At 60.8% G+C, this 54,793-nt stretch carries 55 protein-coding genes and 1 tRNA gene (2 of these 56 only partly in view); 34 read left to right on the top strand and 22 right to left on the bottom strand.

All coding sequences use genetic code 11. The features are described from left to right. Positions 1-351, bottom strand: partial view of an EF-hand domain-containing protein gene (locus AC1DLT_RS06500; protein ID WP_038539266.1) — the 5' portion only. It extends 306 nt beyond the left edge of the window; the window shows 351 of its 657 coding nt (coding positions 1-351); its start codon is at positions 349-351; the stop codon falls past the left edge of the window. 109 nt (positions 352-460) lie between these two features. Continuing rightward, positions 461-1,174 carry a pyrimidine 5'-nucleotidase gene (locus AC1DLT_RS06495; RefSeq protein WP_038548615.1) on the bottom strand — a complete coding sequence of 238 codons (714 nt, stop codon included), beginning with the start codon at positions 1,172-1,174 and terminating at the stop codon, positions 461-463. A 105-nt stretch (positions 1,175-1,279) separates the two neighbouring features. Here AC1DLT_RS06495 and AC1DLT_RS06490 point away from each other — a divergent pair, with 105 nt between their 5' ends. Both AC1DLT_RS06490 and AC1DLT_RS06485 read left to right on the top strand, forming a co-directional pair. After that, positions 1,280-2,182 (top strand): DMT family transporter, encoded by a 903-nt coding sequence (locus tag AC1DLT_RS06490; RefSeq protein WP_038539272.1) that lies wholly within the window; start codon positions 1,280-1,282, stop codon positions 2,180-2,182. A 72-nt stretch (positions 2,183-2,254) separates the two neighbouring features. Next, entirely contained in the window at positions 2,255-3,028 is a 774-nt protein-coding gene (locus AC1DLT_RS06485; RefSeq protein WP_477486239.1) for an isocitrate lyase/PEP mutase family protein, read from the top strand. Positions 3,029-3,047: 19 nt separating this feature from the next. Here AC1DLT_RS06485 and argB read toward each other — a convergent pair whose 3' ends face one another. Further along, positions 3,048-3,935, bottom strand: a complete 888-nt coding sequence (gene argB, locus AC1DLT_RS06480) for an acetylglutamate kinase (protein ID WP_477486238.1) — start codon at positions 3,933-3,935, stop codon at positions 3,048-3,050. A 352-nt stretch (positions 3,936-4,287) separates the two neighbouring features. Between argB and AC1DLT_RS06475 the strand changes: the two genes are divergently transcribed. Next, complete coding sequence (locus AC1DLT_RS06475) at positions 4,288-4,845, top strand: fasciclin domain-containing protein (RefSeq protein ID WP_247034407.1); 558 nt, start codon at positions 4,288-4,290, stop codon at positions 4,843-4,845. Positions 4,846-4,930: 85 nt separating this feature from the next. Here the strand turns inward: AC1DLT_RS06475 and yihA are convergent, their stop codons facing one another. The 4 genes from yihA to rpmH all read right to left on the bottom strand — a co-directional run bounded on the left by yihA (position 4,931) and on the right by rpmH (position 8,091). Then, positions 4,931-5,578 carry a ribosome biogenesis GTP-binding protein YihA/YsxC gene (gene yihA / locus AC1DLT_RS06470; RefSeq protein WP_477486237.1) on the bottom strand — a complete coding sequence of 216 codons (648 nt, stop codon included), beginning with the start codon at positions 5,576-5,578 and terminating at the stop codon, positions 4,931-4,933. A 152-nt stretch (positions 5,579-5,730) separates the two neighbouring features. Then, positions 5,731-7,536 (bottom strand): membrane protein insertase YidC, encoded by a 1,806-nt coding sequence (gene yidC / locus AC1DLT_RS06465; RefSeq protein WP_038539288.1) that lies wholly within the window; start codon positions 7,534-7,536, stop codon positions 5,731-5,733. Then, positions 7,536-7,928 carry a ribonuclease P protein component gene (rnpA, locus tag AC1DLT_RS06460; RefSeq protein ID WP_038539293.1) on the bottom strand — a complete coding sequence of 131 codons (393 nt, stop codon included), beginning with the start codon at positions 7,926-7,928 and terminating at the stop codon, positions 7,536-7,538. Before rnpA ends, yidC begins: the two co-directional genes overlap by 1 nt. Positions 7,929-7,956: 28 nt before the next feature. Continuing rightward, the gene (gene rpmH, locus AC1DLT_RS06455; protein WP_080719113.1) at positions 7,957-8,091 is read right to left on the bottom strand and encodes a 50S ribosomal protein L34; all 135 of its coding nucleotides are present in this window, start codon (positions 8,089-8,091) and stop codon (positions 7,957-7,959) included. A 489-nt stretch (positions 8,092-8,580) separates the two neighbouring features. On the opposite strand from rpmH, the gene AC1DLT_RS06450 reads away from it, so the two are divergent. The 3 genes from AC1DLT_RS06450 to AC1DLT_RS06440 all read left to right on the top strand — a co-directional run bounded on the left by AC1DLT_RS06450 (position 8,581) and on the right by AC1DLT_RS06440 (position 12,490). Continuing rightward, positions 8,581-10,605 (top strand): methyl-accepting chemotaxis protein, encoded by a 2,025-nt coding sequence (locus AC1DLT_RS06450; RefSeq protein ID WP_477486236.1) that lies wholly within the window; start codon positions 8,581-8,583, stop codon positions 10,603-10,605. A 239-nt stretch (positions 10,606-10,844) separates the two neighbouring features. Beyond that, positions 10,845-12,275, top strand: a complete 1,431-nt coding sequence (locus AC1DLT_RS06445; RefSeq protein WP_244447546.1) for a sensor histidine kinase — start codon at positions 10,845-10,847, stop codon at positions 12,273-12,275. Positions 12,276-12,413: 138 nt separating this feature from the next. Continuing rightward, positions 12,414-12,490: transfer RNA gene (locus AC1DLT_RS06440), tRNA-Arg, on the top strand. Between the two features lie 125 nt (positions 12,491-12,615). Here AC1DLT_RS06440 and AC1DLT_RS06435 read toward each other — a convergent pair. Beyond that, a complete protein-coding gene (locus tag AC1DLT_RS06435) occupies positions 12,616-13,533 on the bottom strand; it encodes a LysR family transcriptional regulator (protein WP_477486235.1) in 918 nt (305 codons plus the stop codon). Between the two features lie 120 nt (positions 13,534-13,653). Between AC1DLT_RS06435 and AC1DLT_RS06430 the strand changes: the two genes are divergently transcribed. From AC1DLT_RS06430 to AC1DLT_RS06410, 5 genes are all read left to right on the top strand, one after another. Then, a complete protein-coding gene (locus AC1DLT_RS06430) occupies positions 13,654-14,286 on the top strand; it encodes a pyridoxamine 5'-phosphate oxidase family protein (RefSeq protein WP_038539306.1) in 633 nt (210 codons plus the stop codon). Continuing rightward, on the top strand, positions 14,283-14,753 hold the full coding sequence (locus AC1DLT_RS06425) for a nuclear transport factor 2 family protein (protein WP_038539310.1): 471 nt from the start codon (positions 14,283-14,285) through the stop codon (positions 14,751-14,753). The genes AC1DLT_RS06430 and AC1DLT_RS06425 overlap by 4 nt, the downstream gene beginning before the upstream one ends. A gap of 138 nt (positions 14,754-14,891) precedes the next feature. Then, a complete protein-coding gene (locus AC1DLT_RS06420; RefSeq protein ID WP_477486234.1) occupies positions 14,892-16,424 on the top strand; it encodes an ArnT family glycosyltransferase in 1,533 nt (510 codons plus the stop codon). 81 nt (positions 16,425-16,505) lie between these two features. After that, positions 16,506-17,213, top strand: a complete 708-nt coding sequence (locus AC1DLT_RS06415) for an SDR family oxidoreductase (RefSeq protein ID WP_477486233.1) — start codon at positions 16,506-16,508, stop codon at positions 17,211-17,213. A gap of 15 nt (positions 17,214-17,228) precedes the next feature. Then, positions 17,229-18,266: a 4-hydroxyproline epimerase gene (locus AC1DLT_RS06410; protein WP_477486232.1), complete on the top strand. Its 1,038-nt coding sequence runs from the start codon at positions 17,229-17,231 to the stop codon at positions 18,264-18,266. Positions 18,267-18,270: 4 nt separating this feature from the next. Here AC1DLT_RS06410 and AC1DLT_RS06405 read toward each other — a convergent pair whose 3' ends face one another. Beyond that, positions 18,271-19,197, bottom strand: coding sequence for a tetratricopeptide repeat protein (locus AC1DLT_RS06405; protein WP_477486231.1), 927 nt, complete (start codon positions 19,195-19,197; stop codon positions 18,271-18,273). A 231-nt stretch (positions 19,198-19,428) separates the two neighbouring features. Between AC1DLT_RS06405 and pyrC the strand changes: the two genes are divergently transcribed. After that, positions 19,429-20,466, top strand: coding sequence for a dihydroorotase (gene pyrC, locus AC1DLT_RS06400; protein WP_477486230.1), 1,038 nt, complete (start codon positions 19,429-19,431; stop codon positions 20,464-20,466). Positions 20,467-20,495: 29 nt separating this feature from the next. Here the strand turns inward: pyrC and AC1DLT_RS06395 are convergent, their stop codons facing one another. Further along, positions 20,496-20,879: a hypothetical protein gene (locus AC1DLT_RS06395; RefSeq protein ID WP_247034396.1), complete on the bottom strand. Its 384-nt coding sequence runs from the start codon at positions 20,877-20,879 to the stop codon at positions 20,496-20,498. A 227-nt stretch (positions 20,880-21,106) separates the two neighbouring features. Between AC1DLT_RS06395 and AC1DLT_RS06390 the strand changes: the two genes are divergently transcribed. The 3 genes from AC1DLT_RS06390 to AC1DLT_RS06380 all read left to right on the top strand — a co-directional run bounded on the left by AC1DLT_RS06390 (position 21,107) and on the right by AC1DLT_RS06380 (position 24,069). Continuing rightward, positions 21,107-22,285 carry a GGDEF domain-containing protein gene (locus AC1DLT_RS06390; RefSeq protein ID WP_038539329.1) on the top strand — a complete coding sequence of 393 codons (1,179 nt, stop codon included), beginning with the start codon at positions 21,107-21,109 and terminating at the stop codon, positions 22,283-22,285. Between the two features lie 85 nt (positions 22,286-22,370). Then, entirely contained in the window at positions 22,371-23,066 is a 696-nt protein-coding gene (locus AC1DLT_RS06385; RefSeq protein ID WP_477486229.1) for an orotate phosphoribosyltransferase, read from the top strand. A 76-nt stretch (positions 23,067-23,142) separates the two neighbouring features. Further along, positions 23,143-24,069 (top strand): carbohydrate kinase family protein, encoded by a 927-nt coding sequence (locus tag AC1DLT_RS06380; protein ID WP_247136752.1) that lies wholly within the window; start codon positions 23,143-23,145, stop codon positions 24,067-24,069. Between the two features lie 58 nt (positions 24,070-24,127). On the opposite strand, the gene pgi is transcribed toward AC1DLT_RS06380, so the two are convergent. The 3 genes from pgi to AC1DLT_RS06365 all read right to left on the bottom strand — a co-directional run bounded on the left by pgi (position 24,128) and on the right by AC1DLT_RS06365 (position 28,920). Next, a complete protein-coding gene (pgi, locus tag AC1DLT_RS06375; protein WP_477486228.1) occupies positions 24,128-25,753 on the bottom strand; it encodes a glucose-6-phosphate isomerase in 1,626 nt (541 codons plus the stop codon). Positions 25,754-25,840: 87 nt separating this feature from the next. Then, positions 25,841-27,085, bottom strand: coding sequence for an alpha/beta hydrolase (locus AC1DLT_RS06370; RefSeq protein ID WP_477486227.1), 1,245 nt, complete (start codon positions 27,083-27,085; stop codon positions 25,841-25,843). A gap of 137 nt (positions 27,086-27,222) precedes the next feature. Beyond that, on the bottom strand, positions 27,223-28,920 hold the full coding sequence (locus AC1DLT_RS06365) for a long-chain-fatty-acid--CoA ligase (protein WP_477486226.1): 1,698 nt from the start codon (positions 28,918-28,920) through the stop codon (positions 27,223-27,225). Between the two features lie 265 nt (positions 28,921-29,185). On the opposite strand from AC1DLT_RS06365, the gene AC1DLT_RS06360 reads away from it, so the two are divergent. Next, entirely contained in the window at positions 29,186-29,578 is a 393-nt protein-coding gene (locus AC1DLT_RS06360) for a PRC-barrel domain-containing protein (RefSeq protein WP_046610899.1), read from the top strand. Between the two features lie 98 nt (positions 29,579-29,676). Further along, positions 29,677-30,789, top strand: a complete 1,113-nt coding sequence (locus tag AC1DLT_RS06355; RefSeq protein ID WP_477486225.1) for a hypothetical protein — start codon at positions 29,677-29,679, stop codon at positions 30,787-30,789. Positions 30,790-30,795: 6 nt separating this feature from the next. On the opposite strand, the gene nadE is transcribed toward AC1DLT_RS06355, so the two are convergent. The 4 genes from nadE to AC1DLT_RS06335 all read right to left on the bottom strand — a co-directional run bounded on the left by nadE (position 30,796) and on the right by AC1DLT_RS06335 (position 34,727). After that, entirely contained in the window at positions 30,796-31,794 is a 999-nt protein-coding gene (nadE, locus tag AC1DLT_RS06350) for an NAD(+) synthase (RefSeq protein WP_477486224.1), read from the bottom strand. Continuing rightward, on the bottom strand, positions 31,791-33,344 hold the full coding sequence (locus tag AC1DLT_RS06345; RefSeq protein WP_477486223.1) for a class I adenylate-forming enzyme family protein: 1,554 nt from the start codon (positions 33,342-33,344) through the stop codon (positions 31,791-31,793). The genes nadE and AC1DLT_RS06345 overlap by 4 nt, the downstream gene beginning before the upstream one ends. Positions 33,345-33,354: 10 nt before the next feature. After that, the gene (locus AC1DLT_RS06340) at positions 33,355-33,609 is read right to left on the bottom strand and encodes an acyl carrier protein (protein WP_247136759.1); all 255 of its coding nucleotides are present in this window, start codon (positions 33,607-33,609) and stop codon (positions 33,355-33,357) included. Positions 33,610-33,776: 167 nt separating this feature from the next. Beyond that, positions 33,777-34,727, bottom strand: coding sequence for a D-2-hydroxyacid dehydrogenase (locus tag AC1DLT_RS06335; RefSeq protein WP_477486222.1), 951 nt, complete (start codon positions 34,725-34,727; stop codon positions 33,777-33,779). 126 nt (positions 34,728-34,853) lie between these two features. Between AC1DLT_RS06335 and AC1DLT_RS06330 the strand changes: the two genes are divergently transcribed. After that, positions 34,854-35,969, top strand: a complete 1,116-nt coding sequence (locus AC1DLT_RS06330) for an NAD(P)/FAD-dependent oxidoreductase (RefSeq protein WP_477486221.1) — start codon at positions 34,854-34,856, stop codon at positions 35,967-35,969. A gap of 213 nt (positions 35,970-36,182) precedes the next feature. Here the strand turns inward: AC1DLT_RS06330 and AC1DLT_RS06325 are convergent, their stop codons facing one another. After that, a complete protein-coding gene (locus tag AC1DLT_RS06325) occupies positions 36,183-37,109 on the bottom strand; it encodes a dihydrodipicolinate synthase family protein (RefSeq protein ID WP_477486220.1) in 927 nt (308 codons plus the stop codon). Beyond that, the gene (locus tag AC1DLT_RS06320) at positions 37,109-37,813 is read right to left on the bottom strand and encodes a ribonuclease activity regulator RraA (RefSeq protein WP_477486219.1); all 705 of its coding nucleotides are present in this window, start codon (positions 37,811-37,813) and stop codon (positions 37,109-37,111) included. Before AC1DLT_RS06320 ends, AC1DLT_RS06325 begins: the two co-directional genes overlap by 1 nt. A gap of 163 nt (positions 37,814-37,976) precedes the next feature. On the opposite strand from AC1DLT_RS06320, the gene AC1DLT_RS06315 reads away from it, so the two are divergent. The 5 genes from AC1DLT_RS06315 to AC1DLT_RS06295 all read left to right on the top strand — a co-directional run bounded on the left by AC1DLT_RS06315 (position 37,977) and on the right by AC1DLT_RS06295 (position 41,482). Continuing rightward, entirely contained in the window at positions 37,977-39,008 is a 1,032-nt protein-coding gene (locus AC1DLT_RS06315; RefSeq protein ID WP_477486218.1) for a uroporphyrinogen decarboxylase family protein, read from the top strand. A gap of 250 nt (positions 39,009-39,258) precedes the next feature. Then, the gene (locus AC1DLT_RS06310) at positions 39,259-39,966 is read left to right on the top strand and encodes an alpha/beta fold hydrolase (RefSeq protein ID WP_477486217.1); all 708 of its coding nucleotides are present in this window, start codon (positions 39,259-39,261) and stop codon (positions 39,964-39,966) included. Beyond that, positions 39,963-40,316, top strand: a complete 354-nt coding sequence (locus AC1DLT_RS06305; protein ID WP_477486216.1) for an extradiol ring-cleavage dioxygenase — start codon at positions 39,963-39,965, stop codon at positions 40,314-40,316. Before AC1DLT_RS06310 ends, AC1DLT_RS06305 begins: the two co-directional genes overlap by 4 nt. Beyond that, the gene (locus tag AC1DLT_RS06300; protein ID WP_477486215.1) at positions 40,309-41,151 is read left to right on the top strand and encodes a class III extradiol dioxygenase family protein; all 843 of its coding nucleotides are present in this window, start codon (positions 40,309-40,311) and stop codon (positions 41,149-41,151) included. The genes AC1DLT_RS06305 and AC1DLT_RS06300 overlap by 8 nt, the downstream gene beginning before the upstream one ends. Further along, entirely contained in the window at positions 41,141-41,482 is a 342-nt protein-coding gene (locus AC1DLT_RS06295) for a YciI family protein (protein WP_477486214.1), read from the top strand. The genes AC1DLT_RS06300 and AC1DLT_RS06295 overlap by 11 nt, the downstream gene beginning before the upstream one ends. Before the next feature lie 64 nt (positions 41,483-41,546). Here AC1DLT_RS06295 and AC1DLT_RS06290 read toward each other — a convergent pair whose 3' ends face one another. Next, positions 41,547-42,320 (bottom strand): siderophore-interacting protein, encoded by a 774-nt coding sequence (locus AC1DLT_RS06290; RefSeq protein WP_477486213.1) that lies wholly within the window; start codon positions 42,318-42,320, stop codon positions 41,547-41,549. Positions 42,321-42,690: 370 nt separating this feature from the next. On the opposite strand from AC1DLT_RS06290, the gene AC1DLT_RS06285 reads away from it, so the two are divergent. The 8 genes from AC1DLT_RS06285 to nusG all read left to right on the top strand — a co-directional run bounded on the left by AC1DLT_RS06285 (position 42,691) and on the right by nusG (position 49,368). Continuing rightward, complete coding sequence (locus AC1DLT_RS06285; protein WP_038539407.1) at positions 42,691-42,945, top strand: DUF6074 family protein; 255 nt, start codon at positions 42,691-42,693, stop codon at positions 42,943-42,945. A 231-nt stretch (positions 42,946-43,176) separates the two neighbouring features. Further along, positions 43,177-44,370 carry a tyrosine-type recombinase/integrase gene (locus AC1DLT_RS06280; RefSeq protein ID WP_477486212.1) on the top strand — a complete coding sequence of 398 codons (1,194 nt, stop codon included), beginning with the start codon at positions 43,177-43,179 and terminating at the stop codon, positions 44,368-44,370. A 3-nt stretch (positions 44,371-44,373) separates the two neighbouring features. Next, positions 44,374-45,345, top strand: coding sequence for a hypothetical protein (locus AC1DLT_RS06275; protein WP_477486211.1), 972 nt, complete (start codon positions 44,374-44,376; stop codon positions 45,343-45,345). Positions 45,346-45,543: 198 nt separating this feature from the next. Then, positions 45,544-45,735, top strand: a complete 192-nt coding sequence (locus AC1DLT_RS06270) for a helix-turn-helix transcriptional regulator (protein ID WP_477486210.1) — start codon at positions 45,544-45,546, stop codon at positions 45,733-45,735. 232 nt (positions 45,736-45,967) lie between these two features. Then, positions 45,968-46,696, top strand: coding sequence for a DUF1376 domain-containing protein (locus AC1DLT_RS06265; RefSeq protein ID WP_477486209.1), 729 nt, complete (start codon positions 45,968-45,970; stop codon positions 46,694-46,696). A 2-nt stretch (positions 46,697-46,698) separates the two neighbouring features. Continuing rightward, positions 46,699-48,435 carry a bifunctional DNA primase/helicase gene (locus AC1DLT_RS06260; RefSeq protein ID WP_477486208.1) on the top strand — a complete coding sequence of 579 codons (1,737 nt, stop codon included), beginning with the start codon at positions 46,699-46,701 and terminating at the stop codon, positions 48,433-48,435. Positions 48,436-48,445: 10 nt separating this feature from the next. Further along, positions 48,446-48,814 (top strand): hypothetical protein, encoded by a 369-nt coding sequence (locus tag AC1DLT_RS06255; RefSeq protein ID WP_477486207.1) that lies wholly within the window; start codon positions 48,446-48,448, stop codon positions 48,812-48,814. Continuing rightward, on the top strand, positions 48,811-49,368 hold the full coding sequence (nusG, locus tag AC1DLT_RS06250; protein ID WP_477486206.1) for a transcription termination/antitermination protein NusG: 558 nt from the start codon (positions 48,811-48,813) through the stop codon (positions 49,366-49,368). Before AC1DLT_RS06255 ends, nusG begins: the two co-directional genes overlap by 4 nt. A gap of 331 nt (positions 49,369-49,699) precedes the next feature. Here nusG and AC1DLT_RS06245 read toward each other — a convergent pair whose 3' ends face one another. Both AC1DLT_RS06245 and AC1DLT_RS06240 read right to left on the bottom strand, forming a co-directional pair. After that, the gene (locus AC1DLT_RS06245) at positions 49,700-50,053 is read right to left on the bottom strand and encodes a hypothetical protein (RefSeq protein WP_477486205.1); all 354 of its coding nucleotides are present in this window, start codon (positions 50,051-50,053) and stop codon (positions 49,700-49,702) included. 46 nt (positions 50,054-50,099) lie between these two features. Beyond that, complete coding sequence (locus AC1DLT_RS06240; RefSeq protein ID WP_477486204.1) at positions 50,100-50,762, bottom strand: hypothetical protein; 663 nt, start codon at positions 50,760-50,762, stop codon at positions 50,100-50,102. A 257-nt stretch (positions 50,763-51,019) separates the two neighbouring features. Here AC1DLT_RS06240 and AC1DLT_RS06235 point away from each other — a divergent pair, with 257 nt between their 5' ends. From AC1DLT_RS06235 to AC1DLT_RS06225, 3 genes are all read left to right on the top strand, one after another. Continuing rightward, entirely contained in the window at positions 51,020-51,460 is a 441-nt protein-coding gene (locus AC1DLT_RS06235) for a terminase small subunit-like protein (RefSeq protein WP_477486203.1), read from the top strand. Further along, positions 51,444-52,955 (top strand): terminase large subunit domain-containing protein, encoded by a 1,512-nt coding sequence (locus AC1DLT_RS06230; protein WP_477486202.1) that lies wholly within the window; start codon positions 51,444-51,446, stop codon positions 52,953-52,955. The genes AC1DLT_RS06235 and AC1DLT_RS06230 overlap by 17 nt, the downstream gene beginning before the upstream one ends. Before the next feature lie 229 nt (positions 52,956-53,184). Beyond that, on the top strand, positions 53,185-54,793 hold the 5' portion of the coding sequence (locus tag AC1DLT_RS06225) for a hypothetical protein (RefSeq protein ID WP_477486201.1). It continues 650 nt past the right edge of the window; the window shows 1,609 of its 2,259 coding nt (coding positions 1-1,609); it begins with the start codon at positions 53,185-53,187; the stop codon falls past the right edge of the window.

The following is a 54,793-nucleotide window of genomic DNA, read 5'->3' as shown; positions in this document are numbered from 1 at the left end:
CTTGTCCGCGGTGTTGGCGACTTCCGGCTGGTTGTTCTTGCGGAACTCTTCCATCTTCGCCTGGCGATAGTCGATCATCTCGCCGCGCGTCAAAGAGCCGTCCTTGTTGGCGTCGATTGCCGCAAAGAGCTTGTCCTGGAAGGCAGTCATCTCGTCCTTGGAGATTTTGCCATCCTTGTCGGCATCGGCGTTCTTCAGCAGGCGGACGAACATCACATCCTGCATCATGGCGCGGCCAGGGCCGTCATGGCGGCCAGGACCATCACGCCCTGGGGCTGCAAAGGCCGGGATGGCTGCGCCGGCGATCAGCGCTGCTCCGAGGGTCGCCAGAACGATCTTTCTTGCGGTCATTGTGGTGGTCCTTCAGGTTGTTTCGATAGCCTGAAGATAGAGACCGCCGCGGTCAAAACCACTTAAACATCCGTAATGTGGATGAACTTTCTGTAATGGCGATAAAACGTTAGCGGATGTTGAGACCGGTGAGGAAACCCGTCAGGTCGTCGGTCACATAGTCGATGTGATCGTCCTCATCGGTAAGCTTCTCCCAACGTTCCATCAGCACCGCATCCAGATTGCGCGGCACCAGAAGGATGGTGCGCATGCCGAGCGCCTTCGGCACCTGCAGATTGCGCGGCAGATCCTCGAACATCGCAGCACTTTTTGTATCGACCCGGTGCATGCTCGCGAATTTGTCGTAAGTCGCGCCTGCCGGTTTCGGTACGTAGTCGGCCGCGACGATGTCGAATATGTCGTCGAAATTATCGAGAATGCCGAGCGCCCGCGCCGCCGCTTCCGCATGCGGCACGCTACCATTGGTGAAGATGAACTTGCGGCCGGGAAGGGCCTTGATCGCCTCGCCAAGTTCCGGATGCGGCAACAGCGCCGAATAGTCGATCGCGTGCGCCTGTTCGAGAAACCCGTCCGGATCTATGCCGTGGTTCAGCATCAGGCCCTGCAGCGTTGTGCCGTGTTCATGGTAATAGCGCTTCTGCAGCGCTTTCGCTTCCGCCGGCTCCAACTGCAGCAATTCCTGCACATAGGCGGTCATGTTCTTGTCGATCTGCGCGAACAGATTGATGTGATGCGGATAAAGCGTGTTGTCGAGATCGAACACCCAGTCGCGGACATGGGTGAAATCGGCGGGATCGGGCAAGGTCTGCGGCTTTTTTTCCATGGCCGCTTTATGCACCGGCACGGCGGCAAAGAAAACGAAAAAGACGTACGCTTTCGGCCAGAGCCGGCCTTGGCGATCTGCCGGAACGCGTGATACCGCCCGCATATGGAACTCTGGATCCCCATCACCATCGCCGCCGCCTTCCTGCAGAACCTGCGCTCTGCCCTGCAGAAGCATCTCCAAGGCTCGCTTGGCACGCGCGGAGCGAGCTTTGTGCGCTTCGGCTACGGTTTTCCGATCGCGATCCTCTATGTCCTGTGCCTTCACCATGTCGCCGGTTACCCGTTCCCGACACTGAACTGGACCTTCGCCTTATGGGCGGTGATCGGCGGGCTGGCACAGATCTTTGCGACCATGATGCTGGTGCATCTCTTCTCGCTGCGGAATTTTGCGGTCGGAACGGCCTATTCCAAGACCGAGCCGGTGCAGGCTGCCATATTCGGCTTCATTCTGCTCGGCGAAAAGCTGACGCCGGGCTCGGTTGCCGCAATCATCGTCGGCGTTATCGGCGTAATGACGATCTCGATGGCGCGCATGCCGCTGTCCTGGCGCAACATGATAGTCGCCATGACCAGCCGCACCGCCTTGATCGGCATCGCGTCCGGCGCGGTCTTCGGTATTTCGGCCGTCTCCTACCGCAGCGCGTCGCTGTCGCTCGGCGGTCCCGGTCCGGTCATGGAGGCCGCGGTGACGCTCGCCTGTGTCACGACTTTCCAGACCGCCTTCATGCTGGTCTGGATGTTCTGGAAGGACAAGCGTGAGATCGTCCAGGTCGTTCTCTCGTGGCGTTCATCCTCTCTCGTCGGCCTGGCAGGCGTCGTCGGCTCGGCCGGCTGGTTCACCGCCATGACCCTGCAGCAGGTGGCCTATGTCCGCGCGCTCGGGCAGATCGAGCTCGTCTTCACCTTCATGGCGTCCTATTTCCTTTTCCATGAACGGGTGAACCGCATGGAGGTGTTTGGCTGCCTCTTGATCGTCGGCGGCATCCTCGGGTTGCTCTTTTCCTGATCGACGCCCGATTTGCGGCGGCATCCGTCACCGAAACCGGTTAGGGTATTCCGATCAATGGGAGGATCATTCATGCTGGAGAAAGACAAGGCAGCCGCGTTCGCAGCGCTTCACCGGAAGGGCAATCCGGTCATCATCTACAACATCTGGGATGCCGGCACCGCCAAGGCGGTTGCGGAGGCTGGGGCGAAGGCGCTCGGCACCGGAAGCTGGTCGGTTGCCGCAGCGCAAGGCTATGCCGACGGCGAGAACCTGCCGCTCGATGCATTGCTCGCCACGGCGAAATCGATCACCGCGGCCGTCGACCTGCCGTTGTCGGTGGATTTTGAGGGCGGTTATGCGGAAGATCCGGCCGAACTGGCGGCAAATGTCGCCAGGGTCATCGACGCGGGTGCGATCGGCATCAATTTCGAGGATCAGGTCGTCGGCGGCAGCGGTATCTATCCCGTGGAGCAGCAGGCCGATCGCATCCGTGCCATCCGGACCCTGGCAGACACGCGCGATATGCCGTTCTTCATTAACACCCGGACCGATCTTTTCCTTCAGGAAGGCGACCGGACGAAGCATGCAGCACTTCTCGATCAAGCGATCGAACGCGCCAGAGCCTATGCCGAGGCTGGGGGCAACGGGTTCTTCGCCCCGGGACTGGCCGATGAGGGGTTGATCGAGACTTTATGCAAAGCCTCGCCACTTCCGGTCAACATCATGATGTTCAGCGGCGTTCCGTCGCCGAAACGCCTCGGTGAACTCGGGGTGGCCCGGGTCAGCTACGGGCCGGGGCCGTATCGCGCGATGATGGCAAAGCTGAAGGAAGACGCCGCGGCGGTTTTCACCGCCGCCGGCTGAACATCGGAGGCATCGGCGATCAGGGAACGATCAGCGTACCGGCGCCGTGCTCGGTGAAGATTTCGAGCAGCACCGAGTGGGCCGTCTTGCCGTTCAGGATGACGACGCCCTGCACGCCGGCCTTGATCGCCTCGATGCAGGTCTCGACCTTCGGAATCATGCCGCCGGAGATCGTGCCGTCCTTGATGAGGGCCAGGGCCTGGGCGACCGTCAGTTCCTTGATCAGCTGCTTGTCCTTGTCGAGGACACCCGGAACGTCGGTGAGGAAGAGCAGGCGGGTGGCGCTGAGTGCGCCGGCGATGGCGCCCGCGAACGTGTCGGCATTGATGTTGTAGGTGGCGCCGTCGCGGCCCGGAGCAACCGGGGCGATGACCGGGATCATTTCCGACTTGGCGAGCAGGTCGAGCAGCGTGCGGTCAACTTCCACCACCTCGCCGACGAAGCCGAGGTCGAGAACCCGCTCGATATTGCTGTCCGGATCGATGACGGTCTTCTTGGCCTTTTCGGCGAAGACCATGTTGCCGTCCTTGCCGCAAAGGCCGATCGCCCATTCGCCGGTCTGGTTGATCAGCGCGACGATTTCCTTGTTGATCGAGCCGGCGAGAACCATTTCGACGATCTCGACCGTCTTCTGGTCGGTGACGCGCAGGCCGGCTTCGAACTTGGATTCGATGCCCATCTTCGTCAGCATCGCACCGATCTGAGGACCCCCGCCATGCACGACGATCGGGTTGACGCCGGACTGCTTGAGAAGCGCGATATCCGCCGCGAAAGCCTTGCCGAGCTCCGTGTCACCCATGGCATGGCCGCCGTATTTCACGACGATCGTCTTGTTTTCGTAACGCTGCATATAGGGCAGCGCCTGTGCCAGAAGCTTTGCCTGAAGTTCGCTTTCGGAAGCCGTCATGGGATACCCCTGAATATTGAGTGGGGCCTTTTAGCGCATGTTTTTGACAGAGGAAATAATAAGTCCGGAGATTATCGCGCAATCGACGGAGCGGTGCAGGCCAAATGGAGCGCCGCATGCCGGCACGAACGCCGATCAGGGGCATGGTGGTCAAGCGGATTGCGGGCGCTACGACAAATATAGACAAATAGAAACAAAGGCTTGATGTTTATTTTCCGGCTTTCTCATTGCCGCTGAAACTCTTCCTCTCCGGCTTCCGTCTCTTGTGATGTCTCCGCCGATGTCGGGACGCCAGGCCTTGGGAGGCGCGCATCCGCGCCGGGGCAACAAGATTCGTTGAGAGGAAGCCATCATGTTGAAGACCGCACTCCGCACGCTCGCCATCGCGACCGTTCTGTCCGCCGCCACAGTCACCGCCTTCGCCGCCAATCCCAAAGTCGGCGGCGCGGCGATGTATGAAGGCAAGAACATCGTCGAAAACGCCGTGAACTCCAAGGACCACACGACGCTCGTCGCTGCCGTCAAGGCTGCCGGTCTGGTCGAGACGCTCCAGGGCAAGGGCCCGTTCACGGTCTTTGCGCCCACCAACGAAGCCTTCGCCGCTCTGCCGAAGGGCACGGTCGAAACACTGCTGAAGCCGGAGAACAAAGCTCAGCTTACCAAGGTGCTGACCTGCCACGTGGTTGCGGCGGACGCCATGTCCACGGCCATCGAAAAGATGATCAAGGACGACAAGGGCACCCATGACGTCAAGACCGTCGGTGGCTGCATTCTGAAGGCCAAGGAAAACATGGGCAAGATCACGCTCACCGACGAGATGGGCGGCGTGGCCCATGTGACGATCGCCGACGTCAAGCAGTCGAACGGCGTCATCCATGTGGTCGACAAGGTCCTGCTCCCGAAAATGTAAAAGCCGGTCACGCGTTTGAGGCTCTTACGTCAAGATCCGGCTGCCTCTTCTCGGGGTGGCCGGATCTGCCGTTTCAAGAACAGCGTCAGACCGGGCGGCCGACGGTTTCGGCAATCGCCTGGCGCAGTTCGTCTATCCCCTTGCCCTTTTCGGAGGAGGTGGAGAGCACGAACGGGAAGGCGGCGGGATGCTTGCGGATCTTTTCCTGCGTCTCGGCCAGCAGCTTCACCACGGCTGGTTCCTTGATCTTGTCCGTCTTGGTCAGCACGATCTGGTAGGAGACGGCGGCCTTGTCGAGGAGGTCCAGGACTTCGTCGTCGTTCTTTTTGATGCCGTGGCGGCTGTCGATCAGCAGATAGACGCGCTTCAGCGTTGCGCGGCCGCGCAGATAGTCGAAGACGAGCTTGGTCCAGGCGTCCACATTCTCTTTCGGGGCCTTCGCGTAGCCGTAACCCGGCATATCGACCAGTGCCATCGGCGGCAGGTCGGTACCTGCGCCCGAATAGCCATCCGGCACGAAATAGTTGAGCTCCTGGGTCCGGCCGGGCGTATTGGAAGTGCGCGCCAAAGCCTTCTGGCCGACGAGCGCATTGATCAGCGACGACTTGCCGACGTTCGAGCGGCCGGCAAAGGCGACTTCCAGCGGGCCTTCCGGGGGCAGGAATTTCATCGAGGGTACGCCGCGGATGAAGATCCAGGGGCGGCCGAATAGCGGTTTGTCGTCCGTGCTCATGTCTGCGGGCATCGGTTCTGGTCGTCCTGTTTTGTCGAAGGGCACGGCTTCAAGGTTTTGGCCGGCAATGTCAAGCTTTCGGGCTTTTCAGCCCTTTCCCTAAAAGAAAAACCCCGGACGAGCCGGGGTTCTCATTCGTTTATCGGCAGGCGCTATTTTGTCGGCGCCGGTTTTCGTCGGAAGAGGCCCTTCAGATTGTCGAACAACTCTACCTTCGCACCGTGGCGCTTCATGATGATTGCCTGCTGCGTCACCGACAGAGTGTTGTTCCAGGCCCAGTAGATGACGAGGCCGGCCGGGAAGGACGACAGCATGAAGGTGAACACCAGCGGCATCCAGGTGAAGATCATCGCCTGGGTCGGATCCGGCGGCGTCGGGTTCATGCGCATCTGCAGGAACATGGTAACGCCCATGACCAGCGGCCATACGCCGATCATCAAGGCATGCGGCACGTCGTAGGGCAGCAGGCCGAAGAGATTGAAAAGCGAGGTCGGGTCGGGGGCGGACAGGTCCTGGATCCACCCGAAGAACGGCGCGTGCCGCATTTCGATGGTGACATAGATGACCTTGTAGAGCGAAAAGAAGATCGGAATCTGCAGGACGACCGGCCAACAGCCGGCGATCGGATTGATCTTTTCTTCCTTGTAAAGCGCCATCGTCGCCTGTTGCAGGGCCATTCGGTCGTCGCCGAACTTGGCTTTCAGCTCTTCCATCTTCGGCTGCATGCGCTTCATGTTGGCCATCGAAGCGTATTGCTTGCTAGCCAGCGGGAAGAACAGCGTCTTGACGACTATGGTGGTGAGCAGGATCGCCACCCCGAAATTGCCCACGTGACGGAAGAAAAAGTCCATCAGTTGGAACATCGGCTTGGTGATGAAGTAGAACCATCCCCAGTCTATCAGGCGGTTGAACTGCGGAACGCCGAATTCCGTCTCGTAGCGCGAGACAAGCGGCACTTCCTTGGCGCCGGCGAAGACGAGGTTCTTGATCTCGGTCGACTGGCCCGGCTGAACCGTCAGGTCATCGCCCTTGTAGTCAGCCTGGTAGCTCGCCTGACCGCCGGTGAAATGCGAGAAGCGCGCCACATAAGGCAGCGTCTGCGGCGGCACGATGGTGGCAGCCCAGTACTTGTCGGTGATCCCGAGCCAGCCGGTCTTGGCCTTCTCGTTGGTGTACTGCTCTTTTTCGATATTGGCGTAGGTATGCTCGTTGAGGCTGCCGCTCTCGCCCATTACGCCGATGAAGCCTTCGTGGATAACCCAGACGGCAGGCGTGGCCGGCTTGTTGTTGCGGATGACGCGGCCATAAGGCGTCAGCGTCACCGGGGCAGCGGTCTTGTTGTCGATCTTGTCGGCAACAGTCAGCATGTAATGGTCGTCGACCGAGACGGTGCGCGTGAAGGTGACGCCCTTCTCGTTGGTGAAGGTCAGCGTCACCGGCGTCTGCTGGGTCAGCTTGCCGCCGCTTGCGAGCGTCCACTGCGTGCCGGTACCGGGAGCCGTGCCGATCGTTTCATTCGGGATGTAGCCGACTTCAGTGAAATAGCCATCCGTCGTGTCGGATGGCGAGAACAGCGTAATGATCGGGCTCTTTTCGTCGACGGTTTCGCGATATTCACGCAGCTTGAGGTCGTCGAAGCGGGCGCCGGTCAGGTTGATGGAGCCGATCAGAGCAGGCGTCTCGATCTGGACGCGTTGCGACCGGGCCAGCGCCTGATCGCGGGAGAGTGCGGCAGTTGCCGGGTTCGCACCAGGCAGGTTCCCCAGTACGCCGGAACCACTCTGAGCGCCGGGGCTTTCCGGCGAAACAGGCTGGGCGCTCTCGCCCTGAAGCGCACGGCTGGCTTCTTCGGCGCGCCGCTGGGCTTCCATCCTCGGGTTCATATAGAGGAACTGCCAGGCAAGAACGATCAGCACCGAGAGCGCGATCGCGATGAAGTAATTGCGGTTCTTTTCCATCATGCTTTCCTGGAACGGGTCTCCTCGGACCGCTTTGGTCTCGGCTTGCTTTCGATACGCTCGATAAGCTGAGCCGTCATATCCGCAAAGGGGGCCTTAAGCACCTCCCGCCGCGCGACAATCACATAGTCGTGTCCGTTCTTCATTGCAAATCCGGCAGATTGCCTCACCACCTCGCGGAGGCGGCGGCGCATGCGGTTGCGTTCGACCGCGTTGCCATGTTTCTTGGTAACGGTGAAACCGACGCGCGGCGCTTCGTCCGGCTGGTTCCGATCAAGGACTTCCAGAAGGAAGTTCCGGCCCCGGCGGGCTTCGCCTTCCCGGACAGCAAGGAACTGCGGCCGGCTTTTAAGCCGCCCGACAGTTTTCTCGTTCTTTGTCTCAGTCGTCATCGCCCGGTCGTCTCGGGCATCTCAGGCCTTAGGCCGAGAGACGCTTGCGGCCACGGGCGCGACGTGCGGAGAGAACCAGACGACCACCTTTGGTGGCCATACGGGTGCGGAATCCGTGGCGGCGCTTGCGAACAAGCTTGGACGGTTGATAGGTACGCTTCATTTATTTTAATACCGCGGTGTGCGGCCCTTCTTGGAGTTTGCCGTCATCACGACGGCAAGAGCGCTTCGGAAAAACGATCTGCGCAGGCGGCCGCATGCGTGCAAGCCCGCCGGAGCTGAACGTGGGCGGCTTATAAGAGGACTCCGCCGGAAAAGTCAATCGCTGCCGGGCTTTTTTGCTCGTAAGCCGAGAGCCGGTTGATCTTCTATCAAAGCGCCCCGCTGCGACATTGCAGTGCGGCTGCACTAATATTTCCCCCATGAATTGAGGGGTAAGAAATATAAGATGTGAGGCATCTTCCCTATCAAACGTCAAATACCTCAACCTATGAGCGCGGCGGGAGAAATCGTGCCCGCCAAGGCTGCGCAGATACCTTTTTCTCTAAGCGTTTCTTTAATTTCTAAAGGCTAATTTTAGCATTGAATGGAAGAGAAGCTGGTCACGAACCAGCCCTTCCTCACACGATAAGTCGCGTTGGAAGGGAAAGAAATGAAAATTCGAGGGAAAATCAACCTCCTCGTCGGTCTGATGAGCCTCGTGGCCTGCTTTATTGGCGGCATGGCGCTGTTTGCCATGGCGGAATATCGCCAGATGATGGTTCAATATGAACTGGCCGCAGACCGCGCGCACAAGGGCGAGCACCTTAACCGGCTCGTCACGGCCGTCGTGATGGACTCCCGAGGCGTCTACATGTCGAAGGACATCAAGGAGGGCGGAAAATTCGGCGACGGCATCCTCGGTTACCTGGATGAGATGGGCAAGCTTCTCAGAGATTGGGACAAGATCGTCCCTGCCGATGAACGTGCCGCATTCGACAAACTGCTCGCCCGTTCCAAGGAGTTCACCGGCTTTCGGACCGAGACGGCCCGCCTTGGCCGGGAGGTGAGCCCGGCTGCGGCCAACGAGCAGGGTAATAACGATGCCAACCGAAATAACCGCAAAGCCTATCAGGTCGAGATCGATGCGATCGTCGCTACCGACAAAGCCGTTCTCGCCGCTGTAAATGAAGAGCTCAACGACTTCACGCAGACCCTTTTCATACTCGTCTCCGCGGTTACCCTGGCAGGCGTAGCCGCCGGTGCCGGTTTCGGCCTTTACCTGGGCCGCCGCCAGCTCAGCCATCCGATCACCGATCTGACCCGGTCCATGAAACACATCGCTGCCGGCGAATTCGATACGGTCGTTGGCGGGGCGGATCGCGCCGACGAGATTGGCGATATGGCCGCCGCGATCGAGATCTTCCGCAAGAACGGCATCGAGGTCGCGCGCATGAATGCGTCCGAAGCGACCATGCGCGGCAAGAGCGACGATCTGCAGACCCGCATGGCGGCCGTCGTCGCGGCCGCCGCGGAGGGAGATTTCACCCGCCGTATCGACAAGCAATGGGGCGAGGAGAGCCTCGACCGCTTCGCCCGTGACGTCGACATGCTCGTCGAGAGCGTCGATGCCGGAGTGTCCGAAACCCGGCGCGTCGTTAAAAGCCTTGCCGACGGCGACCTCACCGACAGCATGCGGGGTACGTTCAAGGGTGCATTTGCCGAGTTGCAGCACAATGTCAACGGCACCATGGATACGCTGCGCGGCACGATGCGCAATGTCCGCACCGCCACCGGCTCCATCAACGGGAGCGCCGCCGAGCTCAGCCGGGCGACCAACGATCTGTCTCGCCGCACCGAACAGCAGGCCGCCGCGCTGGAGGAAACTTCAGCCGCGCTCGCGCAGATCACCGCCGTCGTCAAGAGTTCGACCGAGCGGGCACACGAGGCAACCGTCATGGTCGGCGAGGCCAAGCAGAGCGCAGTCCAGTCGGGCGAGGTGGTGCGCAGCGCCGTCGATGCTATGGGTCGGATCGAGCAGGCCTCCCGCGAGATCGCGCAGATCACCAACGTCATCGACGAGATCGCCTTCCAGACCAATCTTCTGGCTCTGAACGCCGGCGTCGAGGCGGCCCGTGCAGGCGAAGCCGGCAAGGGTTTTGCCGTCGTCGCGCAGGAAGTCCGCGAACTCGCCCAGCGCTCGGCAAGTGCCGCAAAGGACATCAAGGCGCTGATCAGCAAATCCGGCGAGGAAGTTGCCGGAGGCGTGATGCTGGTCCAAAAGACCGGCGAGGCGCTGTCGGAAATCGAAACCCGCGTTTTGAGCATCAATGACCATATCCACTCGATCGCCGTCGCCTCCCGCGAGCAGGCGACGGGGCTCGGCGAGGTCAGTACGGCCGTCAACCAGATGGACCAGGTGACCCAGCAGAATGCCGCCATGGTCGAGGAGACGTCGGCCGCGACCCAGACCCTCTCCTCCGAGGCCGATAGCCTGTTTGCGCTGGTCTCCAATTTCGACATCGGCCAGGAGAGCGAGCGCGTCGCCGAACCGGTCAGGGCCCCGCGGCCCGCGGCGGCTGCCGTTCATCGGCCGCGCGTCTCACCGGTGAAAGCGATGACTGGCGCACTCTCCCGCGCTTTCGGCGGAACGGCTACCGCAACGGCAGCCGTTGCCGGGGATTGGGAAGAATTCTGATCCAGTTTCGCATATCGATCGAATAAGGAAGCGGAGATGGGCAACCCTCTCCGCTTTCTCTTTTGCACTGCGGCAAAGGGACTGGTAAAAAACCGCTGAAGCTCTAGAATGGCTGATCATCCCTGTGCCCGCTTCGATCCGGCGGGTCCAGTATTTCGGAAATGGAGATCCGCATGGACGACGAGGTTCATACCTCGGGGCGCTCGGGGTCCTCGCCGGAAGGCGCAGGCCCGGAAACCATGCCGCGTCTTTTCCGCGGCCTTTCCGGCAGGCTTTTATGGCTCACCGTCATTTTCGTGATGATGGCCGAAGTGCTGATCTTCATCCCCTCCGTCGCGACCATGCGGATGAACTGGCTGCGTGATCGTCTGGATACCGCCGCCGCCGCCGGCATCGTCATCGACGGATTGCAGCCCGCTGAACTCCCCCGCGCCGTGCAGGACGATACGCTGCTTGCCACCGGCACCAAGGTGATCGCGCTGCGCAAGGACGGCACCTCGCGGCTGCTGGCTGCCACGGACACGCAGCCCCAGATCGATCAGGTGTTCGATCTCGCCAACACCCCGTTGGTCTCGGCAATGTGCGATGCTGTCGACACGCTCGTCTTCGGCGGTCGCCGGGTCATGCGCGTCTATGGCCCGATCGGCGACAGCGACATGATCATCGAACTGGTCATGACCGATGACGCCCTGCGCAAGGACATGCTGAAATATTCGAAGACAATGTTTCTGCTGTCGCTATTGATCTCCCTGATCACCGCGGTGCTGATCTTCCTTGCCATCAACCGCATGATGATCATGCCGATCCGGCGGCTCACCCATAGCATGCAGCTTTTCTCGGAACAGCCGGACGATCCCGCCCGCGTCTTTAGCGCCGATCGCTCCCGGGGCGAACTTGCCGTCGCAGGCCGCCACCTCACTGCCATGCAGGCGCAATTGCAGCGCATCCTGAAACAGCAGAAGAACCTGGCCGATCTTGGCCTCGCCGTGTCGAAGATCAACCATGATATGCGCAACATCCTGGCATCGGCGCAGCTGATGTCGGACCGCCTGACGGACGTCGACGATCCGATGGTCAGGAGTTTCGCACCGAAACTGCTGCGCACCATAGACCGGGCTGTAGGTTATACGAGCGAAGTCCTGGCCTATGGGCAGGCCTCCGAAGCAGCACCCCGCCGCCGCCGCATCCGCTTTGCCGCGCTGGCGCAAGACGTGCGCGACATGCTGGCGATCGATCCGGAAATAGGCATCGAGTTCCTGGACCAGATCGCCGCTGATCTGGAAGTGGATTGCGATAGCGAGCAGATTTTCCGCGTCATCCATAATCTTTGCCGGAACGCTGTCCAGGCGCTGGTGAATTTCGATCCGCAGGATGCGTCCATGGTTCGCCGGGTAACGGTCTCCGCGCATCGCGTCGGCAGCGTTGTCAGCATTACCATTGACGACACGGGCCCCGGCATGCCCCGAAAGGCTCGCGAAAACCTGTTTTCCGCGTTCCGCGGCTCGGCGCGGTCGGGCGGCACCGGGCTTGGCCTGGTGATCGCCCGCGAGCTTGTTCTCGCCCACGGCGGCACCATCGCGCTTGTGGAGAAACCCGGCCCCGGCACGCAGTTCAGGATAGAAATTCCCGATCGTCCGGTGTCGCTGGAGGACTACCGGGCTCGGGCCTGATGCAAATAAATGTTGCTTCTCAACGGTTTGAGCGAGAAGTGACAGCAAAATGATGTTGCCCGCGGTAAAATCGCTTGCAATCGGAATGCGGACGTTTTAGAGGATCGCCACGCAAGCGGTCACGCACTGCTTGCAGACGCACCCGTAGCTCAGCTGGATAGAGCACCAGACTACGAATCTGGGGGTCGGGCGTTCGAATCGCTCCGGGTGCGCCATATTTTTCCGCTAGACGACGCTATAGGCGTCCCTTCATGGTCTAGCGGTCCGAAAGGACAATCTTCCTCAAAGTATTGAACCGGCGACCATGTTTCGCGGCTTTCGATCGCAGTCATGCAATGCCTCAAGTGGCCGAGCTGATCCTGCCGAGTGCCTGGCGCAGCCTCGGTGTCGCGAAATCCAGGAAGCTGCGCATCTTGAGCGGCATCTGGCCGCGCGCGGCGTGGATGAGATGGATGGGGGCCGGCTCCGGCTCGAATGATTCCAGGATGATCCGGAGCGCTCCGGCTTTGATCGCGTCTTCCACCTGGTAATGGAGCAGCCGCGTCACCCCGACATTACGCATCGCGGCTTCCGCGGCGGCCTCGGCAGTCGAGACCGAAAGGCGGGGTGCAGCGATCATCTCAGCGGTCGTGCTTGATCCCGTCGATAACATGTGCCGAATCGGCGATGGGATTGGCCCTTCGAACGTCACCCACGGCATCCGTCGAAGGTCCTCGGGTGTCTGCGGAATGCCATCGACCGCCAGCAGGGCCGGGCTGGCGCAGGTGACCATCCGCATCGATCCGATCCGCGTCGCGACCATCGCGCTGTCCGGCAGCTGCCCGATCCGGACGGCCATATCGACATGGTCGTCGACAAGATGAATGTTGCGATCGGCGAGCAGCAGGCGGATGTTGATCTCGGGGAACAGTGCCAGGAAGTCGATGACGATGGGCAGCACATGCAGCCGGCCGAACATGACCGGCGCCGTGACGACCAGTTCACCCTTCGGTGCAGTGAACTCGCCGGCTGCCTCGCGTTCGGCATCCTCAACCTGTTCGAGAATACGCCTCGCCGCGGTCACATAGGTGGCGCCTGCGTCGGTCAGGGTTAGTTTGCGGGTCGTGCGGATCAGCAGGCGCGCACCAAGCGATGCCTCAAGCTCGGAGATCTTCCGGCTGAGCGTCGGCACGGGAACCCGGAGCGCCCGGCCCGCGGCAGACAGGCTACCCTTGTCCACCACCTCCAGCAGCATTGACATGGCTTCGAAGCGATCCATCCGCTTTTCCATTTCTTGGTAAGATGAGTTCCAATCTTACTCTATTCTGCAGAATTGTGAAAAGAGGCATTGTCTCCGCCAACCCGCCGATCGCGGCTCCCGACCTGAAGGAGGTCCATCATGTCCTATGGCTTTCTGGATATCGCTATAACGCCCAGCGTCCGGGCCGCACAGAAAACGATGGGTGTCGACCACATCTGGCAGAACTTCAACGGCGATCGCGACTTCGATCGACTGACGGAAAACGAAGCGGCCTTTATCGCTGCCCGCGACAGCTTCTATATGGCGTCGGTTTCGGAAACCGGCTGGCCCTATGTCCAGCATCGGGGCGGTCCGAGCGGTTTCCTGAAGGTGGTCGATGACCGCACATTGGCTTTTGCCGATTACCGCGGCAATCGCCAGTACATCAGCACCGGCAATGTGGCAGCGAACGACCGGGTCAGCCTCTTCCTGATGGACTACGCGCATCGCGCCCGGCTGAAGATCTACGCACATGTCGAAGAGGTGGCGCTCGACGCGGATCCTGAACTGACTATGCTGGTCACCGACCCGAATTACCGCGCCAAGATCGAGCGCATCTTCCGGCTGCGGCTCGAGAGCTTCGACTGGAACTGTCCGCAACACATCACGCCTCGCTTCACCGAGGGAGAAGTCAACGAAGCGGTTCGTCCCTTGAGGGAACGTCTTGCTCAGCTCGAATCCGAAAATGCCGAGCTGCGGGCTCGCCTTGCCACCCCTGGAGATACCCAATGAGCGATCAACGTCCTCCACTGCCGCCGTTCACACTGGAAACGGCTGTCGAAAAAGTCCGGCTTGCGGAAGACGGCTGGAACAGCCGCGACCCGGCCCGCGTGGCGCTCGCCTATACCGTCGATAGCTTTTGGCGCAACCGCGCCGAATTCGTCCAGGGGCGTGAAGCGATCGTCGGTTTCCTCACGCGCAAATGGCAACGAGAGCTGGACTACCGGCTCATCAAGGAGCTGTGGAGCTTCGGCGAGAACCGCATAGCCGTGCGCTTCGCCTACGAGTGGCACGATGATAGCGGAAACTGGTTTCGCTCCTACGGCAACGAGAACTGGGAGTTTGACGAAAACGGCCTGATGCGCCGGCGCTTCGCCTCCATCAACGACACACCCATCCGCGAGAGCGACCGCCGCTATCACTGGCCCCTCGGCCGGCGGCCGGACGAGCACCCCAGCCTTAGCGATCTTGGCTTTTGATCTGTAAGGGGCATTGGTAGGAAATCCACACGCGTTCAATTTGGCGCAAGTTATCAAACGGCGGGCGCGCGGTTTCTATTGATCCGCGTCGCAGGCTGTGCCATCCGCTTCGTATGATAACTTTCTTATAAGGCGAAAATGAATCGTGGGAGCGTGGACGCGGTGCGTTCCGAAGAGTTGAAAAAGCCCGGCCGGCTGGCAGGGCTTCTGGCCGGTGGCCTTGGGCCTGCGGCGCTTTTTCTCGGCGCCTACTTCTTGCTGAGCGTCGCTGTTCGCCTGGCGCTTCCCAACGCGCTGACGCTGGACGAGGCCGAGCAGGCGTTGTTTTCGCAATATTGGCTGGCCGGCTACGGGCCGCAGCCGCCTTTCTATAACTGGGTTCAGAATGCCTTTGTCAGCGTGACGGGCATTTCGCTTTTCTCGCTGACCCTGCCGAAATTCCTGATGCTGCTGTCGTGTTACGTGTTTTTCGGCATGGCGGCACGCGAACTCCATCCGCGGCCCGGCTTTGCGGCGCTGGCGATGCTGAGCCTGCTCACTCTGCCGCAACTCTCCTACATGCCACAGCAGGATCTGACCCATACCGTCGCGGTGCTGATGGCGACGGCGCTGTTCCTCTACGGGCTCTTCCGAACCCTTGTCCGGGCGGATTGGCAGGGCTACCTGATCCTTGGGGTCGCGATCGGCATCGGCACGATCTCGAAATACAATTTCGCGCTGCTGCCCGCCGCTACCATCATCGCCGTATCCTGCGACAGGGAATGGCGCGCCCGTCTCTTTGATCCGCGCATCCTGCTGACTGCGATCGTCAGCCTGGTCATCGTCCTCCCGCACGCCCTCTGGCTTCTCGGCCACCTCGATCTCGCGACATCTGGCACGATCGGCAAGATGGTCGAGGCGAACGCACCGCATGGCGCCGTCCGTATTGCACGTGCCCTCGGCTCGCTGATGCTTGCCTGCATCGCGTTCGGCGCGCTGACGGTCGTCATCTTCGCGGTCGCCTTTAAAAGGGAGTTCAGGCAATCGCTGAAGGCAGGAGATCGTTGGACGCGCCTTTTGGGCCTGATGATGGCGGTGGGCCTGCTCGGTGTCGTGCTCGTCATCCTTTTCACGGGGACGACCAAGATTACGGAGCGCTGGCTCGATCCCTATCTTCTGCCTTTGCCGCTTTATCTGCTTCTGAAGCTGGAGCGAGCGGGTATCGATACCACGTCCCATCTCAGGCGCTTCGTCCCCGTCTTCGCCGTCATCATGCTCGTGACGCTGGTGCCGCTGGCGGGCAAGACGCTGACGGGCGGGCTCACCGGCGGCTACACCCGGATCAACTATCCGTTCGCCTCCGTCGCTGAGGCTCTGAAAGCTGAAGGTCGACCGGCGGTGATCATTGCAGCCGGCATGAACCTGGCTGGCAATATGCGGCTACAGTTTCCCGATGTACCGGTCATCAATTCGGAGCAGCCGATCGCCGGGTTCCCGGCTGCGAACGCCATGAAAGCGCCAGTTCTGGCGATCTGGGCCGATGAAGGGGGGACGCCTGGCTCGCCGTCGATCGATCTTTCCTCGATCGAGAGGCTCGGACTGACCCCATCGCCTGCAAAATCCCTCTCCCGGCCTTATTATTACGGCGACGGTAAAATTCAACTCAACCTCGGTTATCTCTGGCTTCGCTGAAGACGGTAGGCAAACCGGCGAGGCTGATATATCTGTTCGGGAAACCTGTTCGCAGGCGGACAAGGCTTAGAGGAGATTCCGATGGCTGAGATGGAAAAGGTCGCGCTGATTACCGGCGGCGGGCGCGGCATGGGTGAGGCGATCGCCCGCGAACTGCACGCTCAGGGTTACAAGCTTGCACTGATGTCGCCCTCGGAAAGCTGCGAGACGCTGGCAGCCGAGCTCGGCGGCGTCGCCTCGCGGGGCGTCGCGGAAAAGGCCGAGGACATCCAGGCGATTTTCGACCTCACCATGAAGACCTATGGCCGCGTCGATGCCGTGGTCAATCATACTGGCCACCCGCCGAAGGGCGACCTGCTCGATATCAGCGACGAGGACTGGACGCTCGGTTCGGACATGATGATCCTGTCTCTGGTGCGCATGGCGCGCCTGGTGACGCCGGTCATGCTGAGCCAAGGCAAGGGCGCCTTCGTCAACATCACAACCTTCGCGGCTTACGAGCCCTCGCTCGTCTTCCCGGTCTCGTGCACCTATCGCGCCGCCGCCGGCGCCTTCACCAAACTCTATTCGGACCGTTATGCCGCCGACAACATCCGCATGAACTGCATCCTGCCTGGTTTCATCGACAGTCTCGACCACAAGCCGGGGACGGCGGAAAAGGTACCGATGAAGCGCGTCGGACAGGTGGAAGAAGTTGCGAAGACAGCCGCCTTCCTCCTTTCGGATGGTGCGGGATACATCACCGGCCAGAACATCCGCGTTGATGGCGGCATCACTCGCCACGTCTGATCGGGAGCATATGGGATGAGATGGAAGCGCACGATCCAGCTGCTGGACGTTCATTGCGAAGGTGAGATCGGCAAGGTCGCGATCGGCGGCGTGCCGAAGATCCCGGGCGAAACGGTTGCCGATCAGCTTCGCTGGCTGAACACCGATCCGAAGGGCAATGAACTTCGCCGCTTCCTCTGCCTCGAGCCGCGCGGAGCGCCGATCGGCTCGGTCAACCTGCTGCTGCCGCCGAAACATCCTGATGCGGACGCCGCCTTCATCATCCTGCAGCCGGACCAGGCACATGCGAGTTCCGGTTCGAACTCCATCTGCGTCACGACAGCGCTTCTGGAATCCGGCATCGTCGAAATGCAGGAGCCTGAAACCGTCGTGACGCTGGAAACCGCCGCCGGCCTCGTGCGGGCAACGGCAACCTGCCGCGACGGGCACTGCGAGAAGGTGAAGCTCACCATGGTGCCGTCCTTCGTGCATCAACTCGACGTCAAGGTTCAGACCCCGTCATGGGGCGAGATCACGCTTGACCTTTGTTATGGCGGGATCTTTTACGGACTGGTGGATGTCGGCCAGGTCGGCCTGACCATCGAGAAGGGCAATGCGGCAGCACTCGTCCAGGCAGGCATGGTGCTGAAGGACCTGATCAACAGGCAGGTCGAGGTCGTGCATCCGGAAATTCCGGCAATCTCAGGCGTCGCTTATGTGATGTTCCGGGATACGGAGGCCGACGGTACGGTGCGCACCTGCACGACAATGTGGCCGGGGAGGGCGGACCGTTCTCCCTGCGGCACCGGCAATTCCGCCAATCTGGCAGCGCTTCATGCGCGCGGCAAGGTAAAGGTGGGGGACGTCTTCAAGTCACGGTCGATCATCGGTTCTGAGTTCGAGGTGGGACTGGCGTCCGAAACGGAGGTCGCCGGAAAGCCGGCGATCATCCCGACGATCACCGGCCGCGGGTTCACCTTCGGTCTGCATCAGATCGCCCTCGATCCGTTCGATCCGCTGTCGGACGGCTTTGCGATGACCGACGTATGGGGGCCGTCCGCCGGAGAAATCTGAGCTTTCAGATCTCCTTGCCGTTGCCGGCCGTCTGTTCCATGTCGCCCGGCTTCAGCACCAGCGAATTGACCCCTTCGGTCGCCGCGGGGGCGCTCGGACCCGGGACAACACCCAGTTCCTGCATCTGCATGAATTTGTAGGCGCCGAAGACGTCGCCCTTCTCGGCAGCTTTGCCGTACATTTCGGCAGCCTTCAGAGCATTTGCTTCGATGCCTTCGCCGGCTTCGTACATCAGCCCGAGATTGATCATTGCATCGGCATTGCCGCGCTGGGCCGCAAGGTCGTACCAGGCGATCGCCGTCTGGTCGTCCTGCTCCACGAGGTGGCCTTCGTCATAGATCGCGCCAATGTTGAAGGCGGCGGTATCGTCGCCTTCCGCTGCCGCCTTTTCGAACCAGCTGAGCGCCCGCTTGACATCCGGCTGGGTGCCGAGGCCATCGCGATAGGCGACGCCGAGATTGTAGGCGGCAAGAACGTTGCCGCTGTTGGCGGCTTCCGTATAGAACTGGAATTCGGATCGCTCGTCGCCGAGCCGGCCCATCAGCATGCCGAAATTGACCTTGGCGGCGGGATACCCCGCCTTGACCGCAATGTCATACGCGCTCATCGCCTGGCCGGCCTGCTGGGTCTTGTTGAGAGCCCGGCCGAGCTGATAGGCGAAGCGCGGGTTGCCGGTCGTGTCATAGGCCATGCGGCAGGCGTCCACCGCGGTGCCGTCTATATCGGAAATGCCGACCGGGGCGAATTCGCCGTTGCGCTGCTGATCGTAGGGGCTGCCGGCGAGCCGATCGCACTCCGTCTGCATGGCAGACGCGAGTTGCAGGTTGGCCCGCTCCTCTGCGCCTAGCGAAACGGTCAGCGCGCAGAGCGCTGCAGCAGTACCTGTGGCAATCGCAAAACCCCTGTTGACTTTGGAGAAGCGGGATTTCATTGTTCGCTCCGATTTACTGATTCTTCAGATTGCTTAACGAACGCTGCTAGCGGGCGCCGGTTCCGTGTGCCTTTCATCTTTCGTGCGCGATGAGCCTTTGGATCCCGCACGTTTGCGTGAGAAGTAATCTGCATCGGGCCTGCTGGATTGTAGGTTCCTCGCATGATCGGATTGTTTTGGCCGAGCCATTGATGTTATGGCGGACAAATCGATCACGTCCGGAAGCTTCCCATGAAAACGCTCACGCTCCGCCGCCCCGATGACTGGCACCTGCACCTGCGCGACGGCGACGTCCTCAAGGCGGTGATCGGCGATACGAGCCGACATTTCGCACGCGCAATCATCATGCCCAACCTGGTGCCGCCGGTGGTGACGACCTCGGATGCCAGGGCCTATCGCGAGCGCATCCTCGCCGCCCTTCCGGCCGGTGATCGCTTCGAGCCGCTGATGACGCTCTACCTGACGGAGCATACCGATCCGGACGATGTGGAAGAGGGAGGCAAGAGCGGGCTGATCTCAGCCGTGAAGCTTTATCCCGCCGGTGCTACGACCAATTCCCATGGCGGCGTACGCGACTTCAACAAGGCGATGCCGGTTCTGGAGCGCATGGCGAAGATCGGCCTGCCGCTCTGCGTACACGGCGAGGTGACCACGCCGGAAGTCGACATCTTCGACCGCGAGGCCGTCTTCATCGAGACAGTGCTCGATCCGCTGCGCAAGCGCCTGCCGGAACTGAAAGTCACCATGGAGCACGTGACGACCGCCGATGGCATCGACTACATCAAATCGTCGGAGGGAAATCTCGCCGGTTCGATCACCACCCACCACCTGATCATCAATCGCAATGCCATCCTGGTCGGCGGCATTCGCCCGCATTATTACTGCCTGCCGGTCGCCAAGCGCGAGAACCATCGCCTCGCACTGCGGGCGGCAGCGACATCCGGCGATGCGCGCTTCTTCCTCGGCACCGATTCCGCCCCTCATGTCGATCCGCTGAAGGAATGCGCCTGCGGCTGCGCCGGCATCTACACGTCGGTCAATACCATGAGCTGCCTTGCGCATGTGTTCGAGGACGACAATGCGCTCGACAAGCTGGAGGCATTCACCTCGCTCAACGGCCCGGCCTGGTACCGACTGAAGCCGAATGAAGAGACCATCACGCTTGAAAAGCGTGATGGTCCGGTGAAGTTTCCGGACAAGCGCGACAGCGGCGCCGGGCCGATCACGGTCTTCGATCCGATGTTCCCGCTTCATTGGGACGTCGCGTGACGTCCCTCCGGAACCGTCAGATCAACTCCCTATTTCACGGGGCGGCATACACCGACATCGTCCGGGCTTGGCCGACCGGCATTCAGGTCTTCGAGCTGCGGCAGGGGGCCTGCGCTGCCGGCATGGCTTTCGAAGACCTTTCGGTCGATCTTGACTTGGCGCCCCGCTGACGTGAAAGCAACCATGCCGGCTTTTCCGACATAGGCAGACGTTGCTGTCATCAGGCAAAACTCCCGGGTCTTGTCTTTCGACAGGATCCAGCCTTGTGCGCCGCTCGGGCCGCGTGTCAGCTTGCCCGTCTTGTACCCTTGGCTGACCAGTTCCTTATAGGATGCGGCCTGGACTGGAGTGGCAATGGAAACCGCAACCATGGCGACGACGGCAAGAAATGCCCTAAGAAAATTTACGGACATATGGAAACGCTCCCCCTGTGTGCGATGGAGAATGCATAGCGACGCGGGACCTGGATGTACATCCATTCCGTGTAGTTCGCGGCGATCTATAAACGAGATTGCTGATGAAACGGCTTCGGATGGGACAGATAACACGTGATCGATCCGGTAACCTTTTGGATAGAATCCGGGCTTAGCTTGGCGCCCAAGATTTTCGCGCGGGGATGTACCCGAAGAGAAAGCTAGGCATGATGCTCGACTACCATTCTCTTCTGCTCGCGCTGGGCGTCTCGGCGGCGTGCCTGATGGTGACGCTGTTCGGCACATGGTATTCGCGTCGCACCGATTCCTTCCTTCTTACCCTTGTCATCGCGCTCTGCCTCACTGTCTCGGGCATTTTCGCCTATAGTTCCTATACGGTCGAGGCCGACGTCATGGGTGCCTCGATCGCCTACACGTTCCTGATGGCGGGGTTCGGCACGATCTATGCCGCATCGGTGCAGTTCCGCAGCGGGACCCGGCCCTGGGTCATGGCCGGTGCCATTACCGCTGCTTCCGTCACTTTCGGCCTGCCATTGATGATTGCCGGCCTCGATGGCCTCGGGTTCATCGTCATGAATCTTGCCACGGCGGGGCTACTCCTCGAAACCGCCAGGCAATATTGGCGGGCACGCCGGGAGGCGCCGGGACCGCTCATCGGAATGGCGGTGCTCTACGCCGCCACCGCGGTGTCTTTCGCGCTATGTGCCGTCGTCCTGATCGACGGGCAACAATGGGTGCTGGGCCACGCGCCCGACAACTGGGCCGAAAACCTCAATATCGCTGTCTGCATCGCCGGCATGACCGGCATCGGCGCGCTGTCGCTGGCGCTCCACCAGTGGCGCATGGCGGCCCACCATCGCCACGAGGCGATGACCGATGCGCTGACAGGGCTTCTCAACCGCCGCGCTCTCTTCGAGCAGCATGCCCATCGCACGCTCGGTTCGTCGACCGCGGTCATCGTTTTCGATATCGACCGGTTCAAGTCCATCAACGATCAGCATGGCCATGCCGCCGGCGACCAGGTGCTGAGGTTGTTTGCCGAAGACCTCGCGAGCGGCATGAAAACCCGCCATACCGTCGCGCGGCTTGGCGGCGAGGAATTCGTGATGATCCTCGACGGAGTCCTTCCCGGACGGGCTGAGCGGATCGCCAACGACATCTCCCGCCGCTTCGCCGCCCGCGACATCGTCATCGGCGAGGCTATGCTGAAATGCACCGTCAGCGCCGGTGTGGCGGTCGGTGCCCCGAAAGGCCAGCCTTTCGAAACAGTGCTGAGCCTTGCCGACACCGCACTCTATGAAGCAAAACGGGCCGGCCGCGACCGCGTGCATGTCGCGGGCTATCTGCGGCCGGTGGACCTGACCGAAACCCGCACCACCGCCTGATCCCCTCCTTATTTTCCACATCGTCTGGCATACTCTGCCGCATGCTGCTATTGCGGCGCGTGGTTTTGACAAAAGGAGCGGGCGCATGATTCAAACCACATTTCCAGACCGCGGCGTGATGGCCGAACTGATGGCAAAGATGCTCTGGGAGATCGGAGCGGTTCATTTCAGCGCCGACAAGCCCTACAAGTTCGCCTCCGGCCTGATGAGCCCGGTCTATATCGACTGCCGAAAGCTGATTTCCTATCCGCGCATCCGCTCGGCGATCATGGATTTTGCGGCCGCGACGGTCATGCGCGACGCCGGTTTCGAGAAGTTCGACTGCGTTGCCGGCGGTGAGACGGCGGGCATCCCCTTCGCGGCTTTCCTTGCTGAACGCTTGGGCTTGCCGATGATCTATGTCCGCAAGGCGCCGAAGGGTCACGGCCGTAATGCGCAGATCGAGGGCAATCTGCCGGAAGGCGCGCGCGTGCTGGTCATCGAGGACCTGACGACCGCCGGCGGCAGCATGTTCAAGTTCATCGATGCGATCCGCGCCGCCGGCGCTACCGTTGATCACGGCATCGCGCTCTTCTTCTACGATATTTTCCCGGAAGCCTACGAGCGTTTCTCGAACGGCCAGGTAAAGCTGCATCACATCGCCACCTGGCGCAACGTCCTGGCGGCAGCCAGGGAAGGCAAGCTTTTCGATGACAACACGCTCTCGGAAGTCGAGGCCTTCCTCGACGCGCCGCTGGCCTGGTCGGGACGCAATGGCGGCGTCAGCGAGATCGCTCTCTGATTTTTTGCTCTGGCCTTTTGGCAAAAGCTCGCTTAATCGATTGAAAATTGCTGAGAAAGCGCGCGGGAGGATTTTTATGATTTTGTGCTGCGGCGAAGCCCTGATCGATATGCTTCCGCGTGACACCACGCTCGGTGAAAAAGGCTTTGCGCCTTACGCCGGCGGTGCGATCTTCAACACCGCGATAGCGCTTGGGCGGCTCGGGCAGCCGACCGCGTTTTTCACCGGCATTTCCGATGACTTGATGGGCGATGTCCTGCGGGACACGTTGGCAAAGAGCGGCGTGGACTACAGCCTTGCGGCTGTCTCTTCTCGCCCGACCACGATTGCCTTCGTGAAACTCGTCAACGGCCAGGCGACCTATGCATTCTACGACGAAGGCACTGCCGGCCGGATGATCACCGAGGCCGACCTGCCGGTGCTCGGCGATGACTGCGAAGCCATGCATTTCGGCGCGATCAGCCTGATCCCCGAACCCTGCGGCGCGACCTACGAGGCGCTGATGGCGCGCGAATACCGCAAGCGGGTGATCTCCTTCGATCCGAACATCCGCCCCGGCTTCATCAAGGACAAACCGAAGCACATGGACCGCGTCCGCCGGATGGCCGCCATGTCCGACATCATCAAGTTCTCCGACGAGGATCTCGACTGGTTCGGCATGCAAGGCGACCATGACACGCTGGCTGCGCATTGGCTGGACCAGGGCGCCAAGCTGGTGGTCCTCACCCGTGGGGCGGATGGCGCCACCGGTTATACCAAAAACTTCAAGGTTTCGGTGCCGAGCGAGCGCGTGACGGTGGTCGATACAGTCGGCGCAGGTGATACGTTCGATGCGGGCATTCTGGCCTCGCTGAAGATGCAGGACCTGCTGACCAAGGAAAAGGTTGCGGGCTTGACCGAGGATGCCGTGAGCAAAGCTCTCGCACTCGGCGCAAAGGCCGCTGCCGTCACGGTATCGCGGGCGGGCGCCAACCCGCCTTTCGCCCATGAGATCGGTCTCTGAGGTCCTATCTTCGGTCTGCAAAGGGAAATAGTTCGGCCCCCTGATGAGGGCCGAAAAGTCATTTCCGGGCCGCTAGCAGCGCCTTCACCAGCCCCTGCGTCGAGGCATCGTGGCCGGAAGCACTTTCCTTGCCTTCCACGACGGGCAGCAGGCCGGTCGCCAGTTCCTTGCCGAGCTCGACGCCCCACTGGTCGAACGAGTTGATGCGGAAGAGCACGCCTTCGACGAACACCCGATGTTCGTAGAGCGCGATCAGCCGGCCGAGCGCAAACGGTGTCAGCTTGTCGTGGACGAAGGTGATCGAAGGGCGGTTGCCGGTGAAGACGCGATGTGGCGCGATGAAATCGGCCTGCTTGTCATCCATGCCCTTGTCGGTCAGCTGCTTCTTGGCCTCCTCGAAGGTGCGGCCCTTCATCAGCGCTTCCGACTGCGCCAGGACGTTGGCGATCAGCAGCTCGTGCTGGTGGCGCAGATGCGACTCGAAACTGTTGGCGGCGATCATGAACTCGGCCGGGATGACGGTCGTGCCCTGGTGAATGAGCTGGTAGAAGGCGTGCTGGCCGTTGGTGCCCGGCTCGCCCCAGACGACAGGACCGGAATTACCCTCGACCGGCGTGCCGTCGATCGTCACGCCCTTGCCGTTCGATTCCATGTCGAGCTGCTGCAGATAGGCCGGGAAGCGCAGCAGCCGCTGATCATAGGGCAGGATAGCGCGCGACGGATAACCGAGAACGTTGCGGTGGTAGAAGCCGATCAGGCCGAGCAGCATCGGCAGGTTCTCGCGCACCGGCGCAGTGCGGAAATGCGTGTCCATAGCATGTGCGCCGTCGAGGAACTTCCCAAAGTTCTCACGCCCGACAGCGATCATCAGCGGCAAGCCGATCGCCGACCAGATCGAATACCGTCCGCCGACCCAATCCCAGAACCCGAAGATGCGGTCGCTGTCGATGCCGAAGGCGGCGACCTTGTCGAGCGCGGTGGAGACGGCGCAGAAGTGATGCCCAACGGCCGCTTCCCCGAGCTTGTCGGCGATGAAGGCGCGCGCCGAGGCAGCATTGGTCATCGTCTCGACGGTCGTGAAGGTCTTGGAAGCGACGATGAACAGCGTCGTTTCCGCGTCGAGCAGCTTCAGCGTGTCGGCGATATGCGCGCCGTCGACGTTGGAAACGAAATGCGCCCGTGGGCCGTCATGGAAAGGCGCCAGCGCTAGGGTGACCATGACCGGGCCAAGATCGGAGCCGCCGATGCCGATATTGACGATATCGGTTATCTTCTTGCCGGTCGCACCCTTCAGCGCGCCCGAGCGGATGCCGTCGGCGAACTTGCCCATCGCGGCGAGCACGCCGTTGACATCCGGCATCACGTCCTTGCCGTCGACCAGCACAGGCGTATTGGAGCGGTTGCGCAGTGCCGTGTGCAGCACGGCGCGGCCTTCGGTGAAGTTGATCGCGACGCCCGAGAACATCTCCTCGCGCTTGGTCGCAACGCCGCCGGCATCTGCCAGCTTTTCGAGCAACGCCATGATCTCGTCGTTCACGCCCGTCTTGGAATAGTCCATCAGGAGGTCGTCGAAAACGGCGCTGAACTTTGCGAAACGGCCGGAATCGGCTGCGAAGGCGGCACGGATATCCGTGGCATTGGTTTTCGCGACGGTGGACTTCAGGTCTTGGACGATGGCCTGCATGGGTGGTTCCTCGGCACTCGAAATGGGATGATCGGGAACCTATTCCGTTTTGATGTCAAATCAAGCACGGCCGTGGCGGCGATGCGTTTATTGTCCAACCGCCGTTTCGACGGCATTGCCGACCGAATTGCCGAAGCGGTCGACCTGGTCCTTGTAGTTCCGGCGGGTGGTCGGATCGAAGATGGCGATCGGCGTGCTGACGGCTACGCTGGCGGCGCTGCCCACGGTCTGAGCCGTCCCGAGGGCCACGGCGCCGAGCGTTTCGCCGAGCCCGACGTCCGAGTCGGTCACCGTCTGCCCGGCAATCAGTCGGTTGCCGATCAGCTTCACCACCTCCGGGCTTTCGGCAAATTTGCCGTGGTTCAGCCGGTCGCCGGTCTTGAGCGCCGTGAGGTCGAGAACCACGATGCCGGCCTTCTCGAATTCGCTGCGATAAGGCTCGACGGTCGGATCCACCTGGCCGAGCCGGTCGATATTGCCGGAAATCCGTCGCGACAGGCTGAGCGCCCGATCGTCGCGGGAAACGAACAGCGTGAAATGCGGCCGCTTTTCGCCGATTTCGGCAAGCTGCTGGCCGAACACGTCGACATCGAGATCCGGGGAGGCAAGGATGACGTTCTGGATCTTCGGCGCCACCCGGCCGTCGCGGATCGCCATTTGCCGGAGCGCCTCGACGGTCAGCCACGATCCCATCGAATGGGCCATGACGGTGATCTCGCCGACGCCAGGCTCCTTCGCCAGCCGTCGCAGCATCTCCTCCAGCGCATCGCGGGAATAGTTGGTGCTTTCCTTGTCGTAGTTATAGGCAAAGATGCTGCCGCGTGACGGCCAGGTGAACAGGACCGCAGCCACATCCGCGTTGGAGTCGTGGACGATCTGGGCGAAACGATAAACTGCGTCCTCGTAGCGGTTGTTGAACCCGTGCACGAAGACGAACACCCGACGGCTCTTGCCCAGGTGACCCTTGAGCCAGGATTGAGCCGCCGAGGTGGCAAGCGGCGTCACGGAAACCGTCGCGAACTCCTTGGCCGGATTGGCGGGCAGCTTCGATGGCCACTGCACCTGCCCGACTTCGCGAGCCTTGTCGGGCGGGATGGAAACGGCAATCTCGGTGACGACAGGCTCCTTGCCGCGCTCGCCGGAAAACAGCACGCCGGGCGTCTCTGTCGGGCGTCGCGTAGTTGCCACCAGCACGTCGACCTTCGAGGTCCCGGCTGCTTGCGTCTGGGTTGGAATGAGCACGCCTTCGGGGCGCCCCGCACAACCTGCAAGAACGCTCAGCACCGTGAGAACGGCAATCACATGAAACGAAAATCCGGCGCGGCTTTCCAAGCGAACTCCAACATGCTTTGCCCAGCCCCCGCGGAAAGGGCTAATCAAGGACTGCGGTATCGTCCACCGCTAACGGAAGGATTCCGGCTTTACGGCACACGCTTGGTCGTCATCTGTCGCAGCGTTGCAACGGTAGGTTAGCCGCGCAGCTCCCGCCGCAGGATCTTGCCGACATTGGATTTAGGCAGCTCGGTGCGGAATTCGATGAAGCGCGGGCGTTTGTAGCCGGTCAGGTTGGTCACGCAATGGGCTTTGACGTCCGCCTCCGTCAGGCTCGGATCCTTCTTGACCACGAAGAGCTTCACCGCCTCGCCGGAATGTTCGTCCGGCACGCCGATCGCTGCACATTCCAGCACCCCGGGATGGGTCGCCACGACTTCCTCGACCTCGTTCGGATAGACGTTGAAGCCGGAGACGAGGATCATGTCCTTCTTGCGGTCGACGATTTTGGTATAGCCCTGGCGGTCCATGTAGCCCATGTCGCCGGTCCGGAAATAACCGTCCGCCGTCATGACCTTGGCGGTTTCGTCCGGGCGGTTCCAGTAACCGGCCATCACCTGTGGGCCGCGGATGCAGATCTCGCCGACATCGCCGAGTTCCACCTCGGAATCGTCGTCGTTACGGATCGAGATTTCCGTGGACGAGATGGGAAGCCCGATCATGCCGCTGAATTCGGTGGCGTCGAGCCGGTTTGCGGTGGCGACCGGCGAGGTTTCCGACAGGCCGTAACCTTCGGTGATCTGGCTATGGGTCATCTTCAGCCAGCGTTCGGCGACCGGCCGCTGCACCGACATGCCGCCGCCAAAAACGAGGATCATCGAGGAGAAATCCAGCTTCTGGAAGTCCGGATTGTTCATCAACGCATTGAACAGCGTGTTGAGCCCGGGGAAGACGTGGATCTTGTACTTCTGCAGTTCCTTGACGAAGGCCGGAATGTCACGCGGGTTGGCGATCAGGATATTGTGGCTGCCGGTGGCAACCCCCATCAGCGAATTCACCGTCAGCGCAAAGATGTGATAGAGCGGCAGGGCGCAGAGGAACTGGATCTGCTCCGGGCGCGGCTTGTTGAGGAAGGCGGTTTCCAGCCACAGGGCCATCTGTTCCTTGTTGGCAAGCAGGTTGGCATGGGTGAGGATCGCGCCCTTGGAGATGCCGGTCGTGCCGCCGGTATATTGCAGGAAGGCGATATCGCGAGGCGAGACCTCGACCGCATTCATCGGTTGCCGGGCGCCTTCGGCAATCACCTGCTTGAAGCTTCGGGCCGATGGCAGCGACCATTCCGGCACCAGTTTCTTCACCTTGCGCACGACCAGATTGACGATATGGCCCTTCAAGCCGAGCATGTCGCCCATCGTGGCGACGACGACGTGCTTGATCTCCGTCTGCGGCAAGGCCTGCTGTACGGTGTGGGCAAAGTTTTCGAGTACGAAGATCGCCTTGGCACCAGCATCCTTGAGCTGATAGGCCAGTTCGCGCGGCGTATAGAGCGGATTGACGTTGACGACGACCATGCCGACGCGAAGGATGCCGTAGACGATCACCGGGTTCTGGAGAATGTTCGGCAGCATCACCGCCACGCGGTCGCCCTTGACCAGGCCCTGGGCCTGCAGCCAGGCGCCGACCTTGCGGCTTTCCGCTTCGAGCGCTCGGTAGGTGAGCGCCTTGCCCATGCTCGAAAAGGCGGGGCGGTCGGCGTAGCGCGCGCAGCTTTCCTCGAACAGTGATCCGAGGGATTGATGCTGCAGCGGCGGGATTTCGGCCGGCACGGTCGGCGGATAGGAGGCAAGCCAGATCTTGGGCGGATTGGCACCGGTACGTGCGGTGACTTCGTTCATGCTGGACCTCCTCTATCGTTTTTCTTGTTATCCCGCGCTTTCCCGGCGCGTGCGGGCCAGGTCCTCCACCTTCCCGCGAACAACAGCTTATGCCATGCCACGGTAGCATCAAGCCATAGGCACAGATTTAAACAGCTATCTAACTTTGACGTAAACGTCAGATAGGCGTGGGCGAGCGTATTTGGACGACAGCGGAACATCCGAAAGGCTACGGCGTTTTCCCAACCTAACAAAATGCATGAGGAATCACAAAGGAGGTGCGCAAATGTTGCATCAAGAACCCCGTGCCGGACAGGACCCCTATGTCAAGGACAGCCCATCGCTGATCGCCAGCGACAAGGTCGAAGGGACAAAGGTTTATGGCGCCGACGGCAGGCATATCGGCTCCATCGTTCGCGTGCTTCTCGAAAAGCGCGGCGGCCGCGTCGGATATGCGGTCTTGAGCTTCGGCGGCTTTCTCGGCATCGGTGACGACTATTACCCGCTGCCCTGGGAAAAGCTTCGTTATGACGAACAACTCGATGGCTACCGCATCGACCTGACCAAGGACCAGATCACCGGCGCCCCGCGTTATCGCGATCTGGACGACGATACCTGGTACAACGACAAGGGCCGGACGATCTACGACTATTATGGCGTTCCGCCCTACTGGATGTAAGCGTTCCGCCGACGGAACTCCGGAGGCTCCGTATTGCGGGGCCTCTTTTCGTTTATTTAATCCTCCTGATGCAAGGTCCTCGCCACAAGGGGACGGCGATGACGGGAAAGACGGAAGCGGGCATGGTCCGCGATCTCGAGCGCGGTGATATCGAAGCGGTAGCGCAGCTTTTCCAGGAGACGTTTCGCAAGTCGAAAGCGCCGTCGCCCTCATTGATCGCCTATCTGGAAGAAGCCTTTTTCGGTCATCCCTGGGCTGAGCCCGACATCCGGTCCAAGGTGTTTGTGGAGGCTGATGGAAGGGTCTCCGGTTTCATCGGCGTCTTTCCGTCGCGGCTGGAGCTCGATGGCCGGCCGCTTCGCGCAGCCTTTGCCGGCTCGATGATGGTTCGGAACCCGAAGGAAAATCCACTCGCCGGTGCGCGGCTGCTGCGCTCCTTCCTCACCGGCCCGCAGGATATCTCGCTGACAGAGACCGCCAATGCCACGGCGCTCGGCATGTGGCAGAAGGCCGGCCATCCGCTCGATCCCGGCTATAGCATGAACTGGCTGCGCATCCTCCGTCCGGCTTCCGCAGCGGTCGAGATCCTCGCCAGGCGGTTGCGGCCCGCAACCCTTTTACGTCCCCTCGGTCGGATTGCCGATCGCGGCGCAGTTTTGACCCGCCTGACACCTCTTCGTCCGGCCGAGCGGGGCGCCTCCAAGATCACTTTCCGGGATGTCACCCGTGAAGAGTTCGGTTCGTCACTTCTGACGCTTGCCATGAACTATCCGCTTCGCCCGCGCTGGGATGATCGTTCGTTGGGGTGGTTTCTGAGGCAGGCGGAGGACAAGCGGAATTTCGGTTATCCCGAGTGGCGCGTCGGCTTAGCTTCCGACGGACGGCCGGTTGCAGCTTACGTCTATTTTGCCGGTCCTGGCGAAATCGGCTGGCTGCTGGGGGCGCTATCGACCCCGAATGCAACCCCGGACCTCGTGGACGATCTGTTCGCACACGCCTACGAAATAGGATGCTCCGGCATACGCGGCAGCGGACATCCATGGCTGATCCCGGCGCTGATGAGCCGCAAGACGATATTTTACGGCCGCTCCTTCTATGTCGCGCAGGCGCGCGACAAGAGCCTGCTGGAACCGATCAGGTCCGGCCAAGCGCTGATCAGCGGGCTAGCCGGCGAAGGCTGGACGCGGCTGATCGGCGACCGGTTCGACTGAGCCTTCTCAGCCGAGCATCGTCACCGGCTCGGCATGCAGATATTCCGCCACCTTGCGTTTCGCGGCGATATTGCGCCAGACGGCGTCCACCTCGTCCGGCGTCAGCCCGGCGGCGTCGCCGACCTCTTCCCGCGTTATGCTGTTGTCGAGCCCGTAGAGGCAAAGATCCATGCGATCATAGGGAAGCGAGAAATAATACTCGTCCTGGCCCTGCGGCAGCGACCACGTGTCCGTCGTCGGCGGGCGGCGGCGGATGTCGGCGGGCACGCCGAGGGCTTCGGCAAGCTGATAGACCTGGCTCTTGTAGAGATGCGCGATCGGCTTGAAGTCTGCCGCGCCATCGCCGTTCTTCACGAAGAAGCCCTGGTCGTATTCGAGGCGGTTCGGCGTGCCGGCGACGGCAAAGTTCAGCCGGTCGGCATGATAATACTCGATCTGCTTGCGGGTGCGCTGTTTCATGTTGGCGGCCGCGATCATGCCGAGATAGACCTCGAGCGGCATGCGATGGCGGCTCTGCTCGCCAGCCGGATTGGCGACCACCAACCAGGAAATATTGTAGCCGCGGCCGGTCAGCGCATTTTCCAGCACCACCTTACAGCCCCAGCCTTCGGAAAATTCCGGGACGATCTGGCGAATGAAGCCGTCGCGGCGGGTATAGCAGCCGGCCGCGGCAAGCGCCGGACCGATATCTTCGAGAACCGTTTCGACTCCGACCGCTTCCGCCAGCGCCTTGCCGAGCTTCAGGCTGTCCGGATCGGAATCATGTTCCGGCATGAAGATGCCCGCCACCTTGCCCGGACCGAGCGCGCGGGCGCAAAGGGCCGCGGTGACGCTGGAATCGATGCCGCCGGACAAGCCCAGCACCGCGCCGCGTTTGCGTAAATCCTTCAGCACCGTCTCCCGGAGCCAGCCGCAGATGCGTTCGATCTCGGCCTCCGCATCGAGCTTTAGCGTCTCGGCCGAGAATTTCTCCGCCCTCTGGGCCTGCTTCAGGCTCTGGATCATGCGACATTCCCCCGTGTGACTGTGTTTGTTTCATCCGCGCCGAGCCGGATCTTGCCGGTCGTCGTGCGCGGCAGTGCCTCGCGGAACTCGACGCTTTTCGGTACCATGTAATCTTCAAGCAACTGAGCGCAGTGGCGGATGACTTCCCGCTCGGTAAACGTCACGCCGTCCTCCACCACCACATAGGCGCGAACGACCTGGCCGAAGATCGGATCGTCGATGCCGCCAACCGCAGCTTCCTTGATGCCGGGCAGCGCATAGAGCGCGCGCTCGACTTCCTGCGGGCTGACCTTCTCGCCGCGTGTCTTGATGATGTCGTCGCGCCGGCTGATGAAATAGAGAAAGCCGTCCGCATCCGCCTGGAAGAGATCTCCGGTGTGCAGCCGCCTACCGCCCGCAACCGGCGAAAGTGCCCTTACCGAGGTCAGGCCGTTGCCCCAGTAACCGGACATCACATGCGGCCCCTCGACGACAAGTTCACCGATCGTGCCCGGAGGGGCGGGATGTCCGTCCTCGTCGATCACGAAAGCGCTGGTGCCGGGAATGGCGCGGCCGACCGAAAGCGGCCTGCGGGAAACCTCTTCAGGCGGCAGGTAGGTGGCGCGCAGGCATTCCGTCTGGCCGTACATCAGGAAAAGCCGGGTGTCGGGAAAAAGCTGCTGCAGCCGTTCGGCAATGGCCGGCGGCATGGCTGCGGCGGCGCTGGTGATGGTGCGCAGATGTGGCAGGAAACCCGGCTCCAGATCCTTCATGCCGGTAATCAGGGCGGCCATCGGCGGCACGAGCGGGAAACCTGTGGCCTTTACCTCTGCCAGCCGTTCGAGGATTTTCCGTGGGAAGGCGAAGCTCTTTTCGAGAACCAGCGTGCCGCCGGCCATCACCATCGTCACCACCTGCGTGATGCCGTAGCCGAAGGACAGCGGCAGGACGCTGAGCACGACGTCCTCGGACGTATTGCCGAGATAGGCAACAATCGCTTCGCAGGCCGCCTCGACATTGGCATGGGTCAGCATCACGCCCTTCGGCTGGCCGGTGGAGCCCGAAGTGTGGAGCAGCAGCGCCAACGTTTCGGTGTTTTCGAATTTCCCGAGCGGAACCGAAACCTCGCCGCGGACCAGATCTTCGAACCGCAATCCATGACCGAGATCGTCGCCGGCATCCGCCTGGGCGACGATCGTCAGCGGCTGCATCTTCGCCATGGCAATGGCCGCATCCACGGTTGCCCGCTGACGGGCATGGGTGATGACCGCGGAAGCCTCGGTGTTGGTGAGAATGACAGAGAGCTTTTCCGCCTTGATCGACGGATAAAGCGGGCAGGGCACGGCGCCCGCCTTCCAGAGACCAAAGAAACTGACGACCGCTTCATGGCCGTTGTCCAGCACCATCAGCATCCGGTCGCCGGGCTTGACGCCCCTGCGGGCAAGGCTTGCGGCGAGCCGGTTGGATGAGGCATCCAGTTCCGCATAGGTCAGCCGGGTGTCGCCCGCAATGAGCGCGCATTTGTCGCCGAAACGTCTGGCGCTGTCGCGGAGCCGGGCCTCTATGCGCATCGGCGCAGCCTCAGGCCGCTGCCAGCTTGGTCGTGAGGTAGCTGGTCATGTTGTCGATGCTGTCGAGGTTTTCCGGAACGATTTCCTCGTCGGCGACGGTGATGCCGTAGGTCTGCTCCAGAAAGGCGATCAGTTCGAGCACGCCGGTGGAATCGATCACGCCGCTTTCGAGCAGCGACTGGTTGTTCGAAACCTCTGCGTCGGCGCGGAACAGGAAGTTTTCCGCGATGAATTCGCGCACGCTATTTTCGAATGCTTTCGCCATCGCCGGCCCTCTCCACAAACAAATTTGCCGCGCGGATGAGGCGCGGTCGGTTGGATAGGCATCTTCCGAGCTATCCCTGAATGTTTTGCTAAAGTCGAAAATACGTTTCTAACAATGTGTCGTTTATGGGCGAATTCATCTCCAGGCCGCATTCCGAGCGTGTCACCTCAGAGCGCGTTGGACGGCGAGCCCTTTTCGAAGTTCTCGACATGGGTGATGACCTGTGCCCAGAGCGTCTGCATCGCCTCGTCGCTCGCCCAGGCCACATGCGGGGTGAGGATGAAGTTCGGCCGTTCCAGGATCGTCAGCAGCGGATTGTCCGGTGCCGGCGGTTCCTTGGTCAGCACGTCGAAACCGGCGCCGCCGATCAGGCCCTCGTCCAGCGCGGTCACCAGATCGGCCTCGTTCACCAGCCCGCCGCGGGCGGTATTGATGATCAGCGGATGCCGTTTCATCTTTCGGAATTCGGGCAGGCTGATGAGGTTGCGGGTCGCCGGCGTCAGCGGCATGTGGAAGGTGATGATATCAGACGTTTCCAGCACCTCGTCGAAAGCCGTGTAGCCGGGCTCGACCTTTTCCGCATCTTTCCGGGCCGCGAAAATGACCTTCATGCCGAACGCCTCGGCGATCTTCGCCACCGACCTGCCGAGCGTGCCGCGGCCAAAAATGCCGAGCGTCGAACCGGCCAGATCCTTGATCGGGTGGTTGAAGAAGCAGAACTGGTTGGCGCGCTGCCATTCGCCGGCGATCACGTCCTGGCGGAAACCGACGATCGAGCGGCGGAGCGCGAAGATCAGGCCGAACGTATGCTCCGGCACGGTGTTGACCGCGTAACCGCGCACGTTGGAGACGGTGATGCCGCGCTCCTTGGCGAAGGCCAGATCGATCACGTCATAACCCGTGGCAGCGACCGCGATCATCTTCAGCCTCGAGGCATTGGCGATCGATTGCTCGCGCACCGGCGCCTTGTTGGTGATGACGATATCGGCATCCGCGATACGGGAAGCCACGTCCTCCAGCGCCGTCTTGCCGTACTCTACCCATTCGTGAGCGAACGCGGGCCGGGTGATCGTCACCGAAGGGCCGATCGTGTCGCGGTCCAAAAACACGACCTTCATCGCGAAAATTCCTGCATGATTTGAAACTCCTCCCAATCGAACCATGGCGGCCGAAGCGCTGGCCGCAATGGATTTCTCGTATATCATCCCGCCCGCCGACCGGAAGGCAAAAGTGCGGAGAATGGCATGGGTGAAGTGTTGACGCTCGATTGCGTCGTCATCGGCGGCGGCGTGGTGGGGCTGGCGGTGGCCCGCGAACTGGCAATCGCCGGGCGCGAGGTCGTGCTCCTGGAAGCCGAGCCGATGACCGGCAGCATCACCTCTTCCCGCAACAGCGAAGTCATCCACGCCGGGCTTTATTACCCGACCGGTAGCCTCAAGGCCGAACTCTGCGTCGCCGGCAAGGAGAAGCTCTACGATTACTGCCGCGGCCGGCATATTCCGTACAAGCGATGCGGCAAGCTGGTGGTCGCCTCGAACGAGGCCGAAGTCGCCTATCTCGAAAAGCTGCTGAAGCAGGCGCAAGCCAATGGCGTCAACGATTGCCGGCTGATCGACGGCGCCGAACTTGCCCGCCTCGAGCCGCAGATCACGGGCTTTGCAGCACTCGTCTCCCCATCGACCGGCATCATCGACAGCCACAGCCTGATGGAAGCCTATATCGCCGATATCGAAGCGCATGGCGGCAGCGTCGTGCTCAACTCGCCCGTCCTTGGCGGCGAGCTTCTATCCGATACAGCGCGGCTTTCGGTCGGCGGCCGCGATCCCGTGGAGATCGCGGCGAAACTGGTGGTGAATTCGGCTGGCTTAAGCGCCTGGGCGATCTCCGAAGGCATGATCGGCCTCGACAGGAGAACTATCCCTGAGCGCCACTACGCAAAAGGCTGTTACTTCTCATTGACCGGCCGCGCGCCGACGGAGCGGCTGATCTACCCGGTGCCGGAGACGGGCGGGCTCGGCATCCACCTGACGCTCGATCTCGCCGGCCAGGCGCGGTTCGGCCCGGATGTCGAATGGGTCGAGGCGATCGACTACGACGTCGATCCCCGCCGCGCTGACAAGTTCTATGGGGCGATCCGCCGCTACTGGCCAAATCTGCCGGACGGCGCCCTGCAGCCTGCCTATTCGGGCATGCGGCCAAAAGTACTCGGCCCGAACGGGGGAGGGGCCGGCGACTTTATCATTCAGGGACCTGAAACCACCGGCCACCCGGCCTATGCCGCGCTTTACGGCATCGAAAGCCCTGGCCTCACCGCCTCCATGGCGATCGCGGAGAGGGTTAAGAGCTTGAGCTTGGGTTGAGGTAGAAGTCCGAAGGCCCCCTCATCCGCCTGCCGGCACCTTCTCCCCGCCGGGGAGAAGAGATATGCCGCGCCGTCTCCGGACCTCTTTGCCTCAGTTGTTTGGGTGCGCAGGCGCCGCCGCTTATCCTCTCCCCTCGGGGAGAGGTCCGGCCGAGCAAAGCGGAGGCGGGTGAGGGGGAGACACTTGCTCGGCTTCACTAATGAGGGGTTCTCAAAACGCCGCGCGCCTGTCATGTTTGGCGAGACGGGTAAGCAGATAGTCAACTTCGGCCTTGGCGGTCGCGGAGAGCATCTGCGCCGGTTTGCGCTGCGCATCCGAGGTGATGACGCCGCGCCGTTTCAGCACGTGTTTGCGGATCGCCAGACCGATGCCGGCCTGCTGCTCGTAGCGGATCAATGGCAGATGCGCATCGAACAGGTCATGCGCCTCCTCGCGTTTGCCGGCGGCAAACAGGCCGATCAGTTCCGTCAGCATGTCGGGGAAACCGTAGCCGGTCATCGCGCCGTCGGCGCCGCGTTCCGGTTCGAAATCGAGGAACATGCCGCCATTGCCGCAGAGGATCGAGAAGGCGCGCAGTTCGCCTGCCTTCTGCATGGCGCGCAGCTTCGACACCTTTTCCAGCCCCGGCCAGTCCTCGTGCTTCAGCATCAGGCAGGACGGGTGGTTGGTAATGATCCTGGCGATCACGCCCGGCGACATGACGACGGTCAGCGTCAGCGGATAATCCTGCAGCACCCACGGCACGTCGTCGCCGACCGCTTCGACGGCGCCGGCGAAATAGTTGACGATCTGGTCGTCGGTGCGCAGCGCAGGCGTCGGGGCGATCATCACGCCGGCAGCGCCCATGTCCATCGCATCGCGCGCCAGCGACCGCATCCCCGCAAAGCCCGGCGCCGAGACGCCGACGATGATCGGAACTTTGGCGCGAGAGACGACACGTTTGATGATGGCGCGGCTCTCGTCCGGCTCCATCTTCGGCGCTTCGCCCATGATCCCGAGAATGGTGATGCCGGTGCAGCCGCTCTGCTCATAAAAGTCCGTCAACCGATCGATCGAGGCAAAATCGATCGAGCCGTCTTCGAAGAATGGCGTGGTGGCGATGGCGTAGACGCCTTTGGTCTCGATCCCGAAAGTCATTATTGCGTGTCCTTCCAGGCCTGGTAGCGGGCTTTCGTTTCTGCATTCATCGGATAGAGGCCGGGCAGCGGCACGCCGCGGTCCACTTCGGTCATGATCCAGCCTTCCATGCGCTCCTGTTCCGGCGCCTCGGCGACAACCGCGTCGAGCAGCTTGGCGGGGATCAGCACCGCGCCGTCCTCATCAACCACGACGATATCGTCCGGGAAAACGGCGACACCTCCGCAGGAGATTGGCTCCTGCCAGCCAACGAACGTGAGGCCGGCGACGGAGGGTGGAGCGGCGATGCCGTCGCACCAGACCTTCATGCCGCTGCCGAGCACGCCTTCGGCATCACGCATCACGCCGTCGGTCACAAGCGCCGCCACACCGCGCTTCGCCATCCGCGAGCAGAGAATATCGCCGAAAATGCCGGCATCGGTAACGCCGAGCGCGTCAGCCACCGCAATACAGCCTTCCGGCATCGCTTCGATCGCCGCCCGGGTGGAGATCGGCGACGCCCAGCTTTCCGGCGTCGCCAGATCCTCGCGGGCGGGCACGAAACGCAGCGTGAAAGCCGGCCCGACCACGCGGCCCTGGCCCGGCCTCAGCGGCTTAGTGCCGCGCATCCAGACATTGCGCAGGCCCTTCTTCAAAAGCACCGTGGTCAGCGTGGCGGTGGAGACGCCCTTCAGCGTCTCGATGATCTTGGGGTCCAGCGGCATGAATTCTCCTTGGGATTTTTGAATGCCGCCTTCGCAGACGGCGGGCGATATTCGGTCGCGACTTCTCGTTCGTCAAGGAACTAACGCCCCTGTCGTCATTGACACGACCGCCGTCTGTCGAGGTATAACGTCTTTCAACACTGACATATTGGAGGATGAGACAGTGCTTTTTCCAACGACACTCGTCGGCAGTTATCCGCAGCCGGAATGGCTGATCGACCGCGCCAAGCTCGCGGGCCGTTTCCCGCCCCGCGTCCGCGCCAGAGAGCTCTGGCGCATCCCCCAGGAATACCTCGCAGAAGCGCAGAACGACGCGACGATCATGGCGATTAAAGCGCAGGAGGAGGCGGGCCTCGACATCATCACAGATGGCGAAATCCGCCGCGAGAGCTATTCCAACCGCTTTGCGACCGCGCTCGAAGGCGTTGATCTCGACAATCCGGGCTCGGCGCTCGATCGTTCCGGCCACCCGAACCCCGTTCCGCGCATTACCGGCAAGATCCGCCGCAGACATGCGGTCGAGGCTGAGGACGTGAAATTCCTGCGCAGCCACACGGACCGCAAGATCAAGATCACCGTGCCCGGCCCCTTCACCATGTCGCAGCAGGCCCAGAACGATTTCTACAAGTCGGAAGAAGAAGCCGCCTACGACTACGCCGACGCGGTAAACGCCGAGATCCGGGATCTCTTCGCCGCCGGCGCGGATGTGGTGCAGATCGATGAACCCTACATGCAGGCCCGGCCGCAGAAGGCGGAACAGTATGGTCTCGCGGCGCTCAACCGCGCGCTCGACGGCGTCCAGGGCACGACCGCCGTGCATATCTGCTTCGGTTATGCGGCGATCATCCATGAGCGGCCGTCAGGCTATTCCTTCCTGACCCAGCTTTCGGGCTGCTCCTGCCATCAGGTGTCGCTCGAAACCGCGCAGTCGAACCTCGATTGCTCGACGCTGACCGGCCTTTCCGGCAAGACGCTGATGCTCGGCGTCATCGACCTGTCGGACATGAATATCGAGACTCCGGAAATTGTCGCTGCCCGCATCCGGCGGGCGCTGCCTTACGTCGAGGCGAAGAACATCATCGTCGCGCCCGATTGCGGCATGAAATACCTGCCCCGCGAAGTGGCCTTCGGCAAGATGAAGGCGATGGTCGAGGGTGCCAAGATCATGCGCCGGGAACTCGGCGAGGCTGCCTGATCTTCCAATTGAGTGCGTGGATAACAGGGGCGATTGCCACGGCAATCGCCCTTTTGTTTTGCGGCCTCGGCGCTGGGTACACGCGATACGACAATATGTATCCCAAACATCTAAAAATACCGCCATAAGCGACTTGCAAACCGCATATTGTATCCCAAATAAAATAGATGTATACTCTGCGTCAGAGGATTTTCGGTTTGTGGCCGGGGCAATCTGCCCCACACAACAAGGCTGGTCCGATAGGAAGATCATGACGACCCTTGTTCTCATACCCGGGCTTGTATCGGACGCCATCGTCTGGGCGCCCTTGGCCGAAGCGGCGTCTGGCGTCCTGCCGGTTCATCACGCCGATCTCTCCGACGGCACATCGATCACCGGAATGGCTCGAACGCTTCTCGACGAGACGGATGGCGAAGTCATCGCCGTCGGCCACTCGATGGGCGGACGTGTCGCCCTGGAAATGGCTCGCATGGCGCCCGATCGGGTTCGCGGTCTTGTGCTGGCCAATACGGGGCATCATCCAAAGCGCGAAGGCGAGGAAATCAAGCGTCAGCAGATGATCGATCTCGGCAACCGCAGCATTGAGGACCTGGCGCAGCAATGGCTGCCGCCGATGCTCGATCCGGCCCGGGTGGGTGACAAGGACCTGATCGGACGCCTCCACGCCATGGTCCTCAGGGCAGGCTCGCAGGTTCATGAGCGCCACATTCGCGCCCTCATCGGCCGCCCGGACGCCAGCGCCTATATCGCCGATCTCCGCTGCCCGATCCTGCTTGTCGCCGCTCGCCAGGATGGCTGGAGCCCGATCGCCCAGCACCAGGAAATCGCCGACGCAGCGCCGGATGCCGAGCTCGTCATCATCGAAAATGCCGGGCATTTCGCCCCCGTCGAACGCCCCGTGGAAACCACCGCCGCCATCACCGAATGGCTGGCGCGCAGATTTGGAGAATCCCAATGAGTGAAGCAGCAGCTACGATACCGGATACCCCGCTCTTCGACCGGGCAGGCTCGATCCGCGGCTACCGGATCAACAAGATGGCGATGGCACTTGGCCAGCCCGCCAACCGCGCAGCCTTCAAGGCTGATGAAGAGGCCTATCTCGACAGTTTCGGCCTGAGCCCCCATGAAAAGTCGGCGGTCATGGCCCGCGACTGGCACGAGATGGTGCGCCTTGGCGGCAATCTCTTCTTCATCTTGAAGATTTCCGCGGTCGATCCGACCCCGATCACCAGGATCGGTGCGGCGCAGGCCAGCATGGAACACGAAGACTTCCTGCATATGAGACTGGGAAAAAAGCGCAATGGCTAAGATCATCGGTGGGCTCGGGACAAGCCACGTTCCCTCGATTGGTGCTGCGCTCGACAAGGGACTGCGCGACACGCCGGATTGGAAGCCGTTCTTCGATGGCTATGAAGTCGGCAAGCAGTGGATGCGGGACGCCAAGCCGGATATCGCCGTCGTCGTCTTCAACGATCACGGCAATACCTTCTTCCTCGACCGCGTGCCGACCTTCGCTGTCGGCGTCGCCGAGACCTACAATCCGGTCGACGAAGGCTGGGGACCGCGCGCCATTCCGGCATTCGAAGGGGCAGTCGATTTCTCCTGGCATTTCGTCGACAAGCTGGTCGAGCGTCATTTCGACCCGATGGTCTGCCGCGAGATCGAGGTGGATCATGGCCTGCAGGTGCCGATGGAACTGTTTTTCGGCCGGCCGGAAGCCTGGCCGGTGAAGGTACTGCCGATCTGGGTCAACACCATCCAGTATCCGATCCCCACCCCGCAACGCTGCTGGGAAATGGGCAAGGTCCTGCGCGAAGCGATCGAGAGTTGGCCGGGCGACGAACGCGTCGTCATTCTCGGCACCGGTGGCCTGTCGCATCAGCTTCAGGGCGCCCGCGCCGGCTTCATCAACCAGACGGCCGACCGCGCCTGGCTGGACGGCATCGCCAGCAATCCGGAACCCTATCGCGCCATGAGCCGCGAAGACTATGTGGAACAATTCGGCTCCGAAGGCGCCGAGCTGATCATGTGGCTCGTCATGCGCGCCGCGATGAACAGCGACGTCAACCTTATCCACAAGCACTACCACGCCCCGGCCTCGATGACCGGCGCCGGCATGGTCGTGCTGGAAAATGCGGCCTGATCCGATGTTTTTCCTGATGCGCTGCCTGCACCATGAAGGCCAGGATGCCGCCCGCGATACCCATCGCCTGTCGCATCGGGCCTGGGTCCAGTCGGGCGGAGAGGGCCTTGCTGCGGTCCTGATCGGTTCGGCGCTTGTCGACGAGAGCGGTTCGTCGCTCGGCAATTTCGGCGTCCTGGAGGCCGCGAGCCTCGAAGAGGCGCAGGCTTTTGCGCAAGGCGATCCCTTCAATCGCGCCGGGATCGTTTCGGCGATCGAGCTGACGCAGCTGCCGGACACGTTCCAGGCGGCCCGGATCAGCGATCCGATGACCCCGCGAAAGAACGGCTGATCGCATTTAGGCCAATAAAAAAGCCCGCCATCCGGCCAGGATGGCGGGCTTTTCGTCATGTCGTTCAGTCTCCGATCGTCTCATGGGCATCCGCCTTGCCCTCGGCCCAGTATCCGGCAGCCTTGATCCAGGCGAGCGGATATCCGCGCTTTTCGACCAGATAGGCGCGAGCGGCACGGGCGACCGAGGCCTCGGCGGCGACCCAGATGAAGGTCTCGGGCTCAAGCGCAATCGTATCGAGTACGGAGATCAGCCCGGAGGCGTCCGTGGCGCGGGAAAGAGGGCGGTGCACCCAGAGCGTCTCCAGCGACGCTCGCGTCTCGAAGACCTGTTCCTCTTCAGGCCCAACGACCAGCCCGATACTCGTGATCACGGCGTCGCCGCCGGCTTCTTCGATACGGCGACCCATGGCGGGAAGCGCGGTCTCGTCGCCGATCAGCAGCCAGCGTTTCACGCCCGAGATGACGGCCGACCCACGCGGACCGCCGATCGACAACGTGCTGCCCGGTCCGGCATCCAGCGCCCATCGCGTGGCAGGACCGGCATCGTGGACGGCGAAATCGAGCACCAGGGACTTGGCCCCCTGATCGTAGCGACGAGGCGTATAATCGCGGCGCTCCGGTTCACCGGCAGCTGTCGGCAGAAATATCTTGACGTGGTCGTCCGGCGCAGCGCTGACGAAATCCGAAAGATCCTCGCTGGTCAGTGTGATGCGCAGCATCTGCGGCGTGATGCGCTCGACGGTTTCGACCGTCAGTACACGACGCTTGAGTTCGTGACGGATGCGCTCGATCTTGGGGGCGGAGGAAATCTGGTCTTGGGTCGTAAAGTCGTTCATCTAAGTCCTTTCAGGGGATGTCGATACCGACCTGCCGGACACAGCCGCGCAGACCGAAACCGGCAATGCCCGATCGATCAGCGCGTTGAGTGACGTTAACGCTTACGTGCGAGGCCTTGCGGCACTCGCAGTGTGAACTTTAGGTAGGCTGGCAAAGTCCGGACGACAAGGGATGGCGAGCGCCAACTCCCGTAATTTTGCCAACGGGAAACTGTAAGCAACAGCAGTCGGATAGTTGTCGCATTCAAAGCGATGGCCTCGACATCCACCTTCCCCGCACCAGATAACTCCAGTCGTTCAGCCTTTGTGAAGGACTGGCGGCCAATGTGCTGCGATCCCTGGGCGATTCGCCCGACAGTATGGAGATGGCATGACGCTGCTGCAATTCCCCGCCGATCGGCGCACCGCTGACGTAAAACGCTGCGCTGAGGCGCTTCTGCGGCTTCACGGCGAACAAGCGAACCGTTTCTGGCGATCGGAAATGGCCGGTTTTGCGGCAGCTCTTAAAGCCCAGGGCGTAGCAGACGAGGAAATCTCCCGCCAGGCCGGTCTCTTTATGCACGCCGTCCAGATCCAGCTCCAGAGCGATTGCCTCGGCGACGAAACCAGCCTTGTGGCAGGTTAAACCCGCGCCGGCCTTTGCGCGGAGATGTCGGCGACGCAGGCGCTATGGAACAATTGGAGATAAGTGGTGCCGCTTGCAGGCACAGGAATCGAATATCACTACTTATCATTGTGTATCAAGTTACTCCAGAGGCCTTGTAACGCCGGCATCTTCCTTGTTTGTTCTCGTATCATCCGCTATCGTCCACAACCAGTGAATCTCACCTTCAAAGGTGGATAGAAAGGTGGATGGATGGGGCGGGAATTGAACAAGCTGACAGCCCTCGGCATCAAGAATTCTGGTCCGGGCAAGTACGCTGACGGCGGCGGTCTGTGGCTTCAGAAACGCGGGGACGGCGGCGGTCAGTGGGTGCTACGAGTCACCGTCCACGGCCGGCGCCGCGAGATGGGCCTCGGCTCGTCATCAGAGATTACTCTGAAAGAGATCCGTGATGAAGCCGCAAAATGGCGAGCTGTCGCACGGCAAAACCTCGACCCGATCAAAGAACGGGATCGGCTCCGGCGAGAAGCGGCTCGCAATCTTCATCTTCTAAAGGAGATCGCGGAAGACGCCTTCGAGAGCCGCAAGGCCGAACTGAAAGGCGACGGCGTTGCAGGCCGCTGGTTCAGCCCGCTTGAGCTGCACATCCTTCCGAAGCTAGGCAAGATCCCGATCGCCGACATCAACCAGACCGATATCCGTGATGCGTTGGCGCCTATCTGGCACAGCAAGGCGGAGACGGCGAAGAAGGCTATCAACCGGCTCGGCATCTGTTTCAAGCATGCCGCGGCTCTCGGGCTCGATGTTGATATTCAGGCGACCGACAAGGCTCGCGCCCTCCTGGGTCGCCAGCGGCATAAGGCGGGCAACATTCCCGCCATGCCATGGCCTGAGGTTCCGGCCTTTTACCTTTCCCTCAGTGACGGCACGGTTACGCACCTGGCGCTGAAGCTCCTGATCCTTACGGGCGTCCGCTCGGGCCCTCTTCGGTTCATTCGTGAGGAGCAGATCGACGGCGATGTCTGGACCGTACCGGGCGAGGCCATGAAGGGCCGCAAGGACAAGACGCCTGACTTCCGAGTGCCGCTGTCCGACGAGGCGCTGGAGGTTATCGAGCAGGCTCGCCCGCTTGCACGTGACGGGTACCTTTTCCCCAGCGTTAATCAAGGCGTCGTTTCCGATATGACAATGAGCCGATTGATGGAAAGAGCCAAGCTCGCGGCTCGCCCGCACGGCTTCCGATCGAGCCTCCGCGACTGGATCGCGGAAACGACGGACACTCCTCACGATATAGCGGAAACAGCTCTCGGGCACGTCGTCGGCGGGACTGTCGAACGCGCCTACAGACGAACCGATTTCTTGGAACAGCGTCGCAAGCTGATGGCGCGATGGGCACAGCACGTCACCGGCCAAGGCGGTCAAGTGCTGCAATTGATGAAAGGCTAATGCATGCTATCGATTGAAGGATATGATTCGCTTCAGTTCGTTTGGAAAACCGCACTCGGCACAATTCGTAATAAACTCAAAGATGAGCGCGCGCTTCGGGTTGCAGCGGCAGAGGAAAGAGGTGAAAAGCGGCCCGCTTTTTCCCATATGCTATCCAACGTGGAATTCGCTGCAGAATTCTTGATTTATGACATCATTGCCCGTCTGAAGATCGCAGGAAAAGGCAGTGCATGCGTGTTGCGTCCGGATGGCGTACATCTACATCTGCCTCCGGCAGTTTTTCTTCCCCGGGCCTCATTAAGCGGAGACTCCGGCTATTTCGCCGCACGGGAACAGGCTTTTCTGGAGGCGGGCCTACTCGACGACGAATTGGTCTTTGGGGTCAAGTCTCTGTCGATGCCTTATTGGCCGGTTCTGTTTGTAAACGAACCTCTGTTCAAAATGCGTAGCATGTCCATGCGGGGTCTGCCACGCGAGGTGGATAAGTTTATCGCGATCGTGGATCTTGAAAATGGATGCTTTGATTTCACCCGCCTCAAAGCGTACTGGGAAAGCATCGACTTGTTTAAACGAGGTACGCAATTGATTGAGACAGCTGGCATTGAGCCATCTATGTCCATCGTTGACCTTGTCAGCCGCGAAGAACAAAGAAGTGGCAATCTTCGGCCGCTTTTACCATTTGACGGTTGCTCGATAATATTGCCGAAGGAATGGATGAGTATGTTATTTGGCGACTCTTCCGCGCCCGCAGTGCCGATAAGGGAAAGGAACGGCGAGGACACTTCGTATCACCGCATTCTGTCAATCATTCAGGCAGAGGAGACAATCAAGAAGCCCCTAATCAAAGATAGGGCGGCGACAGAACTGGGTATGGCCGGTAGAGAATTCGAGCGCGTTTGGGCTGATATCGATTTCGACCATCCGGAGCTCCAACTAAGTCGTCCTGGCCCCAAACCTAAGCGAAGAGCGAATTGAATTCGAATTCGTAGCAGGAATAGGGCTAGATGTCGGTGTCCGTTCCCCGCATCCTTTCATCTGGGACCTTGAGATCGAGCTTGCGATCGGCTGATAAGGGCGCAATTGGCGCAATGATTTCGATAATCGTGCCGTCTATTTTCAACGAAAAAAATTAGCAATGATTCAGCCCGTATCAACAAATCACGGGCTGAACACATGCAAATCAACGACCCTCTTCTTACGAAAAAAGAAGCTGCAGCGATCCTCGATGTAAGTATCCCGACGTTCTACCGTCGCGTTGCTGACGGCATCGTGCCGAAGCCGATCAAGATCGGTACGCTTTCCAAGTGGCCGCAGTCCGAAATTCTTGGCGTCATCGAATCTGCCAAGGCCGCACGGGACGCCTGATCATGATCGCGAGCGACGAAGAGCAGCAGGCCGCTTTCCAGCGGTACGCAGAGGCAAGCCGTAAGGCGCAACTAACATTGTCATTTGACGACGGTCGGGCTGCCGCTGAGGCGTGGATAGGGTTTCTCAACGCCTACCTGCCGGAAGGTCGGCGATTGCCAGATCGGCGCATTGCAGGCGGAAACGTGTCCGTCTTCCCCGCGCACAAGACAAGCTCCCCAGGACGTCACGTATGACGAAGGGGAAGGCGAGACATGTCGATTTCTACTTTGACGAATACATTGCTGGTGTCGCCGGCTCGCTTAATGCTGAAGAGCAGGGGGCTTATTGGATGGTTTGCAGCCTGATCATGTCCGAAGGCGGGCCGATCGAAAACGACCCGCGCCGGCTCGCCATGCTATGCTGTGTCCGTCCTGCGGACATCAAGCGACTGATAGAAAAGCTCATCGGCAAGGGCAAGATCCGTGTCCAAAGTGATGGCAAACTGTGCCAGAACCGTGCCCAAAGTGAAGTCGAAAAGTCCCTGAACCGCATTCAAAGTGCGTCCGAACGTGGTTCGAAGGGTGGTCGACCGAATCGAAAAGCCGAGGAAAATCAACAACCCGACAAAGCTACGGGTTCTTTTCCGCAAAACCTAACCACCAACCACCAACCACCAACCAGCAACCTAGAAGTAAAAGAAGAACCTAGCGGTTCTTCCAAAAAGCGCGCTTCTCGCCTCGCTGCTGACTGGACCCCTCCGCCGGAGTGGATTGACGAGGCAGTCGGAAAAGGCATGCCGCGGATCACCGCACTGTCGGAAGCCGAGCGGATGAAAAACTGGTCGTTGTCGACTAGGAGCGGCGCCAAGCTCGATTGGCTGGCGACCTGGCGGAATTGGTACAGTGACAAGATCGAAGCGCCGATGCCGAAGATCAAAACGGCCGCGACTGAGAAGGCGCGCCTCTTTGGGCGGATGTGACCATGACTGACACCTTCGCCGCCCTTGCTGAACATCATATCCGGCTGCGTGACGTAAAGCCGGGAAACCACAAGACGCTATGCCCGAACTGCTCATCTTCGAGGCGGAAGAAGAACGATCCCTGCCTTTCGGTGACGGTCAAAGCGGATGGAAGCGCAGTTTGGAACTGCCACCACTGCAACTTCACGGGCGGTGCCGGCGGACAGGATTATCGGCCAGTCCGCGAGCGCCGGACCTATCGAAAGCCGCAGCGTGAAGCCGCGCCGCAACGGCCTGATACCCTTCATGCCTGGTTCGAGAAGCGGGGGATATCTCGCGACACGGTAACCGGGTTCGGCATCTACAAAAGCCGCCAATGGTTTCCGCAGAGCGAGAAAGAGGAGGACTGCATCGCCTTCCCGTATGAGTGGGACGGCGAGCTCCGAAACGTAAAGTACCGGACTGCGAACAAGATGTTTCGGCAGGAAAAGGAGCCGGAACCGGTTTTCTTCAACGCCGATACCATCGGCGCCGGAGAGGACTTGATCATCTGCGAAGGCGAGATCGACGTGATGTCGATGGCTGAAGCCGGCTTTCATCACATCGTCTCGCTGCCGAACGGAGCGCCATCAGGACCGGAGACGAGCGAGAAGCGCTATGAGCCTTTCGGGACGCACTGGGAGCTGATCCTGAAGGTTCGGCGCGTGCTGATCGCTTCGGACATGGATGGTCCTGGCGAGACGCTGGCGCAGGAAATCGCGAGACGGGTCGGCAAGGACCGAAGCTATCGGGTCAGGATGCCGGCCGGCTGCAAGGACGCAAACGAATGCCTCGTTCAGCATGGCGCCGAAGCGCTAAGGGCGTGCGTCCAGAACGCCGAACCATGGCCGATCGAAGGCCTCCATGACATCGAAGACTTCGCGCTCGACGTGCACGATCTCTACAACGGCAATGGACCAAAGCCACTGTCGACTGGCTTCGCGGAGATGGACAAGGCGTTCAGGTACATCCCTGGCCAGTTCATCGCCGTCACCGGCATTCCGAACCATGGCAAGTCCCGTTGGGTCGATCAGGTAGCGGTGCAGACGGCCAGGTTGCGCAACGAAAAGTGGGGGTTCTTCTCGCCTGAGACGGGCGAGGCAAACCACATTGCCGATCTCTGCGAGATCTGGTGCGGGCAACCATTTTTCGAAGGGCCAACGCCGCGCATGTCGGAAGCGGAAATGATGACGGCCATGGCTTGGCTGAACGAGCGGATATTCCTGCTCGGAGCCGTTGACCACACGCCGTCGATCGACTGGTTGCTGGAGCGAGCTCGAGCGGCGGTTCTGCGCTACGGCGTGACGAACATCGTCATCGATCCGTACAACGAGATCGAGGCCTCTCGCCCTGACAAGCTGACCGAGACCGAGTTCATCTCGCAGCTCATCTCCAAGTGCAAGCTGTTCGCCAAGCTCCACGGCTGCACGATCTGGATGATTATCCATCCCACGAAGCTCAAGGCCCAGGGCGAAGGCAAGGAGCCTATTCCGGGCCTGTATGACCTCGCGGGAAGCGCTCACTGGCGCAACAAAGCAGATGCCGGGATCGTCGTTTATCGCGACTATGAGGAAGAGGTCACCTTCGTCATATCGAAGAAGATCAGGCGCCAGCCGATGTGCGGCCGGCCCGGCTCGGTTTCCCTGCAGTTCATTGGCGCCGACCGTCGCTTCGAGGCGGTGCCGGACAGTTTCAAAACCCTTGGTTCAGACGAGAGATAGCGGAGAAATCATGGCGGAAGTTATCAAATTCCCTGGTGGCCCGAAGCCGGTGCCGTATTGGTGTGGCAAGCCGATGAAGGCAGCCAAACCAACGCCGAAACGCGGGCAGCCAAAGCTGGTCCATGATGTCGCCGAAATCTATTCGGCAATCCCTGCCGACCTCGACCGCGCGCAGGCGGCGTTCGTCTACGCCACGACCGTGCTGCAGTTCTCCCGCCAGATACTCCGTGAGCTGTCGAGCTGCGACCTAGGAACCCTCAGCCTTATGGTCGAGGCCGCCGGCGAAGCTGGGAGATCCCCTGATCTGGATGAGATCGACATCCTCCTCGACATGGTCAACGACGAGCTTGAGCGTCGGGACGGAGATACAGTGGCATGAAGGCATTCGACGCCGGACGCCACCCCTGGTTTGTGGCCCAGATCGTTTCAAGAGAAGAACGCGACGTGATCGCCGACATGGAACGGATCTGCCGTGTCAACGGAATTGAAATCCGGACCTATGCGCCGTATGGCCGGCGAGAGGTGAAAAATCATCGAACGCATCGGTACCAGGTGAGAGAGTTCGCGGTCTTCCCAGGCTATGTCTTTGTCTCGCTGAGTGGCGGTCGGTTAGACGTGATCCGAGACTGCATCGTTCGCTACCTTGGCGGCGACGGTCCGCTTGCCATTCTTCCCGCTGAGATTCAGGAGATCTATAACGCTGAGGTCAACGGTGATTTTGACGATATGCGCCAGAGCAAAAAGGATCGTCTACAGAAGCTTGAGGAAAAATTTCCCGTTGGAGCCGAACTCCGCGTCGTGGATGGTTGTTTCATTGGTCTGAGCGCCGTCGTCAAGCAAGTCACCGGGCTCGGTAGGATCGCTGCCTTGGTAGAGCTTTTCGGAAGAAAGACGCCTGTGGAATTCGAGAGGAAGCAGCTGCAGGCCTCTTGAATGTTTTCCTATGATAAGGTAAATATTCCTCATCGCGATTTGAGGAGCGTCTGGCGGACGATGGAATACTCGCCGGCTCCATTGCCGGGTCGGTCGCGGCCCGAGCACCCCCTCCGAAACGTTGCTTTTTTTCTGGACTACCGTGCAAGCTGTTCAGCCATCGGTGGGCAGGGGGGTGGCAATAAGGTTAACTTGAAAAACCCTTAATTAAGTGCTTAATGAAACGAGGCTTCCAGCCCGGAACAATGTTAGTCACATAATGTTAAGGGACTGGTCGTATAAAAAAAGCGGCGGATTCGCACCCGCCGCTGTCATCGGAAGAGGGCCAAACTCAACCGAATGGCATATGGTCTACTACGACCTTTGTGATAATCGAGACGAAAGCCGGGGCGATGAAGGTGGAAATCACCCGAAAACGTTCCCGGCTTTTGTTCTTGAGGATCTCTGCGGCATCTTTCTCAAGATCCGCTTTGGTTTCCTCCAGGAAGGCTTCTCCATCCCCCTCCCGACCCCCCTTTCGAAGATAATCGAGATGCGTATCAAGCGCAGATAAGTATTGGAAACGCTTGACCGGATCATCGAAAACTTGGCGAGCGAGTGATCGGATATGGGGGGTGATACTGGTCACCATTGGTGGATCCTTTCCTACGGGCGATGCCCTTGTAGTTTTGAGTGTTACGTTCATTGATGCCTCCGTTGTTAACCCCGCGCGTTGGATGCTTCGTCGCCGGCTATGCGGCGGCAAAGCTTTTCGAACTGGCCAGGAGTCTTGAATTCAAGATTGCCAGCCGGAATGCTTCACGGCCAAGACCGTGAATTCGGTATGAACGCGATCTATTGCCAGCCGTGTCCGACACTTCGACCTCGTTCAGAAGCCCGCGCAAAACGAGTCTATCGATGGTCTTGTATACCATCGTAAGGTTCATAGCCTTGCCGGAAAATTGATCCGTGACACGCAGCACATCGTGATACGTAAGTGTACGCTGACGTTTTTCCATGTAAAGTGCGCAGCCTAGGACTTGGACTTCGTGCCGGCCGAGAGGCTCGATGAAGCTGCCAGCAGAAGCTCCAAGTTGAACCATCGCTTCATCAGCCAACTCGTCGTCAGATGTTGCTGAAAGCAGTTCTAAGACTGAATGCATGGACTTTTCGAGCGCGGAGACAAGATCCCCGCGCTCTGGCGTTGGAGGATTGTGCGAGGTGTTGGCTGCGGCTTTGCCTCCTAAGCCAGAGCCTCCCTTCATAAGTAAATGCAACATGATGTCAGATTCCTTCTTGACAGCTGGTCTTACTTTTTTGACTGCCAGCCAACCGAGACTGTCATTACACGATCGTAAAATCAAGGATTTTTTTACGATCGTGTAATGGCTGTTCAGGCTGCTGTTTTTGTTCAAGATTTAGGAGCTTCGGAAATGGGTGGCGGTGAAAATGCACCGAAGAAACACGGGCTCAGCCTCCTTGGGCCGCAGGTCGAGCCGGCAACCCGGCAGGACGTCTGTGGGGGGGCTCCCGAAACAAGTTGGGCGAAGCCTTTATCGAGAACCTGCTTGCCGCATGGGAGAGCCAGGGACCGGCAACAATTCAGACCGTGATCGAGAAGCGCCTCAGGACTTCCTGAGGTCGGCGTGTCTCTGATGCCAAAGGACCATGCATGCGAGGCGTATCAACTTACACTGAGGCGATCGGCGACCTGCTCTGCGAGCGCATAGCTAATGGTGAAAGCCTCAGGAAGATTTGCACCGATCAAGACATGCCGGCCATGTCGACGGTGTTCAAGTGGCTGGCTTCCAACGACGCTTTCTCGGAGCAGTACGCCCGCGCGCGCGAAACTCAGGCTGATGCCCTTTTCGACGAGATCCTGGACATCGCCGACACGCCAATGATCGGCAAGAAGACGAAGGCCGACAAGGAAGGCAACATCGTCGAAGTGACGACCGGCGACATGATCGAGCACCGCCGTCTGCAGGTTGACGCCCGCAAGTGGATGGCCGGTAAGCTGCGACCCAAGAAGTACGGCGAGAAGTTGGACCTCAACGTCGACGGCAAGCTCACGCTCGTTCCTCAGATCACGATCAATGGCAAACCAGGCTGACGCTCATCTGAGCTTCGACCTCCATCCAAAGCAGATGGCAGCGTTCGAGAGCAGGGCGACAGAGATTCTGTACGGCGGGGCAGCGGGCGGCGGTAAAAGCCACCTCATGCGTATTGCCGCGATTACCTGGTGCTCGGAGATCCCCGGGCTTCAGGTCTATCTGTTCCGCCGCATCAAGGACGACCTGGTCAAGAACCATGTGGAAGGCCCGAATGGCTTTCGCTCGATGCTTGCCGGCTGGATCGACTGCGGCTTCGTCACGATGGTGGAGGACGAGATCAGGTTCTGGAACGGCAGCAAGATCTATCTCTGCCACTGCAAGGACGAGAAGGACCGCATCAAGTACCAGGGCGCGGAAATCCATGTCCTGCTGATCGACGAGCTGACGCACTTCACCGACGTCATCTATCGCTTCCTGCGCAACCGCGTCCGAATGGTCGGCATCACGGTGCCGGAGAAGTACCGCAAGACGTTCCCGCGCATCGTCTGCGGTGCCAACCCGGGCGGTATTGGCCACCAGTTCGTCAAGGCGACCTTCATCGATGGCGTCCGCCCGATGCAGACATACTACGCCACCAAGTCCGAAGGTGGCATGCTGCGCCAGTACATCCCGGCACGGCTCGAAGACAATCCGAGCATGGCGGCGAACGATCCTGGCTATGACGCGCGACTGCACGGCCTGGGCTCGGAAAGCCTGGTGCGGGCAATGCGATACGGCGATTGGGACATCATCGACGGCGCGTTCTTCGACAACTTCCGCAAGGACCGGCATGTGCTGCGCCCGTTCCAGATCCCGAAAGACTGGCTGCGGTTCCGCGCGGGGGACTGGGGCTCTGCCAAGCCGTTCTCATTCGGCTGGTATGCCGTGGCGAGCGAGCCTTACATTGCCGGACCTGGCATCCTGATCCCGCGCGGCGCGATGATCCGGTACAAGGAGTATTACGGCGTCGCCACCGATCGGGACGGCAAGTTCATCCCGAACAAGGGTGTGAAGATGACCGCCGCGAATGTCGGCGCTCAGGTCCGTTTGCGGGATGGTGCCGATACGATCACCTATGGCGTCCTCGACCCGGCCGCATTCGCACAGGATGGCGGCCCATCGATCGCAGAGCGCATGCGGGAAGGCACAACCGGCAAGAACGGCTGCACCTTCCGGCCGGCGGACAACAAGCGTGTCACGGCCCGGGGCGCCATGGGTGGCTGGGACCAGATGAGAGCACGGCTGGACGGCGACGAGGACGGCCGCCCGATGCTGTATTTCTTCGAGACGTGCGTTCACGCAATCCGCACGGTGCCGGCGCTGCAGCACGACGAGAACCGGCCGGAAGACCTCAATTCAGACATGGAAGACCATGCGGCGGACGAGATCCGTTACGCCTGCATGTCCCGCCCATGGATCAAGGCAGTGCAGGAAGAGCCGACGGCGAAGGCCAAGCGCGGCGTTCCGTTGCCGCCACCCCCGACCGAACGAACCGGAACAAGGATTGCTGTGTGATGGCTGTGGATATCATCCAGTTCGCCAGAACATTCGCCCGCGAGATGCCGAGGGTAATGATGGTTCAGGGACTCCCGTGCGTTCATCCGACCGACTTGGAGCCGATGATCCGCCGCGTCAGCTTCAAGCATGGGTTCGATAATCACAAGTGGCTCAGCAGTCGGCTTGAGCTTCACTATTCCAGAATGGCCATTGGTCCGCGCTCCGATAGGGCGCCGAGGAAGTTCGTATGACGGATGACGTTGATCAGACGGTTGAGGACGGCGACGACTTCGACCCGAAGAAGCCGCTGAAGAAGTCCGCAGGCTATCTCAAGCTCATCAAGGACTACGAGAAGGCCGGATATCGCAGTTACAGTGACCACGCCGACAATATCGACAAGCGCTATGCCGACCTGGAGCGCCTGGCGAATACGGCACGCGACCGCGAGTTTGCGATCTTCTGGGCGAACATCCAGGTTCTCGGACCGTCAATCTATTCCCGCCCGCCGGTGCCGGTGGTCATTCCGCGGTTTCGTGCCGATCGCAAGCCTATTCCCCGTGTTGCATCCGAGCTGCTGGAGCGCTGCGCCACGGTCGGGTTTGAGCTTGAGGATCTCGATGGCGTCATGCGGTCTGTCCGCGACGACCTGTCCATCCTATCCCGCGGCTGCTCATGGGTGCGGTACGAGGCGAAGAGCAAGGACAATAACTTCGTCGAGAGGTTCTGCATCGAGCACACCAACCGGAAGGACTTCGCACACGATCCGGCCCGGACGTGGAAGGAAGTCGACTGGGCAGCCAAGCGCTCCTGGATGACGAAGACCGAAATGCGCAAGCGTTTCAGGAAGACATCGGGCAAAGCCTACATGGATGCTGCCTTCGCGATCCGCCGCGACGAGCAGGACAATACCGATGGCAAGCTGAAAGCCGGGGTATGGGAACTCTGGTCGAAGTCGGCCAATCGGGTCGTCTGGTTCACGGAAGGCGTTGAGGTTCTGCTCGACGATGACGAGCCGCATCTGAAGCTCGAAGGCTTCTTCCCATGCCCGAAGCCCGCTTATGGCACCACGCAGCGCAACAGCCTCGTGCCGGTGCCGGACTATGTCCAGTACAAGGACCAGCTGGAGGAAATCAACGAGCTCACCCGCCGGATCTCGGCCTTGGCGGAGTCGGTGAAGGTCAAAGGCTTCTATCCGGCCGGCGCCAGCGATATCGGCGATGCGATCGAGGCGGCCATCAAGTCACTCGACAATCGGCAGATCCTCGTTCCCGTCTCCAATTGGGCGGCATTCGGTGATCTCGGCACCAGCGAACCGATCATCTGGCTTCCGATCGAGATCATCGGCAATGTCATCGTGCAGTTGGTCACGCTGCGCCGCCAGTTGATCCAGGACGTCTACGAAATCACCGGCCTCAGCGACATCATGCGCGGCTCGACCGATGCGAATGAAACGCTCGGAGCCCAGGAGCTGAAAACCCAGTACGGGTCGGTGCGCATCCGCGATCGGCAGGACGAGATGGTCCGGGTGGCCCGCGACCTCACCCGCATCGCCTGCGAGATCATGGCGGAGAACTTCCAGAAGAAGACGCTGCTGGAAATGTCTCAGCTCGACATTGCCGAGGACGCCGACATCAAGAAGCAGGTGGCCGCGCTCGAAAAGCAGATCAAGGGCATCGAGGCGCAGATCAAGGAAGCGCAGTCCGACCCTGAAATTCAAGCTCAGGCGCAGCAAAAGCCGGAGGTCGCGCAGAAGATCCTGCAGCAGGCGCAAGGGCAGATCGAGCAGCTGGCGCAGCAGATCAAGCAGTTGAACGAGACGGTGACGATCGAGAAGGTGATGAGCCTGCTGCGTGAGC

This window comes from Neorhizobium sp. 05N33 (assembly GCF_056397445.1).
The sequence above is the reverse complement of the archived record's forward strand: the minus strand, read 5'-3'. Positions and strand labels throughout refer to the sequence as shown.

Excerpts from the sequence above, each read along its gene's own strand:
- argB (WP_477486238.1), bottom strand. The coding sequence starts at position 3,935 with ATGACGGCTTCCGAAAGCGAACTTCAGGCAAAGCTTCTGGCACAGGCG.
- AC1DLT_RS06275 (WP_477486211.1), top strand. The coding sequence starts at position 44,374 with ATGCTATCGATTGAAGGATATGATTCGCTTCAGTTCGTTTGGAAAACC.
- AC1DLT_RS06345 (WP_477486223.1), bottom strand. The coding sequence starts at position 33,344 with ATGCGCATAGAGGCCCGGCTCCGCGACAGCGCCAGACGTTTCGGCGAC.
- AC1DLT_RS06355 (WP_477486225.1), top strand. The coding sequence starts at position 29,677 with ATGACGGGAAAGACGGAAGCGGGCATGGTCCGCGATCTCGAGCGCGGT.
- AC1DLT_RS06305 (WP_477486216.1), top strand. The coding sequence starts at position 39,963 with ATGAGTGAAGCAGCAGCTACGATACCGGATACCCCGCTCTTCGACCGG.
- AC1DLT_RS06405 (WP_477486231.1), bottom strand. The coding sequence starts at position 19,197 with ATGAAATCCCGCTTCTCCAAAGTCAACAGGGGTTTTGCGATTGCCACA.
- AC1DLT_RS06420 (WP_477486234.1), top strand. The coding sequence starts at position 14,892 with ATGAATCGTGGGAGCGTGGACGCGGTGCGTTCCGAAGAGTTGAAAAAG.
- AC1DLT_RS06310 (WP_477486217.1), top strand. The coding sequence starts at position 39,259 with ATGACGACCCTTGTTCTCATACCCGGGCTTGTATCGGACGCCATCGTC.
- AC1DLT_RS06430 (WP_038539306.1), top strand. The coding sequence starts at position 13,654 with ATGTCCTATGGCTTTCTGGATATCGCTATAACGCCCAGCGTCCGGGCC.
- pyrC (WP_477486230.1), top strand. The coding sequence starts at position 19,429 with ATGAAAACGCTCACGCTCCGCCGCCCCGATGACTGGCACCTGCACCTG.
- pgi (WP_477486228.1), bottom strand. The coding sequence starts at position 25,753 with ATGCAGGCCATCGTCCAAGACCTGAAGTCCACCGTCGCGAAAACCAAT.
- AC1DLT_RS06415 (WP_477486233.1), top strand. The coding sequence starts at position 16,506 with ATGGCTGAGATGGAAAAGGTCGCGCTGATTACCGGCGGCGGGCGCGGC.
- AC1DLT_RS06425 (WP_038539310.1), top strand. The coding sequence starts at position 14,283 with ATGAGCGATCAACGTCCTCCACTGCCGCCGTTCACACTGGAAACGGCT.
- nadE (WP_477486224.1), bottom strand. The coding sequence starts at position 31,794 with ATGATCCAGAGCCTGAAGCAGGCCCAGAGGGCGGAGAAATTCTCGGCC.
- AC1DLT_RS06320 (WP_477486219.1), bottom strand. The coding sequence starts at position 37,813 with ATGCCGCTGGACCCCAAGATCATCGAGACGCTGAAGGGCGTCTCCACC.
- AC1DLT_RS06295 (WP_477486214.1), top strand. The coding sequence starts at position 41,141 with ATGCGGCCTGATCCGATGTTTTTCCTGATGCGCTGCCTGCACCATGAA.
- AC1DLT_RS06490 (WP_038539272.1), top strand. The coding sequence starts at position 1,280 with ATGGAACTCTGGATCCCCATCACCATCGCCGCCGCCTTCCTGCAGAAC.
- AC1DLT_RS06380 (WP_247136752.1), top strand. The coding sequence starts at position 23,143 with ATGATTTTGTGCTGCGGCGAAGCCCTGATCGATATGCTTCCGCGTGAC.
- AC1DLT_RS06410 (WP_477486232.1), top strand. The coding sequence starts at position 17,229 with ATGAGATGGAAGCGCACGATCCAGCTGCTGGACGTTCATTGCGAAGGT.
- AC1DLT_RS06360 (WP_046610899.1), top strand. The coding sequence starts at position 29,186 with ATGTTGCATCAAGAACCCCGTGCCGGACAGGACCCCTATGTCAAGGAC.
- AC1DLT_RS06475 (WP_247034407.1), top strand. The coding sequence starts at position 4,288 with ATGTTGAAGACCGCACTCCGCACGCTCGCCATCGCGACCGTTCTGTCC.
- nusG (WP_477486206.1), top strand. The coding sequence starts at position 48,811 with ATGAAGGCATTCGACGCCGGACGCCACCCCTGGTTTGTGGCCCAGATC.
- AC1DLT_RS06435 (WP_477486235.1), bottom strand. The coding sequence starts at position 13,533 with ATGGATCGCTTCGAAGCCATGTCAATGCTGCTGGAGGTGGTGGACAAG.
- AC1DLT_RS06245 (WP_477486205.1), bottom strand. The coding sequence starts at position 50,053 with ATGAACGTAACACTCAAAACTACAAGGGCATCGCCCGTAGGAAAGGAT.
- AC1DLT_RS06235 (WP_477486203.1), top strand. The coding sequence starts at position 51,020 with ATGCGAGGCGTATCAACTTACACTGAGGCGATCGGCGACCTGCTCTGC.
- AC1DLT_RS06340 (WP_247136759.1), bottom strand. The coding sequence starts at position 33,609 with ATGGCGAAAGCATTCGAAAATAGCGTGCGCGAATTCATCGCGGAAAAC.
- AC1DLT_RS06445 (WP_244447546.1), top strand. The coding sequence starts at position 10,845 with ATGCCGCGTCTTTTCCGCGGCCTTTCCGGCAGGCTTTTATGGCTCACC.
- AC1DLT_RS06285 (WP_038539407.1), top strand. The coding sequence starts at position 42,691 with ATGACGCTGCTGCAATTCCCCGCCGATCGGCGCACCGCTGACGTAAAA.
- AC1DLT_RS06230 (WP_477486202.1), top strand. The coding sequence starts at position 51,444 with ATGGCAAACCAGGCTGACGCTCATCTGAGCTTCGACCTCCATCCAAAG.
- AC1DLT_RS06265 (WP_477486209.1), top strand. The coding sequence starts at position 45,968 with ATGACGAAGGGGAAGGCGAGACATGTCGATTTCTACTTTGACGAATAC.
- AC1DLT_RS06485 (WP_477486239.1), top strand. The coding sequence starts at position 2,255 with ATGCTGGAGAAAGACAAGGCAGCCGCGTTCGCAGCGCTTCACCGGAAG.
- rnpA (WP_038539293.1), bottom strand. The coding sequence starts at position 7,928 with ATGACGACTGAGACAAAGAACGAGAAAACTGTCGGGCGGCTTAAAAGC.
- yidC (WP_038539288.1), bottom strand. The coding sequence starts at position 7,536 with ATGGAAAAGAACCGCAATTACTTCATCGCGATCGCGCTCTCGGTGCTG.
- rpmH (WP_080719113.1), bottom strand. The coding sequence starts at position 8,091 with ATGAAGCGTACCTATCAACCGTCCAAGCTTGTTCGCAAGCGCCGCCAC.
- AC1DLT_RS06290 (WP_477486213.1), bottom strand. The coding sequence starts at position 42,320 with ATGAACGACTTTACGACCCAAGACCAGATTTCCTCCGCCCCCAAGATC.
- AC1DLT_RS06300 (WP_477486215.1), top strand. The coding sequence starts at position 40,309 with ATGGCTAAGATCATCGGTGGGCTCGGGACAAGCCACGTTCCCTCGATT.
- AC1DLT_RS06365 (WP_477486226.1), bottom strand. The coding sequence starts at position 28,920 with ATGAACGAAGTCACCGCACGTACCGGTGCCAATCCGCCCAAGATCTGG.
- AC1DLT_RS06390 (WP_038539329.1), top strand. The coding sequence starts at position 21,107 with ATGATGCTCGACTACCATTCTCTTCTGCTCGCGCTGGGCGTCTCGGCG.
- AC1DLT_RS06335 (WP_477486222.1), bottom strand. The coding sequence starts at position 34,727 with ATGAAGGTCGTGTTTTTGGACCGCGACACGATCGGCCCTTCGGTGACG.
- AC1DLT_RS06270 (WP_477486210.1), top strand. The coding sequence starts at position 45,544 with ATGCAAATCAACGACCCTCTTCTTACGAAAAAAGAAGCTGCAGCGATC.
- AC1DLT_RS06260 (WP_477486208.1), top strand. The coding sequence starts at position 46,699 with ATGACTGACACCTTCGCCGCCCTTGCTGAACATCATATCCGGCTGCGT.
- AC1DLT_RS06450 (WP_477486236.1), top strand. The coding sequence starts at position 8,581 with ATGAAAATTCGAGGGAAAATCAACCTCCTCGTCGGTCTGATGAGCCTC.
- AC1DLT_RS06255 (WP_477486207.1), top strand. The coding sequence starts at position 48,446 with ATGGCGGAAGTTATCAAATTCCCTGGTGGCCCGAAGCCGGTGCCGTAT.
- AC1DLT_RS06385 (WP_477486229.1), top strand. The coding sequence starts at position 22,371 with ATGATTCAAACCACATTTCCAGACCGCGGCGTGATGGCCGAACTGATG.
- AC1DLT_RS06280 (WP_477486212.1), top strand. The coding sequence starts at position 43,177 with ATGGGGCGGGAATTGAACAAGCTGACAGCCCTCGGCATCAAGAATTCT.
- AC1DLT_RS06330 (WP_477486221.1), top strand. The coding sequence starts at position 34,854 with ATGGGTGAAGTGTTGACGCTCGATTGCGTCGTCATCGGCGGCGGCGTG.
- AC1DLT_RS06395 (WP_247034396.1), bottom strand. The coding sequence starts at position 20,879 with ATGTCCGTAAATTTTCTTAGGGCATTTCTTGCCGTCGTCGCCATGGTT.
- yihA (WP_477486237.1), bottom strand. The coding sequence starts at position 5,578 with ATGAGCACGGACGACAAACCGCTATTCGGCCGCCCCTGGATCTTCATC.
- AC1DLT_RS06325 (WP_477486220.1), bottom strand. The coding sequence starts at position 37,109 with ATGACTTTCGGGATCGAGACCAAAGGCGTCTACGCCATCGCCACCACG.
- AC1DLT_RS06495 (WP_038548615.1), bottom strand. The coding sequence starts at position 1,174 with ATGGAAAAAAAGCCGCAGACCTTGCCCGATCCCGCCGATTTCACCCAT.